51 protein-coding genes, 2 pseudogenes and 1 riboswitch (1 of these 54 cut by a window edge) are annotated in these 57,671 nt (G+C 55.3%); of the genes and pseudogenes, 28 read left to right on the top strand and 25 right to left on the bottom strand.

The genetic code is table 11. The annotated features are described in order from the left end of the window. Nucleotides 1-107 precede the first annotated feature (107 nt). Both rnt and ACTG2J_RS12875 read right to left on the bottom strand, forming a co-directional pair. Entirely contained in the window at nt 108-785 is a 678-nt protein-coding gene (gene rnt / locus ACTG2J_RS12880; RefSeq protein WP_005333780.1) for a ribonuclease T, read from the bottom strand. A gap of 99 nt (nt 786-884) precedes the next feature. Then, nucleotides 885-1,628 (bottom strand): phosphatase PAP2 family protein, encoded by a 744-nt coding sequence (locus ACTG2J_RS12875; protein ID WP_439997565.1) that lies wholly within the window; start codon nt 1,626-1,628, stop codon nt 885-887. A gap of 248 nt (nt 1,629-1,876) precedes the next feature. Between ACTG2J_RS12875 and ACTG2J_RS12870 the strand changes: the two genes are divergently transcribed. From ACTG2J_RS12870 to ACTG2J_RS12830, 9 genes are all read left to right on the top strand, one after another. Next, a complete protein-coding gene (locus tag ACTG2J_RS12870; RefSeq protein ID WP_439989570.1) occupies nt 1,877-2,998 on the top strand; it encodes a 4-phosphoerythronate dehydrogenase in 1,122 nt (373 codons plus the stop codon). A gap of 193 nt (nt 2,999-3,191) precedes the next feature. Beyond that, nucleotides 3,192-4,208 (top strand): aspartate-semialdehyde dehydrogenase, encoded by a 1,017-nt coding sequence (locus tag ACTG2J_RS12865; RefSeq protein WP_005344937.1) that lies wholly within the window; start codon nt 3,192-3,194, stop codon nt 4,206-4,208. Between the two features lie 271 nt (nt 4,209-4,479). After that, nucleotides 4,480-6,684: a FimV/HubP family polar landmark protein gene (locus ACTG2J_RS12860; protein WP_439997564.1), complete on the top strand. Its 2,205-nt coding sequence runs from the start codon at nt 4,480-4,482 to the stop codon at nt 6,682-6,684. A 200-nt stretch (nt 6,685-6,884) separates the two neighbouring features. Continuing rightward, complete coding sequence (truA, locus tag ACTG2J_RS12855) at nt 6,885-7,694, top strand: tRNA pseudouridine(38-40) synthase TruA (protein ID WP_368175823.1); 810 nt, start codon at nt 6,885-6,887, stop codon at nt 7,692-7,694. Nucleotides 7,695-7,813: 119 nt separating this feature from the next. Continuing rightward, nucleotides 7,814-8,677 carry an acetyl-CoA carboxylase, carboxyltransferase subunit beta gene (gene accD, locus ACTG2J_RS12850; protein ID WP_005333765.1) on the top strand — a complete coding sequence of 288 codons (864 nt, stop codon included), beginning with the start codon at nt 7,814-7,816 and terminating at the stop codon, nt 8,675-8,677. A gap of 2 nt (nt 8,678-8,679) precedes the next feature. Continuing rightward, entirely contained in the window at nt 8,680-9,939 is a 1,260-nt protein-coding gene (gene folC, locus ACTG2J_RS12845; RefSeq protein WP_439989572.1) for a bifunctional tetrahydrofolate synthase/dihydrofolate synthase, read from the top strand. A gap of 74 nt (nt 9,940-10,013) precedes the next feature. Continuing rightward, nucleotides 10,014-10,814, top strand: a complete 801-nt coding sequence (dedD, locus tag ACTG2J_RS12840; protein WP_439989573.1) for a cell division protein DedD — start codon at nt 10,014-10,016, stop codon at nt 10,812-10,814. Between the two features lie 170 nt (nt 10,815-10,984). Further along, nucleotides 10,985-11,302, top strand: coding sequence for a heavy metal-binding domain-containing protein (locus ACTG2J_RS12835; RefSeq protein WP_439989574.1), 318 nt, complete (start codon nt 10,985-10,987; stop codon nt 11,300-11,302). 248 nt (nt 11,303-11,550) lie between these two features. Then, the gene (locus ACTG2J_RS12830) at nt 11,551-12,153 is read left to right on the top strand and encodes a hypothetical protein (protein WP_439989575.1); all 603 of its coding nucleotides are present in this window, start codon (nt 11,551-11,553) and stop codon (nt 12,151-12,153) included. 100 nt (nt 12,154-12,253) lie between these two features. Here ACTG2J_RS12830 and cysG read toward each other — a convergent pair whose 3' ends face one another. From cysG to ACTG2J_RS12805, 5 genes are all read right to left on the bottom strand, one after another. Further along, nucleotides 12,254-13,645 (bottom strand): siroheme synthase CysG, encoded by a 1,392-nt coding sequence (gene cysG / locus ACTG2J_RS12825; RefSeq protein ID WP_439997563.1) that lies wholly within the window; start codon nt 13,643-13,645, stop codon nt 12,254-12,256. A 197-nt stretch (nt 13,646-13,842) separates the two neighbouring features. Continuing rightward, nucleotides 13,843-14,853, bottom strand: coding sequence for a sulfite reductase subunit C (asrC, locus tag ACTG2J_RS12820; RefSeq protein WP_040066440.1), 1,011 nt, complete (start codon nt 14,851-14,853; stop codon nt 13,843-13,845). An 11-nt stretch (nt 14,854-14,864) separates the two neighbouring features. Next, nucleotides 14,865-15,704 (bottom strand): anaerobic sulfite reductase subunit AsrB, encoded by an 840-nt coding sequence (gene asrB, locus ACTG2J_RS12815; protein ID WP_040066437.1) that lies wholly within the window; start codon nt 15,702-15,704, stop codon nt 14,865-14,867. A gap of 1 nt (nt 15,705) precedes the next feature. Further along, nucleotides 15,706-16,764 (bottom strand): anaerobic sulfite reductase subunit AsrA, encoded by a 1,059-nt coding sequence (gene asrA, locus ACTG2J_RS12810; protein WP_204483266.1) that lies wholly within the window; start codon nt 16,762-16,764, stop codon nt 15,706-15,708. Between the two features lie 200 nt (nt 16,765-16,964). Next, nucleotides 16,965-17,807: a patatin-like phospholipase family protein gene (locus ACTG2J_RS12805; RefSeq protein WP_040066434.1), complete on the bottom strand. Its 843-nt coding sequence runs from the start codon at nt 17,805-17,807 to the stop codon at nt 16,965-16,967. Between the two features lie 265 nt (nt 17,808-18,072). On the opposite strand from ACTG2J_RS12805, the gene ACTG2J_RS12800 reads away from it, so the two are divergent. Further along, nucleotides 18,073-19,089, top strand: coding sequence for a S66 family peptidase (locus tag ACTG2J_RS12800; protein WP_439997562.1), 1,017 nt, complete (start codon nt 18,073-18,075; stop codon nt 19,087-19,089). A 64-nt stretch (nt 19,090-19,153) separates the two neighbouring features. On the opposite strand, the gene ACTG2J_RS12795 is transcribed toward ACTG2J_RS12800, so the two are convergent. Continuing rightward, nucleotides 19,154-21,409, bottom strand: a complete 2,256-nt coding sequence (locus tag ACTG2J_RS12795; RefSeq protein ID WP_439997561.1) for an LTA synthase family protein — start codon at nt 21,407-21,409, stop codon at nt 19,154-19,156. 255 nt (nt 21,410-21,664) lie between these two features. Here ACTG2J_RS12795 and ACTG2J_RS12790 point away from each other — a divergent pair, with 255 nt between their 5' ends. Continuing rightward, nucleotides 21,665-22,750, top strand: a complete 1,086-nt coding sequence (locus tag ACTG2J_RS12790) for a hypothetical protein (RefSeq protein WP_439997560.1) — start codon at nt 21,665-21,667, stop codon at nt 22,748-22,750. A gap of 82 nt (nt 22,751-22,832) precedes the next feature. Here the strand turns inward: ACTG2J_RS12790 and lysC are convergent, their stop codons facing one another. Together lysC and argA are read right to left on the bottom strand one after the other, a co-directional pair. Continuing rightward, on the bottom strand, nt 22,833-24,185 hold the full coding sequence (gene lysC, locus ACTG2J_RS12785; protein ID WP_439997559.1) for a lysine-sensitive aspartokinase 3: 1,353 nt from the start codon (nt 24,183-24,185) through the stop codon (nt 22,833-22,835). Nucleotides 24,186-24,275: 90 nt separating this feature from the next. Further along, a riboswitch (Lysine riboswitch) is annotated at nt 24,276-24,499 on the bottom strand. A 107-nt stretch (nt 24,500-24,606) separates the two neighbouring features. Further along, on the bottom strand, nt 24,607-25,935 hold the full coding sequence (argA, locus tag ACTG2J_RS12780) for an amino-acid N-acetyltransferase (RefSeq protein WP_042055633.1): 1,329 nt from the start codon (nt 25,933-25,935) through the stop codon (nt 24,607-24,609). A 268-nt stretch (nt 25,936-26,203) separates the two neighbouring features. On the opposite strand from argA, the gene msrA reads away from it, so the two are divergent. Next, a complete protein-coding gene (gene msrA, locus ACTG2J_RS12775) occupies nt 26,204-26,836 on the top strand; it encodes a peptide-methionine (S)-S-oxide reductase MsrA (RefSeq protein WP_005352745.1) in 633 nt (210 codons plus the stop codon). 261 nt (nt 26,837-27,097) lie between these two features. On the opposite strand, the gene ACTG2J_RS12770 is transcribed toward msrA, so the two are convergent. From ACTG2J_RS12770 to ACTG2J_RS12760, 3 genes and pseudogenes are all read right to left on the bottom strand, one after another. Then, a complete protein-coding gene (locus ACTG2J_RS12770) occupies nt 27,098-27,433 on the bottom strand; it encodes a DUF3802 family protein (protein ID WP_279502390.1) in 336 nt (111 codons plus the stop codon). A gap of 57 nt (nt 27,434-27,490) precedes the next feature. Continuing rightward, nucleotides 27,491-27,979 (bottom strand): GNAT family N-acetyltransferase, encoded by a 489-nt coding sequence (locus tag ACTG2J_RS12765; protein ID WP_201992602.1) that lies wholly within the window; start codon nt 27,977-27,979, stop codon nt 27,491-27,493. Beyond that, nucleotides 27,976-28,146 (bottom strand): annotated as a pseudogene (locus tag ACTG2J_RS12760) (MmcQ/YjbR family DNA-binding protein); the annotation flags it as partial. The pseudogene ACTG2J_RS12760 and the gene ACTG2J_RS12765, both read right to left, overlap by 4 nt. A 38-nt stretch (nt 28,147-28,184) precedes the next feature. Here ACTG2J_RS12760 and ACTG2J_RS12755 point away from each other — a divergent pair. Beyond that, the gene (locus ACTG2J_RS12755) at nt 28,185-29,669 is read left to right on the top strand and encodes a recombinase family protein (RefSeq protein WP_439997558.1); all 1,485 of its coding nucleotides are present in this window, start codon (nt 28,185-28,187) and stop codon (nt 29,667-29,669) included. A 57-nt stretch (nt 29,670-29,726) separates the two neighbouring features. Here the strand turns inward: ACTG2J_RS12755 and ACTG2J_RS12750 are convergent, their stop codons facing one another. Both ACTG2J_RS12750 and ACTG2J_RS12745 read right to left on the bottom strand, forming a co-directional pair. Beyond that, entirely contained in the window at nt 29,727-30,374 is a 648-nt protein-coding gene (locus tag ACTG2J_RS12750; RefSeq protein ID WP_439997557.1) for a recombinase family protein, read from the bottom strand. Between the two features lie 697 nt (nt 30,375-31,071). Beyond that, nucleotides 31,072-31,530, bottom strand: a complete 459-nt coding sequence (locus ACTG2J_RS12745) for a hypothetical protein (protein ID WP_439997556.1) — start codon at nt 31,528-31,530, stop codon at nt 31,072-31,074. 372 nt (nt 31,531-31,902) lie between these two features. On the opposite strand from ACTG2J_RS12745, the gene ACTG2J_RS12740 reads away from it, so the two are divergent. From ACTG2J_RS12740 to ACTG2J_RS12730, 3 genes are all read left to right on the top strand, one after another. Further along, a complete protein-coding gene (locus ACTG2J_RS12740) occupies nt 31,903-32,103 on the top strand; it encodes a hypothetical protein (RefSeq protein WP_408836044.1) in 201 nt (66 codons plus the stop codon). 70 nt (nt 32,104-32,173) lie between these two features. Further along, nucleotides 32,174-34,132, top strand: coding sequence for a DEAD/DEAH box helicase family protein (locus tag ACTG2J_RS12735; protein ID WP_439997555.1), 1,959 nt, complete (start codon nt 32,174-32,176; stop codon nt 34,130-34,132). Nucleotides 34,133-34,361: 229 nt separating this feature from the next. Next, entirely contained in the window at nt 34,362-35,348 is a 987-nt protein-coding gene (locus ACTG2J_RS12730) for a BT4734/BF3469 family protein (protein WP_439997554.1), read from the top strand. Between the two features lie 56 nt (nt 35,349-35,404). On the opposite strand, the gene ACTG2J_RS12725 is transcribed toward ACTG2J_RS12730, so the two are convergent. Beyond that, nucleotides 35,405-36,520, bottom strand: coding sequence for a DUF3800 domain-containing protein (locus ACTG2J_RS12725; RefSeq protein ID WP_439997553.1), 1,116 nt, complete (start codon nt 36,518-36,520; stop codon nt 35,405-35,407). Between the two features lie 436 nt (nt 36,521-36,956). Here ACTG2J_RS12725 and ACTG2J_RS12720 point away from each other — a divergent pair, with 436 nt between their 5' ends. The 9 genes from ACTG2J_RS12720 to ACTG2J_RS12680 all read left to right on the top strand — a co-directional run bounded on the left by ACTG2J_RS12720 (nt 36,957) and on the right by ACTG2J_RS12680 (nt 42,046). Then, nucleotides 36,957-37,253: a hypothetical protein gene (locus tag ACTG2J_RS12720; RefSeq protein WP_439997552.1), complete on the top strand. Its 297-nt coding sequence runs from the start codon at nt 36,957-36,959 to the stop codon at nt 37,251-37,253. Beyond that, on the top strand, nt 37,246-37,584 hold the full coding sequence (locus ACTG2J_RS12715) for a hypothetical protein (protein WP_439997551.1): 339 nt from the start codon (nt 37,246-37,248) through the stop codon (nt 37,582-37,584). The genes ACTG2J_RS12720 and ACTG2J_RS12715 overlap by 8 nt, the downstream gene beginning before the upstream one ends. Beyond that, nucleotides 37,577-37,735 carry a hypothetical protein gene (locus tag ACTG2J_RS12710; RefSeq protein ID WP_439997550.1) on the top strand — a complete coding sequence of 53 codons (159 nt, stop codon included), beginning with the start codon at nt 37,577-37,579 and terminating at the stop codon, nt 37,733-37,735. Before ACTG2J_RS12715 ends, ACTG2J_RS12710 begins: the two co-directional genes overlap by 8 nt. Nucleotides 37,736-38,128: 393 nt before the next feature. Beyond that, nucleotides 38,129-38,335 carry a hypothetical protein gene (locus ACTG2J_RS12705; RefSeq protein WP_439997549.1) on the top strand — a complete coding sequence of 69 codons (207 nt, stop codon included), beginning with the start codon at nt 38,129-38,131 and terminating at the stop codon, nt 38,333-38,335. Beyond that, entirely contained in the window at nt 38,335-38,769 is a 435-nt protein-coding gene (locus ACTG2J_RS12700; RefSeq protein ID WP_439997548.1) for a hypothetical protein, read from the top strand. Before ACTG2J_RS12705 ends, ACTG2J_RS12700 begins: the two co-directional genes overlap by 1 nt. Nucleotides 38,770-38,888: 119 nt before the next feature. Further along, complete coding sequence (locus ACTG2J_RS12695) at nt 38,889-39,542, top strand: hypothetical protein (RefSeq protein ID WP_439997547.1); 654 nt, start codon at nt 38,889-38,891, stop codon at nt 39,540-39,542. After that, nucleotides 39,543-40,193 carry a hypothetical protein gene (locus tag ACTG2J_RS12690; protein WP_439997546.1) on the top strand — a complete coding sequence of 217 codons (651 nt, stop codon included), beginning with the start codon at nt 39,543-39,545 and terminating at the stop codon, nt 40,191-40,193. It abuts the gene before it with no gap. Between the two features lie 219 nt (nt 40,194-40,412). Further along, a complete protein-coding gene (locus ACTG2J_RS12685) occupies nt 40,413-40,961 on the top strand; it encodes a YfbU family protein (RefSeq protein ID WP_439997545.1) in 549 nt (182 codons plus the stop codon). A 68-nt stretch (nt 40,962-41,029) separates the two neighbouring features. Beyond that, nucleotides 41,030-42,046 (top strand): hypothetical protein, encoded by a 1,017-nt coding sequence (locus tag ACTG2J_RS12680; protein WP_439997544.1) that lies wholly within the window; start codon nt 41,030-41,032, stop codon nt 42,044-42,046. A gap of 42 nt (nt 42,047-42,088) precedes the next feature. On the opposite strand, the pseudogene ACTG2J_RS12675 reads toward ACTG2J_RS12680, so the two are convergent. Next, nucleotides 42,089-42,319, bottom strand: a pseudogene (locus tag ACTG2J_RS12675) (MmcQ/YjbR family DNA-binding protein); the annotation flags it as partial. A gap of 118 nt (nt 42,320-42,437) precedes the next feature. Between ACTG2J_RS12675 and ACTG2J_RS12670 the strand changes: the two are divergent. After that, nucleotides 42,438-43,226, top strand: a complete 789-nt coding sequence (locus tag ACTG2J_RS12670) for an alpha/beta fold hydrolase (protein WP_362810939.1) — start codon at nt 42,438-42,440, stop codon at nt 43,224-43,226. A 394-nt stretch (nt 43,227-43,620) separates the two neighbouring features. Here the strand turns inward: ACTG2J_RS12670 and ACTG2J_RS12665 are convergent, their stop codons facing one another. From ACTG2J_RS12665 to ACTG2J_RS12645, 5 genes are all read right to left on the bottom strand, one after another. Continuing rightward, on the bottom strand, nt 43,621-45,408 hold the full coding sequence (locus ACTG2J_RS12665) for an NACHT domain-containing protein (RefSeq protein WP_236380327.1): 1,788 nt from the start codon (nt 45,406-45,408) through the stop codon (nt 43,621-43,623). Between the two features lie 606 nt (nt 45,409-46,014). Further along, nucleotides 46,015-46,497, bottom strand: coding sequence for an MgtC/SapB family protein (locus tag ACTG2J_RS12660; protein ID WP_170872271.1), 483 nt, complete (start codon nt 46,495-46,497; stop codon nt 46,015-46,017). Nucleotides 46,498-46,772: 275 nt separating this feature from the next. After that, nucleotides 46,773-47,813, bottom strand: a complete 1,041-nt coding sequence (locus ACTG2J_RS12655; RefSeq protein ID WP_439997915.1) for a lipocalin-like domain-containing protein — start codon at nt 47,811-47,813, stop codon at nt 46,773-46,775. 185 nt (nt 47,814-47,998) lie between these two features. Beyond that, on the bottom strand, nt 47,999-50,428 hold the full coding sequence (locus tag ACTG2J_RS12650) for an FtsX-like permease family protein (protein ID WP_439997543.1): 2,430 nt from the start codon (nt 50,426-50,428) through the stop codon (nt 47,999-48,001). Between the two features lie 30 nt (nt 50,429-50,458). Continuing rightward, a complete protein-coding gene (locus ACTG2J_RS12645) occupies nt 50,459-51,139 on the bottom strand; it encodes an ABC transporter ATP-binding protein (protein ID WP_439997542.1) in 681 nt (226 codons plus the stop codon). A gap of 197 nt (nt 51,140-51,336) precedes the next feature. Here ACTG2J_RS12645 and ACTG2J_RS12640 point away from each other — a divergent pair, with 197 nt between their 5' ends. Together ACTG2J_RS12640 and nhaD are read left to right on the top strand one after the other, a co-directional pair. After that, complete coding sequence (locus tag ACTG2J_RS12640; protein ID WP_005333716.1) at nt 51,337-51,804, top strand: DUF4357 domain-containing protein; 468 nt, start codon at nt 51,337-51,339, stop codon at nt 51,802-51,804. A gap of 107 nt (nt 51,805-51,911) precedes the next feature. Continuing rightward, entirely contained in the window at nt 51,912-53,336 is a 1,425-nt protein-coding gene (gene nhaD / locus ACTG2J_RS12635; RefSeq protein ID WP_439997541.1) for a sodium:proton antiporter NhaD, read from the top strand. A 76-nt stretch (nt 53,337-53,412) separates the two neighbouring features. Here nhaD and ACTG2J_RS12630 read toward each other — a convergent pair whose 3' ends face one another. The 3 genes from ACTG2J_RS12630 to ACTG2J_RS12620 all read right to left on the bottom strand — a co-directional run. Continuing rightward, entirely contained in the window at nt 53,413-54,624 is a 1,212-nt protein-coding gene (locus ACTG2J_RS12630; protein ID WP_076491839.1) for a Bcr/CflA family multidrug efflux MFS transporter, read from the bottom strand. 113 nt (nt 54,625-54,737) lie between these two features. Next, the gene (locus tag ACTG2J_RS12625) at nt 54,738-56,432 is read right to left on the bottom strand and encodes a hypothetical protein (protein ID WP_439997540.1); all 1,695 of its coding nucleotides are present in this window, start codon (nt 56,430-56,432) and stop codon (nt 54,738-54,740) included. A 58-nt stretch (nt 56,433-56,490) separates the two neighbouring features. After that, nucleotides 56,491-57,671 carry the 3' portion of a hypothetical protein gene (locus ACTG2J_RS12620; RefSeq protein ID WP_439997914.1) on the bottom strand. It continues 148 nt past the right edge of the window, so the window shows 1,181 of its 1,329 coding nt (coding positions 149-1,329); the start codon falls outside the window, past its right edge; the stop codon is at nt 56,491-56,493.

The raw sequence follows: 57,671 nt of genomic DNA, 5'->3' as shown, positions 1-57,671 counted from the left end.
CATCCCGTGCGCAGCGGTGGATAGTGATCTTGATAGCGATTTCCGGTGCGCTGTGCAATCAATCACTTCCCAAAAAGCGAAGGCTGCCAGTGGCAGCCTTCATCCGTTTATTCTTGCCCCTCATCGTCGGCAGGAGCATCGGTTGTGTCATCATCCGGATGCGCTGGCGGCCAACCCCCCATGCTCTTCCAGCGGTTAACGATATGACAGAACAGCTCTGTGGTGCGTTCGGTGTCATAGAGGGCCGAGTGCGCCTCTTTATTGTCAAACGGGATGCGGGCGCTCTGGCACGCTTTGGCCAGAACGGTCTGCCCCAGCGCCAATCCGGAGAGAGCAGCGGTGTCGAAGGTCGCAAACGGGTGGAACGGATTGCGCTTGAGGCCTGCGCGCTCGGCGGCAGCCATCACGAAGCCATGATCAAAGGTGGCGTTGTGGGCCACTATGATGGCGCGGCCGCAATCCTGCTCCTTCATCCCCTTGCGGATCCCCTTGAAGATCTCGGTCAGCGCCTCTTTTTCCGAGACAGCGCCACGCAACGGGTTGTAGGGGTCGATGCCGGTGAACTCCAGCGCGGCCTTTTCCAGGTTGGCCCCTTCGAAGGGCTCGACATGAAAGTGGAATACCTGATCGGGAACGAGCCAGCCCTGCTCATCCATTTTCAGGGTGTAAGCCGCGATTTCGAGCAGGGCATCGGTCTTGGCGTTGAACCCGGCTGTTTCAACATCGATGACGACGGGGTAAAAACCACGGAAACGGCCCTTGAGGGTATGAACTGCGTCGGTCATGGGATCTCGGTCGGGATAAAATGAGGCGGCATTATGGCAAAAAAGCACAGGCTTGTCCCCCCATCCCACGCAGGATGCCGCGGCAAGATGGCGCAGGATTCAATATCTGTGCAGCCACCAGCGGACGGCAATCAGCGCCGTGAGCGTGCCCAACAGGGCGCTGGCCAGCACATCCACCGGCCAATGCATTCCCATTACCATGCGTGACAGACCAATCCCCAGCGCCCACAGTGGCAGCAGCCAGACGCCCGTGGGGGCGCGGGCCAGCCAGATCAGGCCAAAGAACTGGGCCAGGCTGATAGCGGCGATGCTGTGGCCAGAGGGGAAGGCGTAGTTCACCTCGGCCTGCCAGTGGTGGCCGAGCCACTCAGGCAGGGCCAACAACTGGCTGGCGGCGTGAACCTGTTCACTCCGCACATCGACGCTACTGGCGTAGAAGTGCTTGATGGCCGGGATCAGCGCCTGACTCTCAAGCCAGAGCAGATAGGGTCTGGGCTCTTCGGTCAGGTGTTTGATCAGGCTCTTGAGCCCCCAGTCGCTGGCGAGCAGGGCCGCCAGCGCACACCCCAGCGCAATGAAGGGGGTCAGCTCCAGTTTGAGTTTGTAGCGAGTCAGCATCAGCAAGAGGGCGCCACTGACCCCGATCCCGGGAATATCGACCATGCGGGTGAGGGCGTATGACCACCATAACCAGCCTGATTGCAGGGAGCCGGTCAGAAAAGGCTGCCAGGGCAGGGTGGCGAGCAGTAACAGGGGCAGGATCAACAGGGCAGTGAAGACAAGCACCTGGCTGCGGGTGAGTGAGGTGGTTGACGTTGGGAGCGACGAAGCGTGTGGCTGCATGGTAGGTATGGGCGATCGCGAAAAAAGAGGGGCATTGTGCCACCGTGATATGCCCGGACAAAGCCGAGCAGCACGTTTGTTACCTCTGCTTACACATTTGTGGCGACATCCTCTGTTTGAGCGGGCGGGTGGGGTGGCTGCCGCACAATGTGGTCCCCTTTCGCGCCGGATTGCATCACAGGCTGAAATCTCGGGCGGCTTTGCGCTAGAATGGCGCCCCCGTGGCGGTTGTGACCAAAGAGAGCCCGATGAAGATAGTCGTTGATGAGAATATGCCCCATGCCGTGGAGCTGTTTGCCGAATTTGGCGAGGTGATCCCCTTGCCCGGACGGCAGATGCAGGCCCGCGATCTGCTGGATGCCGATGTGCTGCTGGTGCGTTCGGTCACCCGCGTCAACGGCGATTTGCTGGCGACCAGCCCCAAACTCGGGTTTGTCGGCACCGCCACCATAGGCACAGACCATGTGGACAAGGCCCTGCTGGCAAGCCGCAATATTCCCTTCTTCAGCGCCCCTGGTTGCAACAAGTATTCGGTGGGGGATTATGTGCTCTCAGCCCTGCTGGTGCTGGCGGAGCGCTATGAACTCGAGCTCTCGGCTATGACTTTGGCGGTGATTGGCGCGGGCAATACTGGCGAGTGCGTGGCTGGCAAGGCCCAAGCGCTCGGCATGCGGGTACTGCGCTGCGATCCACCCAAGGCGCGGGATAATCCTGATGCGGGCTTTGTCGATTATCAGACCGCCTTTGGTGCCGATATCGTCAGTTTCCATGTGCCCATTACCCGCGAAGGGCTGGATGCCACCTACCATCTGCTCGATGCCGAGCAGATTGCCGCCCGTCCTGCCGGGCAGATCCTGATCAACGCATCCCGTGGTGAGGTGTGGGATAACCGGGCGCTGCTGGCGCGCCAGCTGGGCGATGCGCCATTGCGACTGGTGATGGATGTGTGGGAGAACGAGCCCGAGCCACTGGCTGCGCTGGTGCCCCATACCGAGATTGCCACCCCCCATATCGCCGGTTACAGCCTGGAGGGGAAGGCCCGTGGTACCTGGATGCTCTATCAGGCGCTCTGCCAGCAGCTGGGACGCCAGCATCGTCAGGATTTGAGTCAGCTGTTGCCTGCCCCCGATGTGCAGGCGGTGGTGCCGGGCCGCACACCGGATCAGGCGCTGATCAAGCAGCTGGTGCATCTGGTCTATGACGTGCGCCGCGATGATGCCCGTTTCCGGGCCCGACTCGGTCTGCCCGGCAGCTTTGACGAGCAGCGCAAACACTATCCCGAGCGCCGTGAACTATCCTCCCTGCAGGTTGAGGGGGCGTTTGCCGACCAGGCGCTGGGCGAGCTGGGATTTACGCTGTCACGCCCCTGAATCGGGGACTAGGAGTTGGAAGATAACCGGAAGGGGTGAGCCGTACTGGCTACCTCGACCCCATTTTTTACTGAGCTGGCGCAGATGCTACTGCGCCGGCTCAGCCATATCAGGCAGCGTCATCTCGCCGTGCGGGAGACTGCCGACCATGGCGCCAGTCGGCGCCATTGCAGCATTATCAGAGGAGAACAGAATGAGCCAGCAGTTTAACGTAGCGGTATTGGGTGCCAGCGGCGCCGTGGGTCAGGCGATGATCGAGATCCTGGAAGAGCGCGAATTTCCGGTAGCGACCCTTTATCCGCTGGCTTCCAGCCGCAGCGCCGGTGATACCGTGCGCTTTGGCGGCAAGAACCTCGAGATCCTCGATGTGGAGGAGTTTGACTGGAGCCAGGTACAGATCGCACTCTTCTCCGCCGGTGCCGAGGTCTCGGCCAAGTGGGCGCCGATTGCTGCCGAACACGGCTGCATCGTCATCGACAACACCTCCTGCTTCCGTTACGACGAAGATATCCCGCTGGTGATCCCGGAAGTGAACCCGGATGCGCTGGCCGATTTTCGCAATCGCAACATCATCGCCAATCCCAACTGCTCCACCATCCAGATGCTGGTGGCCCTGAAGCCGTTGCACGACGAAGTGGGCATTGCCCGCATCAACGTGGCCACCTATCAATCCGTGTCAGGCTCCGGCAAAGAGGGGGTCAGCGAGTTGGCGGGTCAGACCGCTCATCTGCTCAACGGTCGTCCGGTGGAACCGACCCTCTATCCGCAGCAGATCGCCTTTAACTTGATCCCGCAGATCGACAGCTTCACTGACAACGGCTACACCCGTGAAGAGATGAAGATGGTATGGGAAACCCAGAAGATCCTCGGCGATGCCAGCATTGCCGTGAACCCCACCTGCGTGCGGGTGCCGGTCTTCTACGGCCACGCCGAGGCGGTACACGTCGAGCTGCACCAGCCGCTCGATGCCGAACAGGTCAAGGATCTGCTGCGCAATGCACCGGGTGTGACCCTGTTTGATGACGAAGGGGACTATCCGACCCCGGTGCGTGACGCAACCGGCAAGGATGAGGTGCTGGTGGGTCGGGTGCGCCAGGATATTTCTCATCCAAGTGGTATCAATATGTGGATCGTGGCCGATAACGTTCGTAAGGGCGCGGCAACCAACAGTGTACAGATTGCCGAGCTGCTGGTTCGCGACTATCTGTAAGGCTGGTTAGATGCCACAGATGCGCAGCAGGGAGTGCTGCGCATCCGGCCTGTGATCAAACCGGGGTGTGACCCATGCCGCACTCCGTCACTTCAAGATTCTGTTGCGATATCAACTGATTAAGTTTTTTCCTACACTCAGGGTCAAGTTGGGTGCTAAATGTGTCGGACTGCTGGCTTGCCAGGCGAGCCTGATTTATATTGAACCGACTGTTTTGGGGTAACTATCCAGATTTTTCAATGTGATAGGGCCGTCATACGAAGGAACGAATATGGGACATTCCCGCATAACATTGGCAACGCTACTCGCATTGGGTCTGCTGGGCACCGTCCAGGCTGAAGACTCGGCGCGGGAGCCTTTTTTTGTCGAGCTAAAAGGCCCTGACGAACCCGCACCTCCCGCCGTCAATTCCCAGCCGCTGGCGCAGCCGGTCGCCAGACCCGCCGCACAACCGGTGCGTACAACCGCCCAGCCGGTGGTGCGTCAGGTCACTGCCAATGCCGGTAGCTATGGCCCTGTTCGTCCGACCGATACCCTATGGAGCCTGGCGAGCAAATATCGCCCCTCCAATCGGGTCAGCGTCTACCAGACCATGGTGGCGATTTACGAGAAAAACCCCCGCAGTTTTGCCGATGGCAATATCAACCACATTCTGGTGGGGTCCCGCATTCTGCTGCCGACCGCTGCCGAGGCGAGCGTCATCACTGATGCACAGGCCCGCGCCAAGTTCCGTAGCGACAACGCCAGCTGGAAGGGGTTAAGCCCCAAATATCTGGCTGACAAGCAGGCCCATACCGCCAAGCCGGCTGCCGCCAAACCCGCGAAGGTTGAAGCCGCCAAGACCGAGCTGGTGAAGGCTGCGCCTGCGCCGCTGCCAGTGGCGAAAGCCGCCCCCATTCCCGCCCCGGTGGTGGCACCGCAACCGGCGGCTGAAACCAAAGAAGTGGCCAAGGTGAGCGAGCCAGCGCCGAAAGAGGCGGTAGCACCTGCTCCTAGCGCAGCAGAAGGCACCACACCGGCGCCTCTGCCTTCCGATCTGGATAAACCAGTGGGCAAACCGGCCACTGAGATGGCGCTGGCACTGGAAGATGCCAATGCCCAGCTCGGCCAGGTGACCGAGATGAACCACAGGCTCAAGCTGCGTCTGCAATCCCTGACCGAAGAGGTGGAGACCCTCAAGGCCCAGCTGCAGGATCAGACCGCGCTGCAAAAAGAGATTGCCGAGCTCAAGGCCCAACCGGTCCCGCCGGCGGCAGCCGAGCCTGAGCCTGAGAAAAACTGGTTGATGGATCTGCTCTCCTCACCGCTCAACCTCGCCATGATCATTCTGCTGCCGGTGCTGCTGGTATTGGCGCTGGTGACCCTGTGGCTGCGTGCCCGTGCCCGCCGCGAACTGGAAGAGCAGGAGAAGAGCCTCTCCGAATCCACCGCCATGATGATGGATCAGGAGCAGAGCGAGTTTGATGACCTGCTGAGCGTCGATGTGACCGACAACGAGCCGGTGCGCCCTGTGCCGGATCTCAACACCCCGGATGGCTTTATGCCGATGGAGCCTGACGAGCCGGCCGCCAAGCCGGATGTCGATCTGGTGTTCAGCGACGAGGGCGAGATGGAGCTGCAGGGCTTCGAGCCCGAGCGGATGGCGGCCCAGCCAGCCAGTCGTGACCCGGATCTGGTGCCGGATCTCGATCTCTCGCTGGATCAGCCCATCGCGCTGGCCAACGAGCCCGCCATGGATCTGGCCAGCGAGTTCAACCCCAAGCCCAAGGCCGCTGACGAGATCATGAGCGAAGAGGAGCTGCAGGCAGCCCTGTTTGCCGAGCTGGATGCGGATCTCTCAGCCGACCTCGAGCCCGATTTGAGCTCCATCGACGAAGTCGGCGCTGCTGACGACGATCTGGCGAGCTTCGATCTCGGTGATTTCGACAGTGCCCTCGACGAGCCCGCCACAGGGAAAGATGACAACGCCATTGATCTCAGTGCCGCAGAGGACACCGACGAGAGTGCCGATGCCATGCTGGCCGAGCTCGGTCTTGAGCCTGTCAAGGCGAAGGAAGCGGAACTGGATCTGGAGTGGGATCCCAACGAGCTGGCGCTCTCCGATTTCGAAGATGCGTTTGCCGAGGTGGAATCACATCCGGCAGATCTCCAGCCCCGTGAGCAGGCACAGGAGAGTGGCTACGTCGAGATCGACAAGCTGCTGGCTGAAGCGGATGCCACTGCGCCGGAGCAGGAGCCGTATCAGGGCTTCTCGCTGGATGTGGGGCTGGATGGCTTCCCCGAGGTGCTGCCGGAATCCACCGGATTTGACGTGGATGCCGACGACGGCGGTGTGGGTGCCAAGTTGGATCTGGCCCGTGCATACCTCGAGATTGACGACAAGGATAGTGCCCGCGAGCTGCTGCAAGAGGCGGCGGAGCAGGGTAGTGATCACCAGCGCGCCGAAGCCGAGAAGTTGCTCAAGCGGTTGGGCTAAAGGATTTCCCATTACGGGATCAGCAAAACGGGGGCAGCCAGCAGGCTGCCCCTCATATTTTGGCGATTTGCGATGGGGGATCATGGCCGTGCAGGCTCGCTATCCAGGCCAATTGCGCGTGTGGTGGGACTTTTCAGGCTGAGCGCGTATAATCCGCCCCGTTTCTTTCACTGCGTTTTCACAACAAGACAAGTTTATCCATGCGAATTGCCCTAGGTATTGAATATGACGGCAGCCGGTATTTCGGCTGGCAGCGTCAGCGTGAAGTGATCAGCGTGCAGGCTGAACTGGAGACGGCGCTGAGCCGGATTGCCAACCACCCTGTCTCCATCCAGTGTGCCGGACGCACCGATGCCGGTGTCCATGCGACCGGTCAGGTGATCCACTTCGATACCGAGGCGAACCGTGCCGAAGGGGCCTGGACCCTGGGGCTCAATTCCAACCTGCCGCCGGATATCGCCGTGCGCTGGGTCAAGCAGGTGGACGAGAGCTTCCATGCCCGCTTCAGCGCCACCGCCCGTCGCTACCGCTATGTCATCTACAACCACAACTACCGGCCGGCGATCCTCGGCAGTGGCGTCAGCCACTACCACGAGACCATCGATGCCGAGTTGATGCACCAGGCGGGCCAGAGCCTGCTGGGGGAGCACGACTTTAGCACCTTCCGTGCCGTCGCCTGCCAATCCAACACCCCGTGGCGCAATGTGACCCATCTGTGTGTCTGCCGTCAGGGGCCCTATATCGTGCTGGATATTCGCGCCAACGCCTTCCTGCACCATATGGTGCGCAATATTACCGGCTCCCTGCTGCTGGTGGGGCAGGGGCTCAAACCGGTGGAGTGGATTGCCGAGGTGCTGGCTGCCAAGGATCGCAATCTGGCCGGGCCGACTGCCAAGGCCGGTGGTCTCTATCTGGTCGACGTGGATTACCCGGCCGAGTTTGCTCTGCCGCAGTTGCCGCTCGGCCCGCTGTGGCTGCCGGACTCGGCACCGGGTACGACCAGTTTTTAGTAACTGCGCCCGAAAAATTGTGGTTTAATGACCCGTCATTTGTTGCCATCGAGCTATTAAGTCATTGAACAATCTAGGCTCGATGCGTTTTGTCAGGCACAAAAGCATTAAGGAATTCCATGAGCTGGCTTGAGAAGATTCTTCCCAAGAGCAAGATCACTGCGCCCCGTCGTCACAACATTCCGGAAGGGGTGTGGACCAAGTGCAGTGCTTGTGAACAGGTGCTCTACCGGGCAGAGTTGGAGCGCAACCTCGAAGTGTGCCCCAAGTGTGATCATCATATGCGCATCAGCGCCCGCGCCCGTCTCGAGAGCTTCCTCGATGAGCAGGGTCGTACCGAGATCGGTGCCGAGCTGGAGCCGCAGGATGTACTGAAATTCAAGGATTCCAAGCGCTACAAGGATCGTTTGTCTGCCGCTCAGAAAGAGACGGCGGAGAAAGATGCGCTGGTGGTGATGAAAGGGACCCTCAAAGGGGTACCGGTTGTCGCCTGTTCGTTCGAATTCTCCTTCATGGGTGGCTCCATGGCCTCCGTGGTCGGTGCCCGCTTTGTACGCGCCGTCGAGGAGTGCATCAAGGAAGGCCGTGGCCTGGTCTGCTTCTCCGCCTCTGGTGGTGCTCGGATGCAGGAAGCGCTGTTCTCCCTGATGCAGATGGCCAAGACCAGTGCAGCGCTGGACAGACTCACCAAGGCGGGCCTGCCCTATATCTCCGTGCTGACCGACCCCACCATGGGTGGCGTCTCTGCCAGTCTGGCGATGCTGGGTGACATCAACGTGGGCGAGCCCAAGGCGCTGATCGGCTTTGCCGGCCCGCGCGTTATCGAGCAGACCGTGCGCGAGAAACTGCCGGAAGGCTTCCAGCGCTCCGAGTTCCTGCTGGAAAAGGGTGCCATCGATATCATCATCGATCGCCGTGAAATGCGTAACCGTCTGGCCAGCCTGCTCGCCAAAATGCTGAATACTCACGTCATCGAAGAGTGAAGATGAGTTCAAACATGCAACAATCCCAAAGCCGGTCGCTTGTCGACTGGCTTTCTTATTTGGAGCAGATCCATCCGGTCAATATCGACATGGGGCTGGATCGGGTCGGTGCTGTCGCCCGGCGTATGGGGCTTACCCAGCTGCCGTTCAAGGTGATCACGGTGGCGGGTACCAACGGCAAGGGCTCCAGCTGTGCCATGGCGGCCAGCATTCTGATGGCCGCAGGCTATAAGGTCGGCGTCTACTCCTCGCCCCATCTGCTGCGCTTTACCGAGCGGGTACGGGTCAACGGGCAAGAGCTGCCCGACAGCGATCACTGCGCCGCCTTTGCCGAGGTGGAAGCCGCCCGCGGCGAGATTGCCCTTACTTTCTTCGAGTTCGCCACCCTGGCCGGTTTGTGGCTCTTCTGCCGAGCCGCCCCCGATGTGCTGCTGCTGGAAGTGGGGCTGGGTGGTCGGCTCGACGCCACCAACGTGGTGGAGTCCGATGTGGCGATGATCACCTCCATTGCCCTCGATCACTGCGACTGGCTGGGTGATACCCGCGAAGCGGTGGCGGTGGAGAAGGCTGGGGTCTATCGCGCCGGTAAACCCGCCATCAGTGGCGAGCCCAATCCGCCTGCGACTATCGCGAGCGAAGCACAGCGTCTTGGCGCCAACCTGCGTCAGGTCGGTATCGATTTTCGTGGCGATGAGCACGAGAGCGGTTGGGATTATCACGGCCTAAACCAGTGGCGGGATCTGCCCAAACCGGCGCTACCGCTGATGAACGCGGTGACCGTGCTGGCGGCGCTGGAGTCCCTCGGCTTGCCGCTGCCGGAGTCCGCCATTCGTGACGGGCTTGCCAATGCCCGGCTGGCTGGCCGGATGCAGCAGTTGCAAAGTGCGCCGCTGGTGATCGTCGATGTGGCCCATAACCCCCATTCGGCGGCCTATCTGGCCGCGCAATTGCACAAGATGCCCTGCTCGGGTGTGCGCCGCGCCGTGGTCGGCATGCTCAAAGACAAGGACATGGCGGGTTCCCTTGCCGAACTCGATGGTCTGATTGGCGAGTGGTATCTGGCCAGCCTCACCGGCCCGCGCGCCGCCACTGCTGCGCAGCTGGCTGCAGCGCTGGGGGAGGGCAAGGAGCCTGCCAGGGAGTTTGATGATGTCAGCGCCGCTTATCAGGCAGCGTTGGCCGCATCGAGTCCGGACGATATGGTCATTGTGTTTGGTTCGTTTTACACTGTCGCCGACATTCTGGCGGGTGTCGCCGTCTAGGCCACACCCCGGCTCCCCGGCCTTCGGGCGGGGAGCCAAATCGCATATTGAGTTACGTAAAGGTAGGATTCAACTTGGCCTCGAAGTTTCAAAACCGTCTGGTGGGCACCGTCATCCTGGTGGCCCTGGTTGTTATTTTCCTGCCGGACTTGCTGGATGGTCACAAGCTGGCACAAAAGGAGGAGGCCTTCGCCAAGATTCCGCTGCGCCCCGAGCTGGAGCCTGCCAAGCCTGCGCTGCAGGTCTCGACAGCCAGCAGCCTGCCCGCCGATCATCTGGCCAGCCAGCAACAGGCCTCTGCGGCCCAGCAGTGGCAAGTGGAAGAGGTGGCTGATCCCATGACCCTTGCCGGTCAGGGCAACGGCGCGCAGCCGGCTACAACCCCTGCCGCACCGGCGCCGGTTCAGCCGCAACAGAATGCCCAACCCAAGCCACAGCCCAAGCCGGAAGTGGTGGCCAAAAAACCGGTCGAACCGCCCAAGCCAGCACCCAAGCCGACGCCAGCCAAACCGGTTGAAGTGGCCAAGGCGCCCGTACCGGCCAAGCCGCAGGCGGGTCAGATCAAGTCCCTCGACGATCTGATTGAAAGCAAGATGACCCAGCCGACCACACCCGCGCCTGCTGCGGCACCGGCACAGGGTAGCTGGATCCTCCAGCTTGGCGCCTTCAAGAACGTCGACAGTGTCAACGCACTGGTGAGCAAGCTGCGGGCGGCGGGCTACTCTGCCCACACCTCGCCGCGCACACCGGTGCAGGGTCAGCTCAACCGGGTCTTTATCGGACCGGATGTCTCTAAGGCCAAACTGCAAGGGATGCAGGGGCGGATCTCCCAGATGACCGGCCTCAGTGGCTCGGTGGTCTCTTACAATCCGTGACGGCTTGCCGTTGGCAATGGCCCTCTGAAACAAACACCGCGCCCCGTGCGCGGTGTTTTTTATCTGGCTGTCGTGATTTTTAAGGACGGCGTCGTACAGGTCACCCCCCGGTTGGGATTTTCGGGCAGTTGGGGTAGTCTGAGCCCTTCTGCTACTCACAGGAGTTCAAGATGATCCTCTCGACGACCCCCACGCTGGAAGGCAAAACCATTCGTGAATACCGCGGCATCGTGGTTGGCGAAGCCATTCTCGGCGCCAACATTTTCAAGGATCTCTTTGCCGGGATCCGCGACATCATCGGCGGCCGCTCCGGCGCCTATGAAAAAGAGCTGGCCCGTGCCCGCGAGATCGCTTTCGATGAGCTGAAAGAGCGCGCAGCGGCCCTTGATGCCAACGCAGTGGTCGGCATCGATATCGACTACGAGGTGGTGGGGCAAAATGGCAGCATGCTGATGGTCAGCATCAGTGGCACCGCCGTGGTGGTCTGATCGGGCACCAGCCTCTGCATGGGCAATGAGCTGATAACTGGGTTATCGGCTCATTGCCTGTCTGATACGTGGCGGCTGGCAGGGTTATCACTCAAATCATTGATTTTAAATATTTATATTTATTAATAATTCCACTAACCGGTTTTATTTTTTTTAACTGGGGAGCCCGAGAGGGTCAAGCTAGAGTGCCGCCATCAGGAACGACACCGCTCACGGACGAGGTTCTCTTCTCTTGAAGGCGTATCAAAATGAATCAAAAACCTGCTCTGCTGCCCCTTGTCATGTTGGCCATGATCGCCCATGCCGGCAGTGCCCTCGCGGCGCTGCCCAACTTCAGCGCCACTTGTCCCACCGATATTCGGGTCAAGTCGCAAGGGGGCAACGTCTTTATCAATGGCAAGAAGGCGCCCCTGAAAACGCTGGCGCCCGCCGCCTATTCGGCCACGAGCGGCAAAGTGGTCATCGGGATCACCTTCGATCTGCCCGCCAGCGAACCCACCCTGGATTACGTCATCAAACATGATCGCCGGGCCCACGGCTTTTGCACCGTGCACGCCTGGTCGGCGGGCAAGGCCGCCGCACTGCCGATGGCCAAAGGGGACTCGCCCTATCAGGGCAAGTGGGTAGCCAAAAACCGCGAGACAGGTGCCACGGTGGCCAATATTCAGGTCGATGGCAAGGAGCAGGTGTGGGTCAACGGAGTCAAGGTGAAGGCGAAACGGGCCGATGGCGCGCTGCAGTTTCGTCAGGGCACCATCCTCTACACCCTGCAGGGGGATCCGCGCATTCGCGATGAGAGCGACTGGAATGACAGCGATGTTCAGAATACCGGCCCCATCACTCTGGAGTAACAGACGCGCCGTGCCACGGCTTGGTCATTGATGCAAAAAACAGAGAGCGGCATGGCCGCTCTCTGTTTTGCTGTCTCTATTGGGTGATAGCCGTGCGGGGTTAGATGCCGTGGATGGCATTGGCTTCCCCATACCAGTCCAGCTTGTCGGCCAGAGTGACCACCGAGCCGATGATGATGAGGCTCGGGCTCTTCACCTGACGGGCCAGTTCGGCCAACTGCTGCAGCTCGCCGCGCACTACCCGCTGACTGAGCTGGGTGCCTTGCTCCACCAGCGCCACCGGGGTGTGACCTGGCATGCCGTGGGTTTGCAGCGCATCCTGAATGCGGGCGGCGTGGGCCAGCCCCATGTAGAACACCAGGGTCTGGCGGGGGGCCGCCAGCGCTGACCACTCCTGGGCGATATTGCCCTCCTTGTCGTGGCCGGTGATGAACTGCACCCGTTGGGCGTGATCACGGTGGGTGAGAGGAATGCCGCTGTAGGCAGCGCAGCCTGAGGCTGCCGTAATGCCCGGTACCACCGAGAAGGGGATGCCCGCCTCGGCCAGGGTTTCCAGCTCCTCGCCACCCCGGCCAAAGATAAAGGGATCGCCCCCCTTGAGCCGCACCACCTGTTTGCCGAGGCGAGCCTGCTCCAGCAACAGCTGGTTGATCGCCTGCTGGGGCACACAGTGGCGGCCCGCCTCCTTGCCAACAAAGATCCGCTCGGCATCCCGGCGAACAAGCGCCAACACCTCCTGCGAGACCAGCCGGTCATAGACCACCACATCCGCCTGCTGCAGCTGCTGCAGACCGCTCAGGGTAAGCAGGCCCGCATCGCCGGGGCCTGCTCCCACCAGGGTTACGCTTCCCTTGCTCTGCGGTTGCTCATCGAGTAGCTCGGCGACGCTCTGCTCGGAGGCTTGTTGTTGGCCGCGCGCCAGCTGGCATGCCAGTCGCTCATGGCTAAAGAGCCGCTCCCAGAAGCGGCGGCGGGCCAGCTTGTCCGGAATGAGTTTGACCCGCTCGCGCAGCTTGCCCGCCAGCGCCGCGAGCTGGCCGAGGTGTTGCGGCAGCAACGCTTCAAGTTTTTCCCGCAGCTGGCGGCTTAGAACCGGCGCCGCGCCTGCGCTGGAGATGGCCACCATCAGCGGCGAGCGGTCAATGATCGCGGGCATGATGGCGCTGCAGTGGGCCGGGGAGTCCACCACATTGCAGAAGATCTGGCGCAGGTTCGCCTCATGAAAGACCTGCTGGTTGACCTCTTGCTGGTTGGTGGCGGCGATCACCAGCCACTTGCCATCGAGCAGTTCGGGATGAAAGCCGGCGGCGCAGACGGTCAGGCGACCCTGCTCGGCCCAGCTCATCAGTTGGGGTTCCAGGTGCGGTGCATTGATGGTGATCTTCGCCTTGGTATCGAGCAGCAGGCGCGCCTTGCGCACCGCCACCTCACCGCCGCCGACGATCAGGACCGGCTTGTTTTGCAGCTGACAGAAGAGAGGGAGAAAGTCCATAACAGGCTCCGGATGCTGGCCCGCTCGCAATGCCGCGCCGGGCGAGATAGCAGGGTGCGCCGTGACGCACCCCGGATGGTCGGGGGAAAGATCCCCCGACGGGAATAAAAAAGGGGAAGGGTGATCTACGCCCGGGCCAACGACAGATCCCCACCGGTGTCGGCCACTTGATCACGCTTCCCCAAACGAGGTTTTTCCTATTGCACCGCTTTGACGTGCATGTTGGCGACGTACTGATCTTCGGCCCAGAAGATGCGGTCAGCGACCATGGCTTCCGGGTTGAGGGTGACGCCGCGCAGCACCCGCTCCTTGAACTTGTGATAACCGGCCCGGTCGATAAGGTGACCCATGTGCAGGTAGATGGGCTTGCCATCCAGCATCTCGGCCTCGAACTCGAACAGGTTCTTGATCACCGCATGAAGCACCTCTTCGGTTACCCAGTTGAGGAACAGCTTGCCGGTACGGGGAGTCTTCTTGCTGGTGCGTCCCCCCAGCTTGACCATGTAGAGCTGCTTGGGATCCCGCTGCCAGGCCAGGGTCGGGCAGGCCAGCACGCACTCGCCACAGCCGATGCACTTGCTCTCCTCTTTGACCGCCTTGCCATGTTTGATGGCGAGGCAATCCACCGCGTGGTGGCTGCATGCCTTGACACAGGCGCCGCAGCCGATGCAGCGCTCGGCATTGAAGTGGATTTTGGCGATGCCGAGGATGCCGAAGTCGGCCATGTTGGCCTTGGCGCAGTCGTTGGGGCAGCCAGCGATCACCATCTTGAGGTGATAGGGGTTGGGGTAGAGGTGTTTCTCCATCCGCTGGGCCAGCCCGGTGCAGTCGATATTGCCCTTCTGGCAGATGGTGTTGCCCTGACAGGCGACGATGTTGCGCCCGCCGATGGTCTGGTAACCGGCTGTTGTGTCCTCTACCTCGATGCCGCAGGTCTCCACCTCGATCTCCTTGATAAAGGGCTCGAGGGCGGCGTTGACCTTGTCCATGTCCTGATACTTGATGCCGGGCATCGCCAGCTTCTGGCGGGTGGTGAGGTGGATCAGGCCGTTGCCATACTGTTCGGCGATCTGCTGGGCCACCGCCAGCAGGTGGGCGGGCATGATCCCGCCGGGAATGCGTACGCTGATCATCGCTTCGCCGCGCACCTTGGAGAGGCGGTATTCGTTCTTGGCGCGGGCCTTGATGATGTCGATATCGAGACTCATGGTGTTCTCCCTCAGTCGATCAGATGCTGGGCCTGGTCAAAACGAAAGACCGGTCCATCCACGCAGATATAGGTGTCGCCCATCCGGCAGTGGCCGCATTTGCCCACGGCGCAGGCCATGCGGCGTTCGTAGTCGACCCAGATGCGATCCTTGGGGATGCCCCGTTCGAGGAAGGCGAGCACCACGAAGCGGATCATGATGGGGGGGCCGACCACGATCACCTGGATATCCTCCTTGTCGGCGAGATCCAACTGGTCGATGTAGTCGGTGACCCGGCCGATGCGAAACTGCTCGCTCTCCTTGCCCTCGTCCAGGGTGACGATGAGGTTCTGCTGCTCGGCCCAGAGCGGCATCTCGTGGCGATAGAGCACCGCCTGCTCGTTCTTGAAGCCGAGGATCATGTCGAGGGATTTCACCTCTTCCGGATGTTTGCTGAAGCGGCGCAGCAGCCCCTTGACCGGCGCGACGCCTGTACCGCCCGCCACCACGATGAGGTGCTGGTCGCGGTAGGTCTCCAGCGGATAGCCGTTACCGTGGACGCCGCGCATCCACACCTTGTCGCCCACATCGAGGGCAAACAGCGCATCGGTCACCTTGCCGACCTTGCGGATCAACAGATCCACATAGCCATCGCCATAGTCGGAGACCGAGATGGGCGCTTCGCCGACGGTGGGCAGGGAGATCTCCACAAACTGGCCGTAGTGGACATCAAAGTCGCGGGAGACCCGAAAGTTCCACTCCAGCTCGGTGTGGCGCTCGATGGCCAGAATGGTGTAGGCCTTGGGCAGCAGGCGGTTTTCGACCACGTCCTGCTGCGGTTCTGCTGTTGCGGTTTGCTGGCACTGGCACATATCAGTTCGCCCCCTGCGCGTTGTCGGCTGCGATGGTCTGTTCGACCACATCGGTCATCTTGTTGATGATGTTGCTAAAGGAGATGTAGTGAGGGCAGCGATCGTCGCAGCGGCCACAGCCGACGCACATGTGCTCCTCTCCCTGACGGGCCTTGTAGTCGTTGACCTTGTGCAGGGCGCGATAACGCAGGCGCTCGCCATGTTTGGCGCGAAAACCGTGGCCACCGGCCATGTCGCTGAAGCCATCCACCATGCAGCTGGCCCATTGGCGACGGCGCTCACCCTGCTGGGGATTCTCCGCATAGGTGAGGTCATGCACGCTATAGCAGCTGCAGGTCGGGCAGGAGGTGGTACAGCGGCCGCAGCCGATGCAGCGGCTGTCGTACTCGGCCCAGACCGGATGGGCGGTGAGGATCTGGCGGATCCGCTGCGGGTCGTCACAGACACTGTCCGGGGTGCGTACCTTGACCGGGTTGCTCTGGACAAATTCCGGGGTGAAGTCGTCGGATTCACCCAGCTCGGCAAAGTAGCCGAGCAGCTCGGGATCCTTCACCTCGATGCGGGCACCCTCATCGCTCAGACGAATGGCGGCGGCGTAGTCTCGGGTCTCGTTGCTGCCCATGGAGACGCAGAAGCAGTTCTCGAAGCTCTCGCGGCACTCCAGCAGCACCAGCTTGAGCTTGCTGCGCAGCCGGGCGTAGTAGACGTCGCTGTTCTGGCCATTTTTCAGGTAGACCTGATCCAGCCTGCGCAGAGCGTGGATATCACAGCTGCGCAAGAACAGCAGGGTGGGCTTGGCCTCCACCTTTGATTCGCGCAGCTCCAGATTGTCGAAGTGGAACAGGGTCTGGGTAATGGGGAGCACCACCTCTTTTGGGGAGAAGTGGGACTTCTCCTGCCACACCAGATCGGCCGGGTGGCGGATGCTGTGGTAGGTGACGTTGTCGGTGTCGGAGAAGCGGCCGCCCCGATATTCGGCCGCGGGCGCCATGATCCGGTAATCGGGCAGCAGCCGCTCGAACAGCTGCGCCAGCGCGGGCTGGGTGAGAAGAAACGACATAAATAAACACCTTGTATGAGGGTGAGATGCCCTGGCATAGGGATGAGGAGCGGGCCGGTCAGGATGTCTGGCATCGGTTCTGGCCGCGCTTGCCTCGCCACGGTCTGTTTTTATGACTCATGTTGCTCAACTGACCCGATTGTTATTGTGTTGGCGGCGCGTGCGTCGCGGCAGGTCGGGTCATGCCTGTAAAACCCTTATCAATTGAGCAGGGCGGTCTGGTAGCCTGCGCACTTGCCCATCACGTATCCCATCTCCAGCTTGTTGATATCGCGGGTGAAACGGGAAACGGGGAAGTAGTCGGCCGGGGCGATCACCTCGATCTGGCAGTCCTCAGGCGGATTGGCGATAAAATCGAGCGCCTCGTTGTAGCTGCGATCCCGCTGCTCCAGCGCCTGTGCCAGCGCGGGGCGGGTCTTGAGCAGAGTGCGGATCATCCAGGGGAAAGGCATCGGCTTGAGCCGATAGCCAAGGGGCTCGGAGAGGATCACCGTCAGGTGACGGGCACCGCGGCGGTAGGCCTCGATCACCGGGATGGAGTCGGCCACCCCCCCATCTGTCATCGGCACCCCGTGCACCTCCGGGTATTCGTGGGAGGCGAGGGGAATGGCGCAGCTGGCGGGCAGCACCTCGTTCATGTTCTCCGGCTTGACCCGGATGTACTCCGCCTTGCCGGTCAGGGTATTGGTCACCACCGCATAGAAGGGGATGCCGGTCTCCCGGTAGGCGTGAATGTCGAGGGGATACTTGCGGCAGCTGGTGTTCCACAGCCAGTGGATATCCACCAGATTGCCCCCCTTGGCAAAACGCAGGGGATCCATAAACTGCTGGCTGCACGCCAGTTTGGTCAGGATCTCATGGCTGCGACCATGCTGGCTGGCGAGATAAGCCAGCAAGTTGGTGGCCCCCGCCGAGACGCCGATGGCGAAGTCAAAGGGGCGATAGTCATGCTCGATAAACGCATCCAGCACGCCGCTGGCAAATATGCCGCGCATGGCGCCGCCTTCTACAACCAATGCGCTGGGGGATGCGTTTTTGTTCATGACAGGCACCTCATTGATAAGTCAGAGAGAAAAAGTGGGAAAGAGAACGCTCGGGCTGTCAGGCCGACCATTCTGACAACCAACCGGGGTTGGCCATCGCAATGAGGTCATTCTAGGAAGGGGATAGTGTTTAGAATATCTGTTAATAATGAATCAAGTGTTTTGTATTTCTAAACGACCGTGATAAACCCGTTGTGATCAAAGGGGTTGTGTAGGAGTCTCAACGACTCTGTGATGGCTGGATATTGGCAAGGATGAGCAATTTATGACGTTACTGGTTCCCCCGCTGCTCCAACGTGGCGATACCATCGCTTTTTTCTCCCCCTCCAGCGCGGCGACCGCCTGGGCACCCAACCGTTTTGCCCGCGCAAAAGCCTTTCTTGAGGGGCAGGGCTTCAGGCTCAAGGCGGGCAGCCTTACCGGCCAGCAGGATCACTGGCGATCCGGCTCCATCGCCGCGCGGGCCGAGGAGCTCAACGCCCTTATTCGCGACCCAGAAGTACGCTGCATCATGTCGGTGATTGGCGGCAGCAACTCCAACTCCCTGCTGCCTTATCTCGATTTTGATGCGCTCAAGCGCGATCCCAAGATCATCGTTGGCTACTCCGATGTGACGGCACTGCTGCTCGGCATCCACGCCCAAACTGGCCTGGTTACCTTTTATGGCCCGGCGCTGGTGGCCTCCTTTGGCGAGTTGCCGCCGCTGGTGGATGAGACGCTGGCCAGTTTTTTACAGATTGCATTGGCCGATGAAGCTGGCGTCCCCTGCACGCTGCCCACCCCGGTAAAGTGGAGCGATGAACGGCTCGATTGGGAAAGCCAGACCCGGGCCAAGCGCTGCCAGCCCAATCGGCTGATCTCGGTGGGCTCAGGCCGGGTTGAGGGGAGGCTGATTGGCGGCAACCTCAACACCATGGCGGGGAGCTGGGGTTCCCCCTATATGCCGCCCATCGAGCACGGCGACATTTTGCTGCTGGAGGACAGCCTGAAATCTGCCGAGACGCTGGAGCGCTCCTTTGCTCACCTCAAGCTGTGCGGGGTATTTGAGCGGATCGGTGCGCTTATCCTCGGCAAGCACGAGTTGTTCAACGATCAGGGTAGCGGCAAGCGCCCCCTCGATATCCTGCTGGAGGTGGTGGGGGAGCCGAGCTTCCCCATTCTGGCGGAGTTTGACTGCGCCCATACCCACCCCATGCTGACGCTGCCGCTGGGTATCGAGGTAGCGCTCGATCTCGACCGCCAGCAGCTCACCTTGCTGGAGCCATGGTGGCGAGCAGAATGAGGGCGAAATGAATGTCCAACAACAAGGCCGCGGATGCGGCCTTGTCTGTTTTTGTGGGGCGTGATCAGGGCAGGGCATCGGGCCGGAAGCTGGCGCGGAGCTGCGGCACCAGGCTTGAAGGGTCGAACCCTTTCTCCTCGCCCAGCACCGGATGGAGCAGGGGCTTCTCTTCGATGGGGGTGATATCCCCCGCCAGCAGCTGGCGGGTGGCTTGACCCATCTGGTAGAGCTGGCGCACCGGCGCAAACTGGGTCGCCAGATTGAGGGGATCATCGGCGCGGGTGAAGGCCATCATGGGGATCTGGTAGGTGGCATCGCGCGCCGGCTTGTTACCGTGAATGCCCTTGCCGGCAGACATCAAAAACGGCTGGTGATCGCCAAAGGCCACCACCAGATAGCGCTTGTCCGACTGGTCGAGGGTCTTGAGCAGTCGCTCCAGCGAGGCCATGGCATCCACCACCCCGGTGTAGTAGGTGTTGAGCAGCTGGGTGTCGCTCTCGCTCTGGTTCGGGCAGGCGCCGCTGCGCTCCTGCCCCTGATAGCGGGGGCCATCGAAGGGGCCGTGCCCCTGCATGGTGACCGCATAGGCAAACAGCGGTTTGTCATCCTGTTCGCTGCGCTTGAGCAGGTGGTCGATGAGGGCATCATCGGAGATATAGAGCCCCTTGTGCTCGAGGGTGGTGAAGCGGGTGTCGAACCAGCGCTCCTCATAGCCGAGCGCCGGGATCGCCTTGGCGCGGCCCCAGAATTTTTCCACATAGGGGTGGGCGAACAGGGTCTGGTAGCCGCTCTGTCTGGCGCTCTGGGCCAGCCCCGGCACCTGCTGCGAGAGGTAGTAGTAGGGCACCACCCCCTGCTTGAGCAAGCCCACCGGCAGGCCGGTGTTCATCTCGAACTCCGCCAGTACCGTCATGCCGCCGGTGGTGGGGGAGTGGATGGTTTTTTGCCACTGCTGCACGCTGGCGGGCAGGGAGAGGGTGGGAGCCGGTGCGCAGATCCGCCCCTTCCAGTCGAGCCAGAGCGACTCATATTGCAGCACGATCACCAGATCCCAGCGCGGCGCTATGCCCTGGGGCGGATAACTCAGCTGCGGGGTCAGCTCGTTGATCTGCAAGGGGTAGCGAAACACGCTGCCGCTTTGCAGCATCTCGTCCACCAGATTGAACAGATAGAGGCCGGGGCCGGAGCGGATGATGTCCCTGTGGTAGTTGACCGCGCGATCCACGTAGCGAATGTTGGCTCCCAGCAGCTTGTTGCCGGTCTGGGTGGCAAAGACGCACAGGGCAAAGAAGGCGACGGTGGCCGCGGCTGTGCGCAGCACCCAGCGTGACAGGGCAAAGCGCCAGCAGAGAAACAGTGCCAGCAACACGGTGAAGATGGGCAGGATGGGGTGCTGGTCGAGCAGGATCCGCAGCAGCGCCAGCAGGTTGCCAAAATCGTCCCCGCCGAGCGGCACGCCGTAGATGGCGATCTTCATAAAGTTGGCCAGCAGACCTATGCCTGACAGCGCGGTAAAGACCAGCCCCATATAGAGGTTGAAGCCCGCCAGCGCGCAGAGGCTCCAGCCCAGCACCATGCTGCCCCAGGCGAGATAGTAGTGCTCCGGCCGAAAGCCTGACCAGAGCAGAAACTCCCCCAGCTTGAACACCACGAAGCCGTGCAGCAGCACGAAGGTGAGGTTGCCGAGCAGCAGGCTGCCGATGATCCGCCAGCGCAGGCTGCGGCGCAGCTTTGGCAGCACCGTTTTTAGCACGGCGGCGCTCAGGGCCAGCACCAGCGTCAGGCTCACCACCAGATAGGTGAGGTTGAAGCCCTGCTCCGGCAGGGTTTGCAGGATCTGGCTGAAATCGCCGCTCTCGGGGCGATCCTTGAGCAGCAGACCGATGCGCAACTGATAGCGGCTATCAAGGGCATCGTCCGGGGCGCGCAGGGTGCTGTTGAGATCCAGGGTGCAGCGGTTATTGCGGCACACCTGACGCTTATCCACCGATTGACTCAGCTGGTCGATCCGCTGCCCCTTGTCGTTGAGCAGCTCTACCCGCACCTTGTCCCCCGCTTGCAATGGCCCTCGCAACTGCCACTGGCTGCGCACCACCAGATAGAGGCCGCGGCTGTCGCTTTTATAGAGCAGGGCGTGGCGGGTGAGGGTGGCCAGCGGATTGTCGGCGGGGCCCAGCACCAGCGGTTGGGCGCGGCCCAGCCAACTGCCGGGATTGATCAGCGGCAACAACAGGGTCAGCAGCAGCAATCCGCCCAGCAGGGCAAGCAGCAGAGAGGGCAGACTCAGGACGCGGGGGCGGCCTGAGGAGGGGCGATTCATATAAGCTCATCCTTTGAGCGAGTGAGGGAGAGATCGTTCATCCGCATAGAGTTTGACCCGATGGTGCGGGCCTTGTTTCAGCTTGTCAATTTAATGACCACTTAATGAATATTTGGTTACAGCTCAACCTTGCAAATTGTGATCCCGATCGAGGGGTTGTTCGGAATATGTGATGAAAGCGTCATCATGGGGTTTTGCCGCTGGCTTGGGAGGGAGCTGCTGTTTAGTCTCTCGATAGCGACTGGAGGTACATGTATGAATCCCAAAGTGATGGCACGTCAGGCCAGATTGCTGCGCATGCTGGAGAGCAAGGAAGAGATCCGGATCGGACGCGAGCGCGACTGCCCGCTGCCGCTGGCCCAACTGGTCAAGCTGAAGGATAGCCATCCGGCTGTGGTCAAGGTATACCGGCACGGTCTCACCGCCGAGGTGTTTCACCTCAAGGTGGAGGGGCATCACTGGTGCCTCAAGCGGCGCCGTCAGGATTCACTGGTGGCCAACCTCGATGGCAAGACTGCCTTTCTGACCGAGCTGGAGCGGCGACGCGAAATCGAGGCGCTGCGGGAGCTGCACCCTACCGTCCTCTCCCACGTGGTCTGCACCAGCTTCGGCTCGGCGCGGGCCGGTGTGCTGGTCTCCCCCTGGTTGCGGGGTGTGCCGGTCCACCAGCTCAACGAACGCAATCTGGCCCAGATGCTGGAGGTGCAGGGGGAGCTGGCCCGCTGGGGCTGGTTTGACTGGGACCCGAGCCCGGGCAACCTGCTCGATGACGGCGAGCAGATCTGCGTGTTCGACTTTGGCTATATGTGGACCTTCGATCCCCGCTTTGAATACAACTCCAACGGTCTGGTCGACCCGCAGTTCCATGTGCCGGAGCGGTTGGAGACCCGCACCCTCTCTGGACTCTGGCTCGATGAGGCCGATCCTCTGCCGCAATTTCGCTACTGGCGCGAGCTTTGTCTGAAATGGGTGAAACGGGAGATCCACCACCTGATCCGTGAAGGGGCCAGCGCGCCCGTGCTGGCCCGCCTGCACGCCCTGCAAGGGGAGTGGAGCGCCGCGCTGGCGAGCGACGAGGCGCTGGTCGCCAACTGGTGGCGGGACATGTATCGCAGCCACCAGCTCGATGTGGCCGATGATCTGAGCGGCCAGAGCTGCGGCCCGCTCACCCTGCGTCGCCTCGATTGGTTGATGCAGGCGGTGACGGATCACTATCCGCTGCTGGTGGACAATCTCTCGCCTCAGGAGACGGAGCTGGGCCAGACCGGGCTGCTGGCCCGCTTGCAGCAACTGCGCCGGGAAGCCGTGGCCTGTCAGTTGCCAGCCACCAGCCTTGCCTGAGCCAATACCTTTGCGGAATACAAATAAACAGGGCGCCGTGTTGGCGCCCTGTTGCATGGTCTGGTTTACCTCGCGGTGAGGGTCAGTCCAGCAGCTCCTGATGGAGGCGGTTGACGATAGTGCCCGCCTCGCTCTCCTTGACTAGGAAGCAGAGGTTGTGGGCGCTGGCGCCGTAGCAGATCATCCGGATGTTGTGCTCGCGCAGGGCGTCGAAGACCTGACTGCCCACCCCGTTCACTTCGCTCATCCGGTTGCCGATGAGCGCCACCAGTGCCAGACCGGTTTCCACCTCTACCTTGCAGAGCTGCCCTAGCTCGGTCAGCACCTTGTCGCTCAGGATCGGCTCGCCGTTGCTCTGGCTGCCGGTGTGATCCAGGGTCAATGACACGCTCACCTCCGACGTGGTGATGAGATCGACCGAGATGCGGTGACGGGCCAGAATGCCGAACACTTCCGCCAGAAAGCCGTAGGCGTGGAACATGTTGAGGCTGTGCAGGGTCACCAGCACCTGCTGGCGGCGCAGGGCGACGGCGCGAAACAGCGGGCTTGAATCTGTGCTGGCGCGGATCCAGGTACCACCGGCGGCGGGGTCCTTGGCGGAGCCGACAAACACCGGAATATTCTGGCGCACCGCCGGTTGCAGGGTGGCGGGGTGCAGCACCTTGGCGCCGAAAGTGGCCATCTCGGCTGCCTCGACAAAGCTGATTTCAGGAATGGGGCGGGCGCGGGTGACGAGGCGCGGATCCGTGGTGTAGATGCCGGGCACATCGGTCCAGATCTCGATACTGGCGGCATCGAGCGCTTCGGCGAGCAGGGCTGCGCTGTAGTCAGAGCCGCCGCGCCCCAGCGTGGTGGTGCGGCCATCGCCATCGGCACCGATAAAGCCCTGGGTGATGATGAGGCTGTCGCCAAGCTGCGGGCCCAGCGTCTGCTGGCAGAGGGTTCGGGTGGTAACCAGATCGACGGTGGCCTTGCCAAAGCGGCTGTCGGTGCGCATCAGCTGGCGCACATCCTGCCAGTGGGCCTTGACGCCGCGCTGGCGCAGCAGCTCGGTAAAGAGGCGGGTAGACATCAGCTCGCCGCAGGCGATGAGGCGATCGGCCAGCTCTGCATCGGTAAGCTGGTGGGCTTGCTGGGCCATGAGGCGAATTTCGTCCAGCTGACCATGAATAAGGGCGCTCACATCAACGGGGTTGCCGAGATCGGCCAGAATGGCCTGCTGGATCCCGGCCAGTTTGGCCAGCTGCTCGTCGCGGCCCGCTTCGTCCAGCTCACCTTGTGCCAGGGTGACCAGCAGGTTGGTGACACCGGCGCTGGCACTCAGTACCACCACCCGGGTGGCGGGATTGGCCAGCACGATGTCGGCGCAGTGATTCATGGCCGGGAAGTTGGCGACACTGGTTCCGCCAAACTTGGCGACATTGATCGGGCTCATTGCTTACTCCTGTCTTATTTTAAGATTCCGGTTCCATCGGGCAAAAAAGAGAGGAGGAGGCTGAAAATGGCAGGAATGAACGAAGCTATCCCGGCCAGAAGCACTCCACCTGCAGAGCCCATCCCGTACCGCCCCTGACAGGGCGCGGTGTGGGATGATCACTACCGATGACAACCCGGGGGATTCAGCCCCCGCAGCCGACGTTGAGGTCACCAGTCTCCTCACTCGTCTCGGCGCTGCTCCCCCTGACCCAAGTTCACCGGACGCTGGCGTCCTCCCTTGGGCTGCCTGGGCAGCGCTCCTCTTCTGGCTCCACCAGGGCGGTGGAGTGCGTTTAGAAATAACCTGCGTTGGATTGCACTGTCAATCGAGTTTGTGAAAAAGTTCAAATTGTCAGCTAACTCAACGCAGGATCAATGACTTAGGCAATGGTCTTTGACAAAACCTTGGAACGGCGCTGCCAGTTGTAGAGACGCTGGCGCGCCACCGGCAGATCTTCCACTTCCAGCGGATCGAAGCCCCGCTCCCGGAACCAGTGGATGGAGCGGGTGGTGAGCACGAACAGGCGGCGAATGCCAAGCCGTTTGGCCCGCTCGGCTACCTTGGCCACCAGCTGATCTCCCCGGTTGGAGTTGCGATAGTCGGGGTGGATAGCGACGCAGGCCATCTCCGCCATCGCCTCTTCCATAAAGCAGTAGAGGGCCGCGCAGCCGATGATGAGGCCATCGCGCTCGATGATGGTGAACTTGTCGATCTCCATCTCCAGCTGCTCGCGGGAGCGGCGCACCAGAATACCTTCCTCCTCCAGCGGGCGAATGAGATCCAGAATGCCGCCGATATCCTCGATGGTGGCGGCGCGGGCCTGCTCGGCGCTTTCCCGCACGATCTGGGTGCCGAGGCCGTCGCGACTGAACAGCTCCTGCAGCATGGCGCCATCATCCTGATAGCTCACCAGATGGGAGCGAGGCACGCCGCCGCGGCAGGAGGCAATGGCCGCGCGCAGATAACGGGCGGTGCCGGACATCTCTTCGCCCGCTTGTTCCAGCTCCACCAGCAGCTCTTCGGCCTGTTCGGGGAAAAGCTCGGAGATAGCCTCGCCGTGTCTGTCCATCACCCCTTGGGTGCTGCTGAAACAGATAAGCTTGTCCGCCTTGAGGTCGACCGCCACCCGGCGGGCTACCTCTTCCGAGCTCAGGTTAAAGCTCTCGCCGGTGACCGAGCAGCCGATGGGGGAGATAAGCACCAGACTCTTCTGGTCGAGCTGGCGAGTGATCCCCTCCACGTCGATGCGGCGCACCCGGCCGCTGTGGCAAAAGTCGATGCCATCATCCACCCCCAGCGGCTGTGCGGTGACAAAGTTGCCGCTCACCACGCTGATCCGCGCCCCCTGCATGGGGGTGTTGGCGAGCCCCATGGAGAGCTGGGCGGTGATGTCATATTGCAGGCCGCCACACACTTGCTTGATGATGGTGAAACTCTCGTCATCGGTGACCCGGATCCGCTTGTGATACTGGGCCTCGATACCGGCGCGGGCCAGCGCCTCATCGTTTTGCGGACGTGAACCAAACACCAGCACCAGGCGTATGCCCAGTGTCTGCAGCAGGGCGATATCGCTGACGATATTGGCGAAGTTGGGGTGGCAGATGGCTTCTCCGCCCATCATCAGCACAAAGGTGGCACCCCGATGCACATTGACATAGGGGGTGGATTGCCGGAAGGCATTGACCAGACTGGGTTCGCGTTCACGCACTTGATATTTCTTCCATAAAAAAACAGCGATTGGCTCAATATATGAAAATTAATTCACAAATCAAGACTAAATATTGATTTTGGCCGTTTCTGGTCTACGAGGGGCGGCTTGGCCGTGCGGATCGGGAAAGGATGGTTCGAAGCGCAGATGGCCGCTGGGGCGAGCGGGGAGGGGCCCGCCGGTTGATCCGGCGCGATAAACTGCTATCTTCGATGCTCCTTTTCGTCAGCTGTGTGATTTCACAGGGTTTTATACAAGGACAGAATTCATGGAACAGATTATTTCACCGGCAGATGCCCTGCCGGGACGACGCGAAGCGATGGTGATTGGTCAGCAGCATGCGGTGAATGGCAACCCGACCCAGGGCCCCTGGCCCGAGAACATGGAGATCGCCTGGTTTGGCATGGGCTGTTTCTGGGGCGTTGAGCGCCTGTTCTGGCAGCAGCCGGGCGTCTACTCCACCGCGGCAGGTTATCAGGGCGGCGTGACCCAGAATCCCACCTACAAAGAGGTGTGCAGCGGCCTGACCGGACATGCCGAGACGGTGCAGGTGGTGTTTGATCCGGCGGTGATCAGCTACGGCGATCTGCTCAGACTATTCTGGGAGCAGCACGATCCTGCGCAGGGGATGCGACAGGGCGGGGACATTGGCACCCAGTATCGCTCGGTGATCTTCTATGGTGACGAGAGCCAGCAGATCATTGCCCAGCAGAGCATGGCGGCCTATCAGCAGGCGATGGCGGCAAGCGGCGACAGCCGTGCCATCACCACCCGCATTCTGCCGCTGGCGCCCTTCTACTACGCCGAGGATTACCATCAGCAATATCTGGAGAAAAACCCGGATGGTTACTGCGGATTGGGTGGCATTGGAGTCTGTTTGCCGCCCAGCCTGAACCGCTGAACAGGTTTGTAGTCGATTTCTTAATAAAAGTGAAAATAAATGGTCGGAGGAGGGAACTTATTGCGACCAGTCGGGACTAACTAGGTAGCGTCCAGGGATCGGATGCAAAGTCCAGACACATTTCTTGCCTTGATAACCGCCTGATGAATGAACGCACTGGCGGGTTGAAAATGATAGCAAGCAGGGCTGCCCACCAAGGCGGCCCTTTTCCTTATCTGCTGCTTTGAAATCTTGCGTTGGGCGGGAGAGCCGGACGGCAGATCAGCCGATGGCGCTATCGAACAGGTTCTTGATGAGATCGATAAACTCGATGAGGAAGGTTTTCTGTTCAAGGGTCGGGGCGCGCAGCCAGACGGCAGAGAGCACCTCTTCCAGATCGGCGACCACGGCGTCGGCCTCCTGCATGATGGCGAAACGCACCTTGGGATCGAGCTGGGGGTTTTGCTCGCAAATGGCCATCAGGTTGCTGGCAACACGACCACTGACCAGATCTTCGATGGTCTCTTCACCATCGTTCTGCTGCTGGGATTCAAACAATCCCAAACTCTCCACCAGATACTCGATCAGCGAGATATAGCCTTCACTTTCTACCACCATGGTTGCTGCCTCAATACAGTAACAATACGAAAATTAAGCGTATTTTAGTGGCTTGCCCTAGCTTGGCAAGCAGCAGTGCAGGCGATGGCGAGTAAAACTGACTCCGCCCCGCTCCACGCACTCCAGCCCGGTCAACGTAAAGCCATGTCGTAAAAATAGCTCATAACTGAAGGCGCTGGCCTCGGTGGTGATGAGGGTCATACCGAGCCCTCTGGCCCCCGCGAGCGCCGTGGTGAGCAGCAGATTGCCCAGCCCCTGGCGCTGATGGTCGGCGCTCACATAGAGCAGACTGAGGTGGCCATCGGGGCTCAGAGTGACAAACCCGAGGGGCACATTTGCCTGCTCCGCCACCCAGCCGTGGTGCTCGCGCAGTTGACTGACAAAGCCCGGATGTTGTGAACCGAGGGCCCATTGCTCCACCTGCTCGGCGCTGTAGTGCTCGGGGCCGCTGCGTCGCACCGCCTGCTCAAACAGGGTTACGAGGGCGGGGATATGTGCCTCACCAAGGGGGACAATGCAAAGTGCTGGATTAAGTGCTGGCGTCATAAGGTTGGGTCGTCAGTGGGGGAGAGGGGGCGCGGCGCCTGTGGCCGTTTGGCTTTGGGCAGACCCGCGACAACCCGCTCATAGGAGTGGTGCACCCAGCCCTGCCACAGATCATCTGGCAAGGTGCTGTTCAGGGTCACTGTGTTCCAGTGTTGCTTGTTCATGTGTACAATCTGCAAGTCAGTATTTCTCAGGTAAAAATCTAATGAAAGCATGGCTTTACGCTCGATTTTCATCAAGTCAGCAAGCGGATGGCGACAGTATAAACCGCCAGGTCAAAGCAGCCCAGCAATGGTGCAGTGCAAACGGAGTCGAGCTTCAAGAAACGAGCTTTCGCGATCTAGGTGTCAGTGGCTGGAAGTCGATCAAGCGTCCTATGTTCGAGCAGCTAATCAAAGCTATGTCAGAGGGCAAGATTCCACGTGGTAGTTATGTGCTGTTTGAGTCAACAGATCGGCTTAGTCGTCGCGGCTGGCGTCATACGCAAGAGCTGATACGCACAATCACCTGTGTCTATGACTGCAAGTTAGTGATCCTCGATAAGGGACAGGTCTACACGAAAGAGAACGTGAATGACGTTGTTCAAAACATCTTGCTGATGGTCGCGGCAGACATGGCTGAGAAGGAGAGTCAGCGCAAATCGGATCTGGTATCTGCGGCATATAAGAGCAAGAGACAAGACGGTGATGTAAGTCGCTGGCCGTACTGGATCGACAAGACAGATAACGGCTTTGTGCTCAATGAGAATGCCGAGACTATCAGGCTGATTATCGCACTTCGATTGAAGGGTGTAGGTGCTCTTGGCATTGCGTCTGAGCTGAATAGACGGGGTATAAAGTCTTCTCGTGGTGGTAATTGGGGTCATACTTCGATCCGAGTCGTGCTGTCCAACAGTGCGCTTTATGGCACGAAAGATTTCTATTCGATGAAGACGATCAAGCAGTACGACGACAACGGAGACGAAATCAGAGTCACTGAAAATAATCTTGTTAGTAGTCAGTCAGATGTATTCCCTCCACTATGCGATTTCACGACATGGCAGCAGATTCAGATCAAAGGTGAGAAGCCGGGGAGAAAAGGACAATCGAGTCCGTTTCATAACGTGCTTTTTTGTAAGTGTGGTGCTGGGCTGTCAGTTCAGCTTGGCTCTGCTGGCGAAAGGTATCGAAAATGTTCAAGAGCAAAAGTCGGTGCTTGTGATCAACGGGCTATTCGGAACTTTGATGAAACGTTGATAGATTGCTTGGGTCGTATCACGTATGAAAGTAGCGAGACAAAGAAGTACGAACTGCCGGAACTACAGGCAAGACTTGCTAAGCTGGAAGGTGTGAAAGATGCTCTGATAGCTGCTGGTGCTGTTGACGCGCTGGTGGACGTATACAAAGACATAGCTAAGGCAAAAGACGCTGTAGCTAATGCACAAAAAATCGCCGTTGTTCCGACTATGCAAATCAAAGAAGTGTTTGCTGGCTCAGTTGATGAACAGCGAGTTGCTTTGAAGCGGGTTATTAGTAAAGTCGTTGTCAATAGGATGAAGAACACTGCAAGTATCAAGGTCTATCTGACGAACGGGCATGTGAAGATATTCGGTATAAATGTCGGGGTTAAAAAACAGTCTGGATTAAATTCCGTTGTTTCGATGACCGATACCAAGCAATTCTTGGACGAGATTAGAGAACTCAATCAATAGGCCGCGAAGCGGCCTTTTTCATGCCCGTTAAATGCAGAATGAACGGGATTTAACGGGCTATAGCCCAAGACGCTGAACAACTCGTTGGCATGTTGTGATACTGAATGCACTACCCCGTGCAGTCTTGATACCACGAGCATTCAGACTCTCGGCCATGCGTTTCAGTGTGTAGCCGTTGCGTCGCATTTCTTGAAACTCTGCTCTTAAACTCTCTGCTCTATCGTCTGCGGCTTTCTTGATGCCGTCTGTTTGAACATTGTCACGAATACCGCCCAGCTTAACGCCACGCGCTTTGGCTGCTTGTAACGCTGCTTTGGTGCGCTGGCTGATGAACTCCCGTTCTTGCTCTGCTAATGCAGCGTATAGATGAATCTGGAACTTATCAGCGAACGGCAGACAAGCAATCCGAACGTCCACCAGCTTGATGATATGAGCGACTGTTTCAACGTCACGACTTAGACGATCCACTTTGGCAACAAGTAGAGTTGCACCTGTGGCTTTGCAGAGTTCGACGGCTGCTTTCAATGTCGGGCGATCATTAAGACTGCCCTTACCAGAACGAACATCAATGAACGTTTCCAGCACTTCGGGATCAGTTGCATAGTGAGACAGAAACAAATCGGTGTCTCGTTGTTGTGCTTCTAATCCGAGTCCACTTTCACCCTGTTTCTTAGTCGATACTCGGTGATAGATAACAAATTTCATTGTCAAGTTAATCCGTTCTGTTTCTTACTCAATAAGAACATGGTAACAGGAGGCATTGGCGTTTCAACAAATGCCGAGAGACGTTTGATATGTGTATGACGTATGAAATGTGTAAGAGTTGACAGGCAACGGCAGTCCTGTTTAGTGGATTTCAGTGATAGGTGAGAGATAACAACCGCGTCGCGGCTCACATTAAGTATCATTACTACTGAAAATCATTCAATAAAACAGCGATTTTTGGTCATAAAACAATGATTTTACCGCTGCTTTTGCACTGGTATTTTCGGATATCCCTTCATGTTCTTTTTCACCAACGTGAATATTTCAGCGAGCAATCGAAGATCCATCACCGGCTCATTTTTGAAATCAACGACTAAACAATTCGACGGTGTTATTTCAGCACGGTACATATACCCCTTGTGGAATAACACCATGTTAATATCGTACCCTAAGAAGGGTATAACAATCGTGGTATTATTGTATCGATTGTCGGCCCTAGACTTCTTAAACTTTTGAATAGTGGATTTGCACCACTCTTTCATGATTCGAAGTGGATTTTGAAATCGGTATTTAAACTTGAACATATAGCTCCTTGGTAATAGGGGGGGCGTTTTATTGAGGATGTATGACCACAACACAGCCACAGTCTTCTGTCTTGTGTGAAAAATCAAAATCCTGAAAAACTTTTTTCGCTGATTTAAACTGGAATAACGATTTCACAGTCCTTTAGATACTCGGTATCTTCACGGCGAGGATGTTCTATCAACAAGTATTCTCTGATTTTATTGATATCCCCCTTGGCAATAAGCCCTTGAATTTCACGGGTCTTAGACATATGGCATGGATTACACACTGATACGAAGTTAGCACGACAACGCGCAAAATTACGACTCGGATCAAGTGACAGTTCCAGATGATGATCGACCGCAACAGCAAGACGACGACCACAGTGTTCGCATATCGGAAAATTGATTCTATGGCTCTTAGATAACGAACGCCATCCAGATGAATTATAGAAATCCATATTTGTGTCTAAGCCCTTAGCAGTTGTTTTTGAGTATTTGCGTGGCTGGTGGATTTTCTTGTGTTCTGGGCAATACCAGCCTTTCCCTTCAAAGGCATTAGTACAAGTCGGGTGGGTGCATTTCTTTAGCATGTTGGCTCCTTTTATTTTTATTTACTATCACTCTCGTGGAGCCCCAGAGAAAAAAGTTTCGGCCATAGAATTTGTATAAACCGCAGATACACGTGGTTGTGTTAGGAAGCAGTGTGTTTATATAGCCCGCCCCCCTATAAGCAGAATGTTTATTACCACAGGAGGCAGTGCTATTATAACTGCATCAACTGTGGTTAGTTGATTGATTTATTTTCCTCTGATTTGAATATTTGGTAATGTTTATCACCCTGTTTTTATGTTTTATAATAAACAGGTATTTTTCATAGTGATCCTTTTTAAAGCCAGTTCATTGAGCTGGTTTTATTTTGACCTGTGAAATTACAACATATTTTTATTTCAAAGGAGGCCGACGTGGCAGAAAAACTAACTATGAGCGCAAGAGAGCGCAACATTATTCAAACCTATGGACTGACCATTTATTCGGTCGCACTATTAGGCATGACTCGTTCTAAAGTCAGCAACCTGATTCGCAAGTACAACATTCAGATTCCGAGTGCGGCAGAGGCTGATACAAAGGTATTTGAAATCCTGAAAGAAAAACACGCCGAATAATCAGCGGGAGAAACTGAAGTGACAAATAACATTATGCGCTACCATAAAACAACTATAAAAAGGAATCACTGTGTCAAACACAACCGGAGGCAAATGTGCCAAAAAAACAGTTAGTTTAAAATTAAATGAGTTCATTTCAGATCGAGTAAATGAGCTGCCAACTACCAACGGAATGCATTTAGTTGTTGCACCGACTGGAGCTGGCAAGTCTCATGCAATGACACAGCATTCAGCGAATAATAACGGAGCTGTAATCTTTCCAGTCAAAGCTGTGATGATGCAACAAGAGCAGGAAACTGAGCGCAGAGGGATAAAGGCCAATATCTATCAACTTGAAAAATTCGATGATGAAGTAGCCGATAAAGTCGATGTTATTCATTTTGATGAATGCCAATTAATTTATGAGGGTGGATTTCGTAAAGACGTTGAGCGATTTACCGCACTTCTTATTGAACAGTCAAAGACAAAGCCAGTTTACTGCTATTCAGCCACATACTTGCAAGAGATCGATTTCATCAAGTGGGACAGTGTTACCGTTTATGATAAAGAGTTCAAACGGGAATATACCGTTATTCAAATCGAGAAAGATGACGAATTAGTATCAAGCGGCAAACAAATCAGACAGTTCAGAACGTCTTTTGCATCAGGTGTTGTTGGCGCAAGATTTGAAACAAATCTCGTTGTGCTTGTGTTTGTCAACTCAAAGAGCAAATGCATAGAAATCAGGGAAGAAATACTGGCTGCTTTTCCGCATTTGAGAATCGAGATCTCATGCAGCGAAAGCAATCAAGAGTCGGCAGTGATTCAACATATTATGAAAACGTCTACAGTAGCAGATTGTGGCGCTGACATTATTCTGTCCACCAGCTCACTGGAAGCGGGTATTAATATCAACGATCCGGTGTGTATTATCTCCGAGCAGACAGAAGCAGGAAAGGTATTCCAACGATTTGGACGCGCTCGTGGTGTTGGATATTATTATCTATTCGCAGGCAGTGGCAACGGCAGAGTAACACTGTTGAAAAACGCTGTGACGGTAACTGATGAATCGGAAGGAGTATTCTTTTCACTGAAAGACGTCGAACGAAATACACTCGGTCAATATATGAATCAATCGTGTAAATTTGATAACAGAGAACACGCTGCCGCTTGTGATCGTTATAAAAGCTACATTGAACAGTGCGACAGTCTGCGAAATACCAATACAGTATTATTTAACATAGACCGACTCGGCTACAAGTTGACGGAGCGTTATGCAGTCAACACTTCCGACAACGGTGTTAAATGTCGTCGCGGCTCGAAAATCGCGTTGTGTAAGTGCATTCGTAAGCATATCAAACTTGGTAAAAGTCAGCACGGAGAACAACTTGATGAACTTGTGAAAACAGTGTCCAGTGCATTAGACGTTGATCCTCTTACTGCAAACGTTCACATTCAAAAATTCTTTGCTTTCCGCACTCAGATGCAATTGGTGAATAATATCAGGCAAGACGCCCTTGATGTATATGAAAAGCTCACCGCTAACGGTCAGTATTTCATACTGAGCTTGAGCATGAACGAGAACAAAACTGATAACGGTGTATTCGAAAACGAGTTGATGACGCTGGTGAACGACACTGTAAAAACAGTTAGAGAAGCGGCCGGTAATATCGTTATGACTGGTGAGAAGTTGGACGAATGGTGCGATAAGTTCTGGAAAGCAGTTGTTAACGAAAAAGTTAACACTGAATGGTACGGAGACGATAACACAAGGACTCGGACTAACTTATTCAGATATTTGATGGGTTGGGTTGAGAACAAGGAACAGAAACGCTGGGAGATAATCGAAGAAAAAGCATGGTGGGACGTTGAACTTGAACTTGCCGAGCAAAAGAAATTGAGCACGGTAAAGAAAGAGCTAAAAGCTAACAATATCGAGATCAGTCAAGTATGCAAACACACAGGCATGAACATGAGAGAGTTATTGAATAGTTTTTCACCTAAGAAACTTGTCAAACACTTAAAATCTGATGCCGATTGGGGTGTGTAAACAACAACACACAATGAAAAATCGCGAAAAAATGCGCAAAAACACCATGTTACTAATATATAAGAAATACCGTTTTTGCGCAAAAATTCGCGATTTTTAAGACTAATGATAAGTGTCTTGTTCACCATGATAATGACTCAATGTTTAAAATACCATGTTCTGATAGTGAACATTTTCAAGATCATGACTTTCATGACTTTGAACATTTTTATTATAGGAGAAACGGAAAATGATTAACAATGAAATACTGGTAAGCCTGAAACTAAATCAACTTGAAAAAGGTCTCAGTGAACACTCAATCGAAAAACTGATCAAGTTGATGCGGTCTGATTATCTGAAAGAGAAGACGGAACAAATACGAAATGAGGAAGACAAGGAAGCACGAAACAAACTGAAAAACGAACTGCCGTTGGTGTTTTTTAACAATAGATACCATGATAGGAATCAAGGTGCCTCACTGTATTTGCCGAAAGACTGTCACGGTATCATGGTGATGGATCTCGATGAATATGACGAGTCTTATGTCCGATCAATTGCAAATCAAATCAGAGAAAGCTCACTCTGGCCGCACGTGTTGTTCATGTTCAGATCGCCGAGTGGTGGATTGAAGTTTGCAATCAAGACGGATGCCACTAGAGATGATAATGCGTTCCACTCTCTGGCTTATGAGAAGATCATGAAGCTATTAGAACGTATGGATATTACCTGTGAATTTGATAATAAGTGCAAGAACATTAACAGAGGCACTTACCTGAGCCATGATGCAAACGCTTATTACAACGGCAATTGCAAGACACTAGCAATTGCCGACCGTGTTCAGAAAGAATATGACAATCAGAAAAAGCGGGAAGCCGCAGACATTGAACGCATGAGACTTGAACACGCGAACTCAGACGGCATTGACACAGATCGCGCTCGCCGCTGGTATGACAAAGAAGTGCAAAAGATCATTGATTGCACTGTATCGGGATTTCGTCACCAGAACGCTTATACCGTATCTGTAAAAGCTTTCGAGATCGGACTTGATGAATCAGACGCGCTTCGTGGCCTGTACGCTTACAAGCAGGCTGGCAAGTATGTTGATGCTATGAGCCTGGAAAACAAAGTGAGAGAGGTCAAAAAACACTGGCAATCGAACGGTGCGAAAGTCTCTAACACTTTCTTGAAACAGAGCAAAGAACAGCGTCAGGCATACCTAAAATCACTATTTGTATAAAGCTGGTGGACATCTGTCCACCAGCTTTAGTCGTATTGATGAATAATCATTGATTATTAAACACAATGCTGGAGACGTCGAGCTTCTTCCATGGCTGTTAGCTCTTTTGCCTTATTCATCATTTCCTCTGTGGGCTCTGGCAAGTTTTCAAAAAACTCTAAGCTTCTGTCTTGAATTGCATCTAGTGAGATGATCGATGTCTTAGATATGTTTCTATTAACATAAACAAATCTCTCAAGCGATTTAGGTAAGTCCTTTTTTGCAATGTATTGTTTAAAGATCCATAGGTAGCAATCTACAAGCTCTAGACCTATATTTTTCGTACTGGATAGAAAAACTAAAGGTTTTGCTGGCATATTCCGTAGATCCATTACCGGTAATCCTGGGCCTATCGCCCAAGGCTGCTCTCTAATCTGATAGTAAAACTCGCTCAACTCTTTCTGAGTGGTATTGAACTGAGACTGTTGATCAACAACAATTTCAGCTCTCCGATTAGGGCCGTTAAGGCGAGCGCATATGCCATGAATTACAGACTGAAATCCTACCATGTTAGGCATTATCTGTAGTTTTTCTTTATTTTGCTTACAGTTATAACCAAGCTGTTTGAAGTGAGCATTGGCCCATCTAAGGCCGTCTGTGATCAATGTTCTTGAACGTTCATCTGGAATAACAGATACACGATTTAATAATGTCTCACATACTTCACTAAACAGGGCTTGTGATTTGTCGTCATTAGCTTCTAAACGTGCTGTCCATGCCTTTTTAGCTAGTTCATCATCAAATAGATACGCAATCTTGATTAGCAATACATATCGTAATGGCGTCCAGTATGAGGTCCATGTAACAGCAGGATTTATGCCTTGATCAAATACTTGATCATAGAAAGATATGATCGCATGGTCTTTTTTATTCACTTGCCATATATCAAATCTAAATTTGAACTGCTTCTGTAACGCTAAAATTTCGTCTGTAACCTCAGAAAGTCGATGCATTCCGAGTTCAGCAGCATGAAGACGATCCACTCCTAGTTTTTTCCTTAATTTGATAACTGTTCGTTCTGCTACTTTATTAATATCATGTTTGCATGACAAAACACCATAAGAAAGAACAGGCTGAGACTTATCAAAAAGGTTAGGGCCAGTATGCCCTGTTTCATCCACATAGAAATACATAGCAAACACCTTATATACGGAGAAATTTTAGACGACACAATCTACCATCTTCAAATGAAGATGATCATGATCTTGTTCACATTTTTATCTATAGTGTATTTTTACTTTCTGGATTCACTTTCAGAGAAAAATCTAGATAACGGGGACTGTGATGATTTCGTATAAATCTCAATAAAACGGCCCCCTTAAATAACAAGTGGGTTGGGTGCCCCACGATATCAGCTCCGCAGCCGCCTTCGGGCGGCTTTCTTGTATCTAAAATCTGCAAATTTCTGTACGGATTAATCTACTCAGGGAATAGTAGATTGGATTTTCACCGCGAAATTGTGCGCAATGAACTAAGCAATGGAATCAGCTCAGTGACACCAGCTGTAAAGGCACCTGATTAAAAGCTCCACGCGAGTTTCAATAAATAGCTCATAACAAAGGAGCTAATATGACACCCACTGAATTTCTGAACCTACTGGCAAAAAAAGCCAATATCCCAATCATTCAATCAAAAGACTTTCGTTTTATCGAATCGTCCGGCATTAGAGTTCTGGATCATCACCATAAAATAGCTATCAGTATTTCCGGCTCAGGGAAACAAGCTGTAACGCCATACCACGATCCCACCAGCGAACTGATGACAATGCTCACAGATGCATTGAAAACGAGTGCTAAGAGCCACCAGCAACGTCTGGCCGATGAACGTAATAACCACTTCAAGAATATGAGGAAGAAGAATGTTTAATATCAAATCAGGATTTCAGATCGAAGAACAAGAAATCGAACAGCAAAATGATCAACAAGAAGAACAGTTTCAAGAAGTAGCCAGCACAATTGCCCCAGAATTCGAGTCAGAGATTCGCCGCTTCATTCGTACTTGTTACTGGTACGGGCTGAAAGATGACTGGATTAATAGCCTTGAGAAGGATAAGCCTAATCCGTCATTTGCTGGTATGACAGGTATCCCGCGTGACCTGCTAGTGGATCTGATTCGTAACGAGCTGAAAGAACTTGCAGAAGTCGCAAAACGTGATCGAGAACTCGAAGAAGAACGGATCGGTAATTTGCATGTTTGATGACGAAATCGAAGAAATCGCTAGTAGCTCGCTGCCAGCGGTTTATCGCGATCTGATAGTAGGTAGCTATGATGACACTAGTGAAGTGATGGAATCGATTCCTGAGCTGTTTGGCGTAGCATTAGAGCTGGTGGATTGTTATAGCTACTAGAAGATAGTCGAGACTGATGAACTGGACAGGATTATGAGCGACGTGATCAATTATTGAACTGCTATCATATGTGTGTAGCACTTCGCGTAAGCGATTATCATTGAGTAGTATTATGATCAATACTATTAACTATAGTAATAATTATCGGCTACGCCGAAGTCGCTACGCGACGATCTTATAATGATTATTTTTTAATAATAATTATTAAGTGTTAATACTTATCGCCTGACGGCGAAATCACTTCGTGATAACTGCATTATAATTACGCCTCGAAAAACGGTAAACATTTTCGATCTAATAATTTCTTAGTTCACATTTCACACTGTTGTCAACCTTTGTTTATAGTCGTCATAATCAATGTTATGATCACTCTATCGAAACAAAGGAGACAATATGATCTATAAAACAGCGAAATCAATCGCAAATACCACCGGACAACACATCCCGAATATTTTCAAATCAATTTCCACTCTCTGCAAGCGTCACGGTATCAAACCCACCAGCATTGAATATGAAATCAAAGACAACAAACTTCACTCCCTCATGGTGAATGACATGCTATTCACTCGCGGCAAATCAAATCATTGGGAGCGTGTTTGATGAAAGGATATTACAGTAGTCTATTTGGTGAGGGTACAGAATGGACCCTTTTATGCGAAGAAACAGAATATCGGAATACATTTATCCCTAACGATACGGTGAAGTCACGGTTCAAAAACAAAACATTACTTGATTATTTTATCCGTGAATTTCAAGCGAGAGATTTAACCAATCGCTATTCAATGAAAAAAGACGGTAATAGAGTATTCTTTACCGACAGTTCAACAAGCATGATCACTTTAATCGTCGGAACCAATCACTTTCAACTTGATTTTGATTTCGGTGGTGGACTCGATTTTAGTGCAGTGTATGAAGCAGCAAAGCCAGATCGCTCTTATTACTGGAAAAACTCTGGTATTATCACAGCACCTGGACTTTATGCCGCTTTAGATATCATCATGAATCATATCACTGCCGATAATTTCAAGTGCTAATTGTTTATTGTCAGCATAACGCATGATAATATTGTTGTGTTGACGAACAACATTACTTTGTGAAAATTACATTATCTGAGGAACATATTATGACCCATTAATTTAAAGGAGACTGAAAAATGCCCATTATTGAAATCAAAACAGATAAAAAACTCACCCATTCTGAAGTCTACAACCTGATTCAAGAGTCAATCCTTGAACATATCCAAACCCGTTTTCATAAACTCGAAATCCCGTGCAGCTCTGTATACGAAACTCGTACCGGATTCCGATTCGATCTTAAACTCGGTATCACCACTGGTATTATCATCGAGAATGGCCACGTTTTTATTGAAGACCTTATTGAAGGCGAACTGAGTAAAAGCAAAGTAATCACATTTGAAGGCGACCGATTCCGAATCATCGGCACTAATTACCACAGCACCGCTATCGTCAGCGAGATTGTTGATGTTCTGCTTGATGAATTCGATCACGTCAAAGGCCAAGAGCTATACGACAAAGTGAACATGACCGATCTGAGTAACATCGCTTGGATGTTCGGTGAGAAACTCCGCTGGGCTACACCAGATGCGGTATATATCGATGACGCTGATCCGAATTTCCATGTAATCATTGAAGCTGACGGCCACCTGATTTCTGTTCACGCTGAATTCGAAATCGACAATAAACCGGTGTTCGAGATTATCAGCCGTCATTGTGCCCTGCCCGCAAAAGCTGTGCGACTCACTATGAAACGGTTCCGTGGTGCTTATAACAGTGTGGAGGGCGTTTAAATGGAAATGAAAAAAATATCCGAAAAAGAAATGAATGATTACGCCCTTGAATATTACATGAATCCCGTTATCGATAGCCTAGAAGACCTAGGCTATCTAATCAGCGATGTTATTATCGGCACAAACATTTGTTCAGTTGATACTCCATTCGGCAAACTGATTCTTGAACTAGAAGGTCCAACTACTGGCATAGGGGAATTTATTCTTCAAGATGAAGATCAGATTAGAGCGTCACTTGTTCGATTTGCTAACAATGAATACCACGTCCGTACTGACAGCTATCAACAAGCATTGGTCGCAGAAATCGCCGGAACTCTTAATCGTGACCACACGCCGAGCATTGAATCTTGTAAACATGAATCAATTCCTCTGACCGATTTACATAACGTAGCTTGGATGTTCGGTACTGAGCATAAAGTTGATCGTGATGTTATTTTCGTGAAGGTCGATGATCATATCAGCGTCCAGCTAGAAATCGATGACGGTTGGTTCACTGTTATACCAGTGATTGAAGATTATGAAGATGGTTTTTGTTTCAATATAAGCAGGTATGATTGCCTGCCCGCTCGCACTGTTGAAAATTTGAAATCAAAATGCCGAGAAATTTATGCTGATGTACTTGCTAAACAGGTGTCAGAATTGATCGATTAAAGGCCCCGAAGGGGCCTTTATTGTTATAGCTTAGTTAAAAACACTATAAGCCTTAAGTATATGAAAATACACTTGAACATCATTCTATATTTCTGCTGCATATGTTTTTCATAACGCCGAAGTGTGATCACTACATATGTTGTATCTATTTGACTCTTGTCTCGTTTTTGGCACATTAGACAGTGTAAGCTAAGGGCTTTTCACAAGGAGGCAGTTAAGATGCAGTTTACACCTGAACAAAAATTGATCATTGGTCTTTTGTGTGATATCCACAAAAATTTGAACATTCGTAATGAATATGATGCCGAGATGATTTCGGATGCAATTCTGAGCGGCAATGAGTGGGCTATAGACCATGAATATGGTCAACATCTCGGCTCAGAGATTCAAGACCCTCGCTTTAAATTTGTGTCTGATGTTATGCAAATGAGCTTGGTTATTGAAGGCTCATATAATCAGATGACAGAAGCGGATAAGGCCACTATTGCAGAAGGCACAAGATTTAATCCGGCTAAGGTGTTCGTTGGTTTTGATGGAAATAATGAAAGTGAATACATGTCTTGTGCTCAGTTTTATGTTCATAAACTAAATCGATTCGCTATGTTCAAGGAGAGAGAGTTTAACTCTCATTCTGAAATGGTTGGGGCTTATCATCGAATGTTAGCAGTGTTCAATGAAGTATATGACCCTGTTCACGGTGCAGATCGCCTTAGTGCTGAACAGATCATTGCTATAATGAATGAAAAAATCCATCCGGCAAATCGCTAGAGTGTAATGTATTGGGGTGAGAGCCCCAATACATAATTTATTTAAGTTAATAACTGGTGCGCTCCAATATGAGTATGGCAAATATTTTTCAAAAGTTATCAAAGGATCAAGATAGACGTGGTAGATGTTTGCATTATGATAAAGGCGAGCGTTGCAATGAAATAATATCTGCTCATTCCATACAAAATAAAGGTCAGCTATCACAAATTGCAGAAGGTAACCATGTATATTGTTTAAGTGGTGACCTTTCAATACTTAAGAAAACTGGTGGCAAGCCAATGCTTAAGAAAACGGGCATTAAAAAAGCTTCTACTTTTGATGGGTTCTGCCAGTTGCATGATAATAAATTATTTGAACCAATTGATAACTTTCCTTTCGTCTATGATAAAAAGCAAATTGCTTTGTATGCCTATCGGTGTATTTGTAGAGAACTTTTTGTAAAGGAAAATGCCGTTTCAGTTTTAGAAAAAGTTGTAGTTCATCCTACATTGGATCCTGATTGGAAGCCTATGATTCATGGCTCATTGATAGGGAATAAAAGGGGGCTTTCAAATCTCATGTATCATAAAAATGCTTATGATTATGCCCTGATCAATGAGAAATATGAAGATTTTGAATTTATATGTTTTGATTCGACCTCTCAGTGTAACGCTCAGTTTTCTGGACTTTTGTATCCGGACTATGACTTTGATGGCAACTTTTTACAGAATGTAGGCATAGGATTTCTACCGTTAGATTTAATCACTTTTTTCACTGCACCGGTTGAAGGTGGATGGGTATTTGGATTCGCGTGGCATGTATCAAGTGAAAAAACGTGTATGTCTTTAATTGATTCACTTGCAAATAATATCCGTAATGGAAAAAGACTAGAGGACGTGATATTCAGGTTCGCATTAACATGTTGCGAGAACCACGCAATTAGAATTTCTTGGTGGGACCAGCTAGGTGATAAAGCAAAAAAAGCTTGTCTTGAAAGAATGCATCTAATGGCAAGCCCAACGGAGCCAGTGCCTCCAGATTACTTGGTATCTGGTTGTGAGGGCATAGCAGATTGGGATTTCAATCATGTGCATCCGAGCTGGTAGTCAGCTTTATAAATGCAGCAATCAGGGTGTGTATTATTGACAGTGTAACTTGTTCATATGCCAGCCCGGTTTGACCTCGGGGTGGATCTCGCGCAGCAGCAACGCCAGCTCGGGCTCACATTTGAGGTTGATGGTAAGCGGCTCGGCCTGCCAATCCACCAGCGCGAACATCTTGCCCGCGATGCGGTAGACCAGGATCTCCGGGCCAAACGGGGTATCTTCGGTGGCGCCCGGCAGGGTCAGCAGAAAGTGGCGCAAACGGGTCAAATCCATGGAAAGTTCTCGCGCAAGGGGTGATCCGGGTCATGTCAGGCGCATATCTATCGGCGGGCCTGTTCTGTTAATATGCGCGCAGCCGAGTATACCCCCCATCACCAAGGGAGCCTATTGGATGTTGTATCACAAGACTTTCGAACTGGGTCCCGAGCGGGATTGGGTGGTGTTTGTCCACGGCGCCGGTGGCAGCTCCTCCATCTGGTTCAAGCAGCTGCGCGCCTATCGCGAGCACTTCAATGTGCTGCTGCTGGATTTGCGCGGCCACGGCCAGTCTCACCAGCTGCAACAGGTGGTCAAGGGCCACTACAGCTTTCGGGAAGTGACCGAAGATATCGTTCGGCTGCTCGATCATCTCGATATTCGCCGCGCCCACTTTGTCGGCATCTCCCTTGGCACCATCCTTATTCGTCATCTGGCCGAGCTCTGCCCGGAGCGGGTGAAAAGCATGGTACTGGGGGGCGCCATTTTGCGGCTCGATATCCGCTCGCGGGTGCTGGTGCAACTGGGCCGACTCGGCCAGCACTTCCTGCCCTATATGTGGCTCTACCGGCTGTTTGCCTTCATCATCATGCCGCGCCAGCACCATCAGGAGTCACGCAACCTCTTTGTTCGCGAGGCCCGCAAGCTCTGCCAGAAGGAGTTCAAACGCTGGTTCCGCCTCGCCACCGAGGTTAACCCGCTGATGCGCTATTTCCGCGAACGCTCCCTGCCCATTCCCACCCTCTATGTGATGGGGGAGGAGGATCATATGTTTCTGGCACCGGTGCGCGAACAGGTGGCCCGCGATGCCAGCTCTTCATTAGCGGTGATCGAACAGTGCGGCCATGTCTGCAATGTGGAACAGCCGGAGCAGTTTAATCGTCGTACCCTGGCGTTTATTCAATCGCTGGGGGGCGGGAAGTAATCCTATCTCAACTCTTTCTCAAAACATTGCTATGGAATGTATTTGAGCTGGAGTGTATCCAGTAATATTTTTCTGATGATAGGAGGATTATAGCCTCAGAGAAAAACATATCCATCACGATCGGTTTATCTATTAGGTATATAAAGTTTAACCCTCGCAAGTTTTTGAAACTGACATATCAGGTTACAGCGAAAGGGCTTTTCGATAATTTCGAGTTGAGACTCTCACCTGCTTTTTGTTGCAACAGTAGTTCAACAAAGTACATGGAAGTTATCATCCTGATATGTGAGTCAAGCATAGATATAAGCATCATAATAAATATCTACTTTAGAGCTATTAACAATAAAGCAATGAAATAAATAGCATGTTTTTTGCTCTTGCTTGTCGCAAAAAATTAAAATGGCAAAATTTGATCTGTCATCCTATCTGCAATATTGAGGTCTTGCTCTAACGATAAAACCTCACGTTTAAAATGACTTTTGTCAAATGAAATAGATATTTTTTTGCAAATTTCTTTTTGTTTGTGAGTTTCTTTTATTATATGGTCAATGAGTATGATGAAATAACCATCAAATGTTTGGAATGTCTCGTAATCTTCCTGATTACAATATGAAATGTGTTCTGCGATTGTTTTTGAAATACTTTTCAAGTATTCGGAGACAACATTCTTGGCAAATGCAGAATACTCTATGAATAAGACGGATGATAATGTATCCCCCCAATACAAATCAATAATATTACCATTCTCATCGACTTTTACTCTTGAGTCTCGGCCAATTAAATTTAAAAGAGCGCTGTAGTTGATGGACACACTTCCATTGATATCTAGGCATAGAGCGTGTTTTTTATAGGGGATTAGAAAGTATTTAGTGTAATTTCGTTCGTCGATAGTATTCAAAAAAGATAGTACGTTTTGCCATTTTCTAAACTCATGTATATTGTCAATCACCATCTGATAAAATTTACCTTTCTTATTCTCACTCAACCTATAAATAAATGCTGCTGAAAAATACTCTTGAATGCTTTTGTGAGTATATGAGTAATGATCAAATCCATCTCTTACAATTAATGCTGTGATATCTGAAATATCAGAGATAAGCGCATCCTCTAGGTTTTCGTTCAAACGTTCAATTTTAGATGCATCTTCTAGATACTTTCTAAATTTACTAGCTGAAAATCTAGTTTGATTATCATTTAAAGATAGAAAGCTTAAACTATCGAATAGCCTTTGCATTTGATAATCAGTCAGTCCGGAAATCCTATTTCTTTCAAACCCAACCTTCATTCTGTCATGTCTATAGAGCATAGTTGGAAATATTAGGCTATAAAATTCAGATAAGCTATCCGGCTTAAACTGGCGCGCATTATATGTTATTGAAAATAATGTAAGTAATAATGGCGAGGTTGTGACATCAGATAAGAACGTGCTATTTTTTAAAATGGCATTTATACTTTCAGATTGTTTTTTTGATTTATAAATATGCTCTATGAATTCATTCTGAACTGATAGGGGCATTGGATCTATTTTAAGCTTATAAAAGTAAACTGATGAACCCATGCCAGAATCTGGACGTGAGGTTACAACAATTCTGAGTTCTGGAAAAGCTCTAGCAATATTTTCTAGTTCACGTGCTATCTTAGAACGTTTGTCATTAGGAATTTCATCAAAGCCATCCAAAAAAAGAATTATTTTCCCTGAAGTGGCTAGATGTTCAAAAACAGAAAAGTCTAAAGAAACTCCTAGTTCATTAATCGCAGATATTAATTCATCTCTTAAGGAACTCTCGAATCTTAAGTTTCTAAATTCAACGAATATCGGTATATGCGAACTATTATTTGCTTCGTTGATACATATTTTACGTAAAAATAAGGACTTGCCTTGCCCAGGGCCACCTTCAATTAAAACATGCTTATTTCTAAGTTGGCTAAATGTATCTATACTGAAGCCATCGAAAGAAACTGCTTTATCAAAAAATATCTCATTTAGAGAGACAATGGAATCAGGGTTTAATATTGTTTTTACATATCCAATTCGTTCAACATTTCTTTTGAAAAACTTAAGTTTTTCTATCGAAAAAGCATTGGTTATTTTTTCTTTAAGTTTACCTGATACGGATTTTATTAATTCATCAACCAAGCCATCTAAGCCACCTGTTGCCTTACTTATAATGCTATCTAACATTATCGCCTCTTTGAAAAATTGATGTATCAACGACTCTCATTGCTGTAGGAAAATGAGTTTTATTTGTGACGTGTAAACTGGCTTTGGAGTAGCCAGTTTACCGAGACGTAAGGATAGGGAATTGCTCTATTCTCAATGTTTTTAAATAAGGTGGTGGAGCAATGCGCTTCGCTTAATGACATTTTCCTGCTGGGATAGCTACCGCACGGGGTTACAGCTCCCTGAGTACTGCTTTTAACCAGATTGAAAATGGGTAAATCATGGGCTTACCTCGGCTGCTTTTGGGGCTGTGAGGGCCAGATGAGCAAGGTATCAAACACCTACCAATAAAAGTGAGTAAAAAGTTAGTTATTGCTCGGACTTTGAAAGGTTTTTTGACGAGGATCAGACTTGAGCCAGGTTAGCAGCGGGTTGAGTGGGTGGCGGTGTTCAATAAACAAGCAGACAAGACATCCTGGACTACTGGCGCCAAGTGACAGAAGTGGCTGGGCGATATGACTGTGATGCCCTGTTATAAGGGCTATGGATTTCGGGTCATCGAGCAGACCGGCCACTCGGGTGGCCGGTATCTGCAGAGGGCCGCAGTCAGTGGGGGGTCAATGAGGATTACTCACGGCCCTCTTTTTTGATCCCCAGCAGCCAAGGCACGATGGTCAGAATAAACAGCGCGATCAGGGTGGCGAGCACTGCGGTGGACTCTCGGCCCATACCCGCGGCAATGCCGATGGCGGCGGTGACCCAGATACCGGCGGCCGTGGTCAGCCCCTTGGTTTCTGTTTGTCGGGTGCCCAGAATGATGGTGCCAGCCCCCAGAAATCCCACCCCGGCAGTGAGACCCTGCAACACCCGGGTCAGGTCGGCAGTTGATGCGCCAGCTTGCTGGGGGATCAGCACGAACAGGGCGGCGCCAATACTGACCAGCATATGGGTGCGGATACCGGCACTTTTCCCTTTCTGTTCACGCTCGTAGCCTAATAGACCGCCGAGCAGACCTGCCACCAGCAGGCGCAATACAATCTGGGTCATCTGCTTGATATCTTGAATATCGGTGAACTCGGAGACGATGGTCTGCCAGATCTCTTGCCACATAAATGCCATCCTTGTGCATGCTGCATATGAATTGAACGAATCAAACCGGTTAATGCTGTCGCCATGGGTGCTGTACGAAAATACGCCATGAGACCTCATCCGCAGGGTATCAAACGCTGACTTCCCTTGTTGAGTAAAAAGTGTTGAGTAAAAAGTGTTGAGTAAAAAGTGTTGAGTAAAAAGCTGTCCAGGTTGTCGGATTTTAATGAGTTCTTGATAGCACCCTGCTTTTGAATCAAGCGTCAGAATAAGGGATAACCGGCGATGGTCGCAGGCTAATAACCGGTCATCTCCAGATAGCCGACCCCCTTGGCATCCCCCGAGACCGAGACAGCTCCCTCCCAGTAGTCAAAGCGACCGGTCATGGCCTGATTGGGCTGACGGGCTTTGATGGTGAGGCTCATTCCGGCGGCGTTTAGCTGCCACTCGACGGGGTACGCTTGCCCCTTGGGGCCGCGCCAGGTGTTGCCCGGGGTGAGGCGAATCGCGTCGGGGGCGAGCACCCGGCTGCTGCCATCCCGCTCAATCAAGATGCCGTAGCGGTTCTCGGGCTCTGCGCGGCCCGATTTGGTGCGCAGGCGAAACAGCATCAGCTCGCGGCCATCGGCCAGTTGCAGCGAAAACCAGTCCCAGCCCGATTGCCACTCGGCCAATACCGAGCTGCTCCACTCGTGATCAAACCATCCTTGTCCGGTGACGGTGCGGGTTTCGCCATCGCGGGTCAGGGTGCCGCGAAGAGTGAGGCGCGGGTAGGAGTAGTAAAAGGAGGCGTTGCCCGGGCTCTTCTCGCTGTAACCGGCCTTGCCTTGCAGCACCAGCGGCTTGGCGGCAGTGACGGTGAGGTTCAGCTCGCCAATCTTGCTCTGCACCTTGAGGGTGGCGGGGAACAGCGCAGCCCCTTGGGAGGCAAGCCGCCACTCCCTGAGCCAATATTGACCGCCGCTGGCCCCCGCCAGTCCCGGCCCCTGCCGACTGGCCCGCTCATCTTGCTGGTGGCTGCCACGGTCGAGATCCGTGATGGCAAACTGGGCCAGCCAGAGCTGGGGGGTGAGCCAGGGGTTGCTGGTGCGGAGTTCTTGTTCGATACCTTGGCGAAACAGGGTCCACTGCATGCCATATTCGCGCCCCTGCTCATCCTTGAGGTTGCCGGTGAGATACCACCACTCGGAGCGGTAATCGGGGTGGGCGGCGTGATCCTCCGGCAATTGGATGGTTTGCCCCGGCTGCACCTTTTTAAAGCTGTCGTTGCCGCCGCCGAGCAGGGCGCCCAGATCGCTGGCCTGCGCGCTGCCAATCATGGCAATCAGCGGGAGCAAGAGGGTGGCGAGCCACAGGGGCCGTAAGGAGGACAAGATCCCCCTCACCCTGGCCCTCTCCCAAAGGGAGAGGGGATGGTTCAATGCCGCACTGTGATCTTCTCTGCGCTGAAAAAATGGCGGAGAGAGGGACGTGGTTAATGGGAGCTTCAAGCTATGGCTGAGCCAGTGCGCTAACCGATATGTCATACCACTCTCCTTGCCGCATACCAGGAGGCCAGTGCCCCGCACACCGGCGCCAGCAACAGGGCGGTGACCGCATGAAGGGGGGCGGCCTCGAAGGCGAGGCGCCAGCCAAAGGCGCGTGGGTTGACCACCTCGATCAGCACCCAGGCGAGGCCATACCCCACCGGCAGGGCCAGCAGGGCGGTGAGCAGCCCCAATCCCGCCCCTTGCCACACCAGCAGTTGGCGGCAGTGGCGGGGGCTCAAGCCCAGACTCTGCAAGGTCTGCAGCTCGCCACGGCGTGCCAGCCCCAGCACCATAAAGGCCGAGCCAATGCCGACAAAGGCGATGCCCAAGATCAGCAGTTTCAATAGCTCGGTCACCACAAAGGTCTGGTCAAACACCTTGAGCGCCGCGCTGTGAATGGCGGGGGCGGAGAGCAGATTGAGCTGCTCGCCAAAGCGCTCGCGCAGGCGGTCGGCCAGCTGTTCGGGGTCGTCGCTAAAGAGGGCGAGGGATTGCACTGCGCCCCCTTCGAAGGCGTGCAGGATCTGTCCCTTGTCGCTGCCATAGTCCTGATAGACGCCGGTGACGGTGAACTGCCTTGGCCCCTGCTCGCCGCTGATCGCCAACTGCTGGCCCACCTTGACCCCGAGGCGCACCGTCAGCGGCTCGCTCGCCAGCACCTCGTCAGGACGGGTCGGCCAGCGTCCGGCCAGCAGCGGATAGGCCGCTTTAAGCTGGGGGATAAAGTCCATCTGTGCCCACTCGATGGGCTGCCCCTGCCAGCGGGCGGGGTGCACCGAGCGGCGCGAGGCGGCGCTCACCAGCGGATTGGCGAGCAGGGTCTTGAGGGTTGTGTCGCTCAAGGTGCCCTTGTTGCCCGCCACCCCCTTGGGGGCGGTGACATAGAGATCGGCGGCCAGACGCTGGCCGAGCCAGATCTCCACGCTGGAGCGAAAGCTCGACACCATGACCCCGATGCCGATGGCCGCCGCGATGGCCAGCTGTAACGCCATCACCGCGATGGCGGTGCGATCGAGGTGATAGAGGGTCTCGGCCACCCCGAGCCGGGCGGAGAGGGGGCCGCCCGCGCGCCGTCGCAACCAGCCAAGCAGGCCGCGCAGGGCATCGGGCAGCCAGAGTGCCATGGCCAGCAGCCAGCCGCCGGCGATAAAGAGGGCGCCGGTCAGACCCGTTTGCGGCAGCCACAGGCACAGAGCGCACAGCAGCAAGATGGCGATGGCCAGCACGCGCCGTCGCCACGGGTGAGCGGGGGGACGGCTGCTGCCAGCACGCAGTTCTAGGGGAGATTGGCGCAGCAGTTGCCACCAGCCGGGCAGGTTGGCGGCCAGTGTGCCGAGCAGCCCGATCAACAGCGCCTTGAGCAGGCTCACAGGGGAGAGGCGCAACAAATCGATGGGGTTGGGCCCATAGAGATCGGCCAGCGCTTGTGTCAGTTGCCCCATCAGCACCAGCGCCAACAGGCTGCCGAGCAGCACCCCGAGCAGGGTGCCGATGGTGGCGAGAATAAGTAGCTCCAGGATGAGCCAGCGCAGCACCCGGCTTGGCCCCATTCCCAGAATGATCAACTGGGCCAGCTGGGGGCGACGCACGCTCTGGACAAATCGCTGGGCGTTGAACACCAGAAACAGTCCCACCGCCATGGCGAGCAATGACAGTGCCGTCAGGTTAAGGGCCAGCGCATCGCCAAGCTGGCTGGCATCGAGCGCCGGGCTGATGGGCTCAAGCCACAAGGGCTGGTTCGGGTAACGGGTGTGCAGAGTGGCCTGCAGGGTACGAGCCTCAGCGTCACTTAGCTTGAAGACGATGCGATCGAGCCGACCCGCTTTATCCAGCAGCGGTTGGGCGAGGCCGATGTCGGTTATCAGCAGTCGCTCCATGGGCACGGCGCCCGGTTCAAACGTGCCCGCCAGCATCAGGGTCAGGGGGCGGGCGCTTGCGCCATCACTGCCGCCCAAGACAAAGCGTCGGCTCTGACCCGCTTGCCAGCCAAGTCGATCTGCCTCGGGGGCCGCCAGCCAGACGCTGTCGGCACGATTTAAGGAGAAGGCGGGGTCGCTATCAGGCCGGGCGCCAAACAGCTGGCGCAGGGGGCCGGGGTTGAAGAGATCCATTCCCAGCAGTTGAAAGCTGCGCCCCTCTTCATCCTTGAGCCAGCCATGGAGTTGGGGCATGGCATCGAGGGCGGGCTGGCTGGTCACCAGCTGCACGTAAAGCTGCTCATCCATCCCGCCAGCAGGGGCCAGCCGGTAGTTGGCTTCCCCCGCCAGCTGGCTGCGGGCGGCGACGAAGTTGGTGCGGGCACTGTGATTGAGCAGCTCGATGGCCACCACCAGCGACACCCCCAATACCAGCCCGGCCAGACTCATCAGCAGCAACCAGGGGTGGCTGCGATAGAGGCGCAGCAGCGCTTTGAGTGGCAGCATCAGCGTGTCTCCGGCTGGCGCAGTCGCTGCCTAGTCATGACGTGGCCCCTTGAGCTCGATAAGTTGCCCCCCTTCGAGGCGCTGCACCCTGTCGGCCAGCGCAGCATAAGCGGGGTTGTGGCTCACCAGCAGCAAGCCTGCGCCGGTATCGCGCACCGCTGCCACCATCAGCGCCATCACCTGTTCGGCATTGTGCTCATCGAGGCTGCCGGTGGGTTCGTCGGCGAGCAGCCACTGGGGCTGATGGATCAGGGCGCGGGCCAGCGCCACCCGCTGTCGCTGGCCGCCGGAGAGCTGCTCTGGCCAGGCATGGCGCTTGTGGCTCATATCGAGCCGGTGCAGCAACTGGTCAATCCTTGTCTCATCCGGTGGCAGCCCGTTGATGGCCAGCGGCAGGGCCAGATTCTCGACCACGTTGAGGGTCGGCAGCAGGTTGAAATCCTGATAGACGATACCGAAATGGCGGCCCCGCAGGCGCGCCCGCTCGTCGGGAGATCGGGTGTCGATCCGGGTCTCCCCCAGCCAGATCTCCCCCTCGTCCGGTGCAATCAGCCCGGCGATCAGATTGAGCAGGGTCGACTTGCCGCAGCCGCTTTGGCCCAGCAGCAGGGTGATCTCGCCAGCGGGGAGGGCGAGATCGAGATGGTGGAACAGCGGCAGTCGTTCACTGCCGTTATCGAAGCTCTTGCAGAGGTTGCGCAGGGTCAGCATGGGATAACCGTTTGATGGTCAATGGCTTTCATCATGCTTGGTACGCTAGCACGGCCAGCATTGATCAACACCCCTTACGGTTGATCAAGAGTGCCAGTTAGTGATCAAGGCGGCAAAAGAGCAGTGGATCCTCGCTGGATCCCGCTTGCCCGAGGTGGTTAGAATAGGGGCTTCCATGGGTCACAGGATGAGCAAGGATGTTACACAAGCAAGTCAGTTTTATCATCGATAGCAAGGGCAACAAGCAGGCTGCCGTCGTCCCCATCGAGATCTACAACGAGCTGATGACCCTGCAAAAGGCACTCTCCGACAACCGGCCGGGGGAGCGCGAGCTCTACCACTTCAACGGCAAAGGGGCCGAGGCCCACGGTTATCCGGTGGGCAAGCGGCAAAATCCGGGCTTTATGGTGCTGGCCGGTTCCACCGCCAATGGCGAGGATGCCGCCTCTTTGCGTGAAGCGGTGATCGAGCTGCGTCACGAACTGCTGGAAAAGGGGGTCATAGTGCCCCGCAGTCAGGGCGGCTTTGTCTTTACCGCCGATCAGCTGTTCAACAGCCCGAGTCTGGCCGCCAGTCTGGTGGCGGGCAATAACCGCAGCGGTCTGGATGCCTGGCAAAACAGCGCAGGCTATACCCTCAAGCAGTCGGGTTTCGGCAAGAAATAATCCCGCGTTTCGACAGCAAACCAATTAAGCGTTAATTGACCTGGATGAATTTTTCTTTTCATCCAGGTGCTAGCATCATTGCCAGATGGTTCTAAAAGGAAGAGACCATGTCTGCGCTCACCCCTGTTATTTTGCTGCTGTCCCTGTTTATCCCTCCCGCCCATGCCAGTAGTGGCCCTGTTCTGTTGACATCCTCCTCAATCGGACTTTTTTGTGTCGGATTGTTTGTGTTGGCTTACGCCCTGGTGATGGCTGAAGAGTATCTGCAACTGCGCAAGTCCAAACCCGTGCTGGTGGCCGCCGGGGTGATCTGGATCCTGATCGGTATCGCCTATGCACAGCAGGGGATAAGCCCTGTCGCCGAGCAGGCATTTCGCCATACCCTGCTGGAATATGCCGAGCTGATGCTGTTCCTGCTGGTGGCGATGACCTATATCAACGCCATGGAGGATCGGCGGCTGTTCGATGCCCTGCGCGCCTGGCTGGTACGATCCGGCTTTCACTTGCGCACCCTGTTCTGGTTGACCGGCGGGCTTGCCTTCTGTATTTCGCCGGTGGCAGACAACCTGACCACTGCGCTCTTGATGTGCGCCGTGGTGTTGAAGGTGGCCAACGGTGATCGGCGTTTTGTCAATCTTGCCTGCATCAACATAGTGATCGCCGCCAATGCCGGAGGGGCGTTCAGTCCCTTTGGCGATATCACCACCCTGATGGTGTGGCAGGCGGGCAAGGTGCAATTTGGCCAGTTCTTCACCCTGCTTATTCCCTCTCTGCTCAATTTTCTGGTCCCGGCCATCCTGATGAGCCTGATGGTGCCGCGCCATGTGCCGGAGGCTGATAACGAGGTGGTCGATCTCAAGCGGGGGGCCCGCCGCATCGTCGCGCTGTTCTTGCTGACCATCATCACGGCGGTGCTATGCCACAGTTTCCTCCATCTGCCACCCGTACTGGGCATGATGTTGGGGCTCGGTTATCTGCAGTTTTTCGGCTTCTATTTGCGCAAGTCGCTGCCGCGATCCCTTGCCCGCAAGCGTGCGCTCTATGAACGCAATGGCGATGAGGTACGGTTGCGCAGTCTGGGTTCTGTGGTGCCATTTGACGTGTTCAACAAGGTGGCCAAGGCGGAGTGGGATACCTTGCTCTTCTTCTACGGGGTGGTGATGTGTGTCGGTGGGCTGGGCTTTATGGGCTATCTGGAGCTGGTATCACACTGGTTGTATGACGCTGGGGATCCCACCATGGCCAACATCTTCATCGGGGTCTTGTCCTCCGTTATCGACAACATTCCCGTGATGTTTGCCGTGTTGTCGATGAACCCGGATATGGCGCTGGGGCAGTGGCTGCTGGTGACCCTGACCGCCGGGGTGGGCGGCAGCCTGCTCTCCATCGGCTCTGCGGCCGGGGTGGCCCTGATGGGACAGGCCCACGGCATGTATACCTTTTTTGGCCACCTGAAGTGGCTGCCTGCCATCTTGCTCGGTTATCTGGTGAGCATAGGGGCGCACCTCTGGCTCAACAGTGCCCAGTTCTGAACGTCTGGCCACCAGTACGAAAAGAGGCCTCCGTTGACGGAAGCCTCTTTCGTTTTCCTGACAGGAGGGAGGGGGATCAATCGCCTCGCTTGCCGGTCAGCAGCCAGTAACTCAGGGTGGAGCCCACGCCGCAGCAGGCGATGGCGATGGCCATCGGCAGCGGCGAGTGGGGCGGATTGAGGTTGACCAGAATGCCGACCAGGGCGCCGATGCCAAAGCGCAGGGTGCCCGCCAGTGCCGAGGCGGTGCCCGCAGATTGCGGGAAGTGGCCCATCAGGCCGGTCATGGCGTTGGCGCCCACCAGACTGATATGGCCGACAAACAGTACCACCGGAATGACGATGCCCCACAGGCCGCCGGTCTGGCTCCAGGCGTTGTAGACCAGCAGGGCGCCCGCGCAGGGCAGCACCAGCAGGCCGTATTGCAGCATCCGCTCGGCGCCCACCCCTTTCACCAGTCGGCTATTGACGAAGGTGACCACCATCATCAGCAGAATATTGAGGCCAAACAGCCAGCCGTAGTGCTCGGTCGGCACCTTGAAATACTCGATATAGACGTAAGGGGAGCCACTTAAGAAGGCGAACATGCCGGAGCTGGAGAGGGAGCCGCACAGCACATAACCCATGGCGCCGCGATGGGAGAGTACCCCCCAGTAGTTCTTGAGGATCTGGCCGATCTTGAGCGGCTGACGGTGCTCCGGTTTCAGGGTCTCCTGAATTTTCCACTGCATCACCAGACAGATCAGCAGGCTGATCCCCACCAGCAGCCAGAAGATCACCCGCCAGTCGGCGTGGGCACTGATATAGCCCCCCACCACAGGGGCCACCAGCGGCGCCAGCGTCATCACCAGAATGACGAACGACATGGCGCGGGAAAACGCATCCTTCTCGAACAGGTCGCGCAGCAGAGCATTGACCACCACAGAGCCCGCCGCGCCGCCCGCCGCCTGCAACATCCGATAGGCCAGCAATTCAGGCAGAGAGTCCGCCATGGCGCAACCCACCGAGGCGATGGCAAACATCACCAGCCCCGCCAGGATCACCGGCTTGCGGCCATAGCTGTCGGCGAGCGGGCCGTAGAAGAGCTGGCCGATGGCAAAGCCGCCCAGAAAGGCGCTGATGGTGAGCTGGGCACCATCGATGCTGGTGGCCAGATCCCGGGCAATGGCCGGAATGGCCGGCAGATACATATCCACCGCCAGCGGGGTCAGACCCGCCAGAGCGCCGAGCAGGATAAACAGGAAGCGGGGGGAGAGGGCGGCAGCCTGAGCTGTTGGCGATTGGGGCATAGGGTATCCGCTGGTGAACCTTGGTTGAAAAAGGGAGAAGGGCGAGTCTATCAGGTTTGCCCCCGCTCGGCATGACGTTCCTGCCCCCTCAAAAGGGGGAGGTGCCCGGCGGCTCAGCCACCTTGGGGTGCACGCTTGCGGTCACGCGGGCGCGCTGCGCGGATCACTCCCCCCAGCCAGAGCAGCCAGGCCAGCGACGAGATGGCGTACCCGAGCCGCTCCGGCCAGCGGGCTGTGAGGGTAAAGGTGAGGCTGTGTTGTCCGGCAGGCACCCAGACCTGCACCAGGCCGTTGCGGGTGCTGCTGACGCTCAGCGGCAGGCGCTGGTCGAGCCTTGCCTGCCAGCCTGGGTAATCAAACTGGTGCAGGATCAGTTTGGCGGGCGCCGGGGCATCCACCGTCAATTCGATATGACGAGGCTGCCAGCGCTGGATCTGCCAGTTCACCCCCTGATGGTCGCTGGTGATGGCGGGCTGGAATTCCTCTTTCCAGGCCAGCAGGGTGGGGGCAAACATGCCGCGTGGCACCTGCTTTGGACGGTATTCGCGGGCGCTGCGCTTGCTATCGAACTCCCCGTCGAGCTGACTCTTTACGGGAGCCTGGGTGAGCGGCGCCTCGCGTACATAGAGTCCCTGCGAGAGCAGGGTGAGGGCAAGCAGTAGCCACCAGACCCACTGCCACGGGCGATAGGTGGGGGTACCCAGCGCCACCACGGCGACGGTAGCGATGACCAGCAGCAGATTGAGGCGCCAGGGAAATTGCACCAGTTGCAACGGAGTGAGCAGGCGCCACAGGGGCTCGCTTGGTGGCAGCATCATCAGAAAGCTCAGGGTGCCAATGACCCCCCAGAGCAGCAACTCGGGATGGCGCGGCTCGCGGGCGGCAGCCCAAGCTACCAACAGCAGAGCCAGGGTGAGCAGCGTCAGCCAGGCGAGATGGCCGCGAAAGCGCCAGTCATCACGGCTTTGGGGCAAACGATCGAGAAAGTTGCGCTGAAATTCGAACATGCCGGTGCGCATCTGCTCCATGGAGATCCCCCCCTGATCCAACAGGGCGGGCAGCAGCAACAGGCTGGCCATCGCCAACCCCCAGAGCTGGCCCAGCAGGGTGCCGATAAGCGGGGAGGCGGTGACAGGGACACTGACAAGCGCTGTGCTCCCCTTGTAGCGCCAGACTAGCAGCAGGCTGCGCAGGGTGAGCAAGCCCAGAATGAGCAGGGTGCTTGGTAGATGGGAAAGCGTCAGCATGGAGACGGCCAGTGCGAGCAGCAGTAGCGCAAAGGGGGCGCCGCGGCAGAGGCGATCCTGCGCCAGCAGTGCCAGCGGCGCCCAGACGAAGGCCCAGCTCTCCGCCAGGGCAAAGCGGGCGTAGATATCGATGGCCAGATGATAGGGCAGCGCCATATAGAGCAGACTGGCCGACAGCGCCCGCCCGTGGCCGGCAAAGGGGCGCAACCAGAGATAGGCAAACAGGCCGGAGAGCCAGAGTGCCACGCTGCTGCTCCAGAGCAGCGGCGTCATCGCCTCGTGGGCCAGTGGGGTGGGGCCGGCGAACAGGGCGCTCACATAGTAGGGCAGGGGGGGATAGAAGAAAAAGACTGGGCTGCCGAAGGCGCCGTTCATCTCCATCAACCAGCGCGGATAGAGCTCACCTTGCCACAGTTGCACGGCAAAGAAGTGACCGGAGAGCAGGTGGTGAAACAGATCATGGCCCTGACTGCCGCCACGTAGCCAGAATGGCTGCAACAGGAGGGCACAGGCCCCGGTCAGCACCGACAAAACCCACAGCCACTCTCTGGTTACACGCATAAGGAGACTCGTCTGTTATGGATGCGCAGTGAGTGTACCCGAGTTGTTCCCCTCTTTTTTAGTTGTCATGGCTGATTTTTGTGCTTTTTCTGTGCTTCTTGTCACTTTCCCTATGGGGTGTCTGCAGCGAGGGAATGGCGAGCCAGAGGCCGGGCTCGGCGGCAAAGCGTGGGGCAAACCAGTGCTGGCGCACCGCAGTGGGCATTTCGCTCGCGGCGATGGGGCGGCGACTGAGACGGCAGGCTCCTTGAGAGAGCGCCAGCGCCGCATCTCCCTTGTACCAGCCATCGGTCACCGGCAGTGCCGTGGTCTCCCGCAGCAATCTTACCCCCCACTGGGTCACCAGTGTCGGGCACGCTTTTTCTGCCAGTTTTGCCGCCTGCACCATGGCGGGCGGACGGGGCAGGGTGAAGGTCGCCGCTAGGAGCAGCAATCCGGCCACCGCGACCACCCACTCGCCACGGCATGGCAGCCAGCCTGCCAGTAGCACAATACCGAGCAGGGTGATGGGGGCCAGATGGCGGGGATTGTCAGGGTTCTGGCCAAACAGGGTCCAGAGCAGCAGGGCGAGCCAGTAGAGCGTCCAGAGCGGGGGGAGGGCGGCAGGGTGGTTTTTTGATCTTTGCCAAAGCGGCAGCACCAGCAGCGCCCCAACAGCCAAGGGCCAAAGCGGGGTGAGCTGATCGTTGAAGGTGCTCGCCCAGCTCAGCAGCCGATCGCCGTGAGCCGCTGCCGTGTTGCCCCACAGGGTAAAGTGGCCGTCGGTAAAGCGGCGTCCCTCGCTGAAATAGGCCCAGCCATCGGCCTGCCAGACAAACAGCAGGCAGGCTAACCCCACCAGAATAATCGGGAGCAGAAAGTTAAGTCGCTGACCCTTTTGTGCCATCCCCAGCCAAAGCGGCAGCAACGCCAGCACAAAATAGGAGGGGCGCAGCGCCAGCATAAGGCCCAGCATGAGGCCCGCCAGCGCAATTCTGCGTTGCTGCAAGGCCAGCAGCGTCCCGAGCCAGGTGGCGAGTGCCGGCCCGTCCGAAAGGCCGGAGAGCGCCAGCGTCGGGGTGAGCGGCAGGGCCAGCACCAGCAACCAAACCGGCGCCAGCAGGCTTGGCCGTTGCCACAGCTTCACCGCCAACAAGGCGGCGAGCGGCGCCAGCAAACTGCTACCGAGCAGACTTGCCCACTGCACCGCGCGGGCTGGATCGTCCACCGCCAGATTGATCAACCGCGCCAGCCAGATAA

The organism is Aeromonas sp. 6P (assembly GCF_051919525.1).
Lineage (GTDB): Bacteria > Pseudomonadota > Gammaproteobacteria > Enterobacterales > Aeromonadaceae > Aeromonas > Aeromonas veronii.
Note: the sequence above shows the minus strand (reverse complement) of the source record. Positions and strands in the feature narration are given on the sequence as shown.

Coding starts and splice junctions, on each gene's coding strand:
- ACTG2J_RS12725 (WP_439997553.1), bottom strand. CDS start 36,520: ATGTATTTCTATGTGGATGAAACAGGGCATACTGGCCCTAACCTTTTT.
- ACTG2J_RS12720 (WP_439997552.1), top strand. CDS start 36,957: ATGACACCCACTGAATTTCTGAACCTACTGGCAAAAAAAGCCAATATC.
- asrA (WP_204483266.1), bottom strand. CDS start 16,764: ATGTCGTTTCTTCTCACCCAGCCCGCGCTGGCGCAGCTGTTCGAGCGG.
- ACTG2J_RS12710 (WP_439997550.1), top strand. CDS start 37,577: ATGTTTGATGACGAAATCGAAGAAATCGCTAGTAGCTCGCTGCCAGCG.
- truA (WP_368175823.1), top strand. CDS start 6,885: ATGCGAATTGCCCTAGGTATTGAATATGACGGCAGCCGGTATTTCGGC.
- ACTG2J_RS12700 (WP_439997548.1), top strand. CDS start 38,335: ATGAAAGGATATTACAGTAGTCTATTTGGTGAGGGTACAGAATGGACC.
- ACTG2J_RS12630 (WP_076491839.1), bottom strand. CDS start 54,624: ATGCCCCAATCGCCAACAGCTCAGGCTGCCGCCCTCTCCCCCCGCTTC.
- ACTG2J_RS12670 (WP_362810939.1), top strand. CDS start 42,438: ATGTTGTATCACAAGACTTTCGAACTGGGTCCCGAGCGGGATTGGGTG.
- ACTG2J_RS12715 (WP_439997551.1), top strand. CDS start 37,246: ATGTTTAATATCAAATCAGGATTTCAGATCGAAGAACAAGAAATCGAA.
- asrC (WP_040066440.1), bottom strand. CDS start 14,853: ATGAGTCTCGATATCGACATCATCAAGGCCCGCGCCAAGAACGAATAC.
- ACTG2J_RS12660 (WP_170872271.1), bottom strand. CDS start 46,497: ATGTGGCAAGAGATCTGGCAGACCATCGTCTCCGAGTTCACCGATATT.
- nhaD (WP_439997541.1), top strand. CDS start 51,912: ATGTCTGCGCTCACCCCTGTTATTTTGCTGCTGTCCCTGTTTATCCCT.
- ACTG2J_RS12750 (WP_439997557.1), bottom strand. CDS start 30,374: ATGAAATTTGTTATCTATCACCGAGTATCGACTAAGAAACAGGGTGAA.
- lysC (WP_439997559.1), bottom strand. CDS start 24,185: ATGAGCCCGATCAATGTCGCCAAGTTTGGCGGAACCAGTGTCGCCAAC.
- ACTG2J_RS12765 (WP_201992602.1), bottom strand. CDS start 27,979: ATGACGCCAGCACTTAATCCAGCACTTTGCATTGTCCCCCTTGGTGAG.
- asrB (WP_040066437.1), bottom strand. CDS start 15,704: ATGTGCCAGTGCCAGCAAACCGCAACAGCAGAACCGCAGCAGGACGTG.
- ACTG2J_RS12835 (WP_439989574.1), top strand. CDS start 10,985: ATGATCCTCTCGACGACCCCCACGCTGGAAGGCAAAACCATTCGTGAA.
- ACTG2J_RS12685 (WP_439997545.1), top strand. CDS start 40,413: ATGCAGTTTACACCTGAACAAAAATTGATCATTGGTCTTTTGTGTGAT.
- ACTG2J_RS12865 (WP_005344937.1), top strand. CDS start 3,192: ATGAGCCAGCAGTTTAACGTAGCGGTATTGGGTGCCAGCGGCGCCGTG.
- accD (WP_005333765.1), top strand. CDS start 7,814: ATGAGCTGGCTTGAGAAGATTCTTCCCAAGAGCAAGATCACTGCGCCC.
- ACTG2J_RS12860 (WP_439997564.1), top strand. CDS start 4,480: ATGGGACATTCCCGCATAACATTGGCAACGCTACTCGCATTGGGTCTG.
- ACTG2J_RS12790 (WP_439997560.1), top strand. CDS start 21,665: ATGAATCCCAAAGTGATGGCACGTCAGGCCAGATTGCTGCGCATGCTG.
- msrA (WP_005352745.1), top strand. CDS start 26,204: ATGGAACAGATTATTTCACCGGCAGATGCCCTGCCGGGACGACGCGAA.
- ACTG2J_RS12650 (WP_439997543.1), bottom strand. CDS start 50,428: ATGCTGCCACTCAAAGCGCTGCTGCGCCTCTATCGCAGCCACCCCTGG.
- ACTG2J_RS12830 (WP_439989575.1), top strand. CDS start 11,551: ATGAATCAAAAACCTGCTCTGCTGCCCCTTGTCATGTTGGCCATGATC.
- ACTG2J_RS12690 (WP_439997546.1), top strand. CDS start 39,543: ATGGAAATGAAAAAAATATCCGAAAAAGAAATGAATGATTACGCCCTT.
- ACTG2J_RS12875 (WP_439997565.1), bottom strand. CDS start 1,628: ATGCAGCCACACGCTTCGTCGCTCCCAACGTCAACCACCTCACTCACC.
- rnt (WP_005333780.1), bottom strand. CDS start 785: ATGACCGACGCAGTTCATACCCTCAAGGGCCGTTTCCGTGGTTTTTAC.
- cysG (WP_439997563.1), bottom strand. CDS start 13,645: ATGGACTTTCTCCCTCTCTTCTGTCAGCTGCAAAACAAGCCGGTCCTG.
- ACTG2J_RS12795 (WP_439997561.1), bottom strand. CDS start 21,409: ATGAATCGCCCCTCCTCAGGCCGCCCCCGCGTCCTGAGTCTGCCCTCT.
- ACTG2J_RS12625 (WP_439997540.1), bottom strand. CDS start 56,432: ATGCGTGTAACCAGAGAGTGGCTGTGGGTTTTGTCGGTGCTGACCGGG.
- ACTG2J_RS12745 (WP_439997556.1), bottom strand. CDS start 31,530: ATGCTAAAGAAATGCACCCACCCGACTTGTACTAATGCCTTTGAAGGG.
- ACTG2J_RS12665 (WP_236380327.1), bottom strand. CDS start 45,408: ATGTTAGATAGCATTATAAGTAAGGCAACAGGTGGCTTAGATGGCTTG.
- ACTG2J_RS12680 (WP_439997544.1), top strand. CDS start 41,030: ATGAGTATGGCAAATATTTTTCAAAAGTTATCAAAGGATCAAGATAGA.
- ACTG2J_RS12705 (WP_439997549.1), top strand. CDS start 38,129: ATGATCTATAAAACAGCGAAATCAATCGCAAATACCACCGGACAACAC.
- ACTG2J_RS12640 (WP_005333716.1), top strand. CDS start 51,337: ATGTTACACAAGCAAGTCAGTTTTATCATCGATAGCAAGGGCAACAAG.
- ACTG2J_RS12805 (WP_040066434.1), bottom strand. CDS start 17,807: ATGAACAAAAACGCATCCCCCAGCGCATTGGTTGTAGAAGGCGGCGCC.
- ACTG2J_RS12755 (WP_439997558.1), top strand. CDS start 28,185: ATGAAAGCATGGCTTTACGCTCGATTTTCATCAAGTCAGCAAGCGGAT.
- ACTG2J_RS12870 (WP_439989570.1), top strand. CDS start 1,877: ATGAAGATAGTCGTTGATGAGAATATGCCCCATGCCGTGGAGCTGTTT.
- ACTG2J_RS12730 (WP_439997554.1), top strand. CDS start 34,362: ATGATTAACAATGAAATACTGGTAAGCCTGAAACTAAATCAACTTGAA.
- folC (WP_439989572.1), top strand. CDS start 8,680: ATGAGTTCAAACATGCAACAATCCCAAAGCCGGTCGCTTGTCGACTGG.
- ACTG2J_RS12695 (WP_439997547.1), top strand. CDS start 38,889: ATGCCCATTATTGAAATCAAAACAGATAAAAAACTCACCCATTCTGAA.
- ACTG2J_RS12770 (WP_279502390.1), bottom strand. CDS start 27,433: ATGGTGGTAGAAAGTGAAGGCTATATCTCGCTGATCGAGTATCTGGTG.
- ACTG2J_RS12645 (WP_439997542.1), bottom strand. CDS start 51,139: ATGCTGACCCTGCGCAACCTCTGCAAGAGCTTCGATAACGGCAGTGAA.
- ACTG2J_RS12800 (WP_439997562.1), top strand. CDS start 18,073: ATGACGTTACTGGTTCCCCCGCTGCTCCAACGTGGCGATACCATCGCT.